Source organism: Eisenbergiella massiliensis, from assembly GCF_003435485.1.
The window spans coordinates 57,672-115,342 of the sequence record NZ_QVLV01000011.1 but is presented as its reverse complement, the minus strand read 5'-3'; the positions used below and the strand labels follow the sequence as shown (position 1 = coordinate 115,342).

Annotated in this window: 42 protein-coding genes (2 of these 42 cut by a window edge); 15 read left to right on the top strand and 27 right to left on the bottom strand. The window is 48.9% G+C overall.

What is annotated here, in order from left to right; genetic code table 11:
* Both DXC51_RS16620 and DXC51_RS16615 read right to left on the bottom strand, forming a co-directional pair.
* Positions 1 to 83, bottom strand: the 5' portion of a protein-coding gene (locus DXC51_RS16620) for a hypothetical protein (protein ID WP_025490022.1). It extends 448 nt beyond the left edge of the window; only the first 83 of its 531 coding nucleotides appear in the window; it begins with the start codon at positions 81 to 83; its stop codon lies beyond the left edge, outside the window.
* The gene (locus tag DXC51_RS16615; protein ID WP_117531747.1) at positions 70 to 2,553 is read right to left on the bottom strand and encodes a homocysteine S-methyltransferase family protein; all 2,484 of its coding nucleotides are present in this window, start codon (positions 2,551 to 2,553) and stop codon (positions 70 to 72) included. The genes DXC51_RS16620 and DXC51_RS16615 overlap by 14 nt, the downstream gene beginning before the upstream one ends.
* 289 nt (positions 2,554 to 2,842) lie before the next feature.
* On the opposite strand from DXC51_RS16615, the gene DXC51_RS16610 reads away from it, so the two are divergent.
* The gene (locus DXC51_RS16610) at positions 2,843 to 3,418 is read left to right on the top strand and encodes a hypothetical protein (protein WP_025490023.1); all 576 of its coding nucleotides are present in this window, start codon (positions 2,843 to 2,845) and stop codon (positions 3,416 to 3,418) included.
* Positions 3,419 to 3,506: 88 nt separating this feature from the next.
* Here DXC51_RS16610 and DXC51_RS16605 read toward each other — a convergent pair whose 3' ends face one another.
* From DXC51_RS16605 to DXC51_RS16530, 15 genes are all read right to left on the bottom strand, one after another.
* Entirely contained in the window at positions 3,507 to 3,986 is a 480-nt protein-coding gene (locus tag DXC51_RS16605) for a pyridoxamine 5'-phosphate oxidase family protein (protein ID WP_025490024.1), read from the bottom strand.
* 15 nt (positions 3,987 to 4,001) lie between these two features.
* Positions 4,002 to 5,909: a glycosyltransferase gene (locus tag DXC51_RS29555; protein WP_025490025.1), complete on the bottom strand. Its 1,908-nt coding sequence runs from the start codon at positions 5,907 to 5,909 to the stop codon at positions 4,002 to 4,004.
* 6 nt (positions 5,910 to 5,915) lie between these two features.
* Positions 5,916 to 6,584, bottom strand: coding sequence for a hypothetical protein (locus tag DXC51_RS16595; protein WP_025490026.1), 669 nt, complete (start codon positions 6,582 to 6,584; stop codon positions 5,916 to 5,918).
* A 12-nt stretch (positions 6,585 to 6,596) separates the two neighbouring features.
* Positions 6,597 to 8,849, bottom strand: coding sequence for a bifunctional diguanylate cyclase/phosphodiesterase (locus tag DXC51_RS16590; protein ID WP_181970125.1), 2,253 nt, complete (start codon positions 8,847 to 8,849; stop codon positions 6,597 to 6,599).
* Between the two features lie 192 nt (positions 8,850 to 9,041).
* Complete coding sequence (gene ppdK, locus DXC51_RS16585; RefSeq protein ID WP_021637454.1) at positions 9,042 to 11,675, bottom strand: pyruvate, phosphate dikinase; 2,634 nt, start codon at positions 11,673 to 11,675, stop codon at positions 9,042 to 9,044.
* 383 nt (positions 11,676 to 12,058) lie between these two features.
* Positions 12,059 to 13,447: a glycine--tRNA ligase gene (locus tag DXC51_RS16580; RefSeq protein ID WP_021637456.1), complete on the bottom strand. Its 1,389-nt coding sequence runs from the start codon at positions 13,445 to 13,447 to the stop codon at positions 12,059 to 12,061.
* A gap of 35 nt (positions 13,448 to 13,482) precedes the next feature.
* The gene (locus DXC51_RS16575; protein ID WP_025490027.1) at positions 13,483 to 14,079 is read right to left on the bottom strand and encodes an LptM family lipoprotein; all 597 of its coding nucleotides are present in this window, start codon (positions 14,077 to 14,079) and stop codon (positions 13,483 to 13,485) included.
* A gap of 81 nt (positions 14,080 to 14,160) precedes the next feature.
* Entirely contained in the window at positions 14,161 to 14,808 is a 648-nt protein-coding gene (gene recO, locus DXC51_RS16570; RefSeq protein WP_025490028.1) for a DNA repair protein RecO, read from the bottom strand.
* A 213-nt stretch (positions 14,809 to 15,021) separates the two neighbouring features.
* Positions 15,022 to 15,960, bottom strand: coding sequence for a GTPase Era (gene era / locus DXC51_RS16565; protein ID WP_021637459.1), 939 nt, complete (start codon positions 15,958 to 15,960; stop codon positions 15,022 to 15,024).
* Positions 15,961 to 17,100 carry a DUF4349 domain-containing protein gene (locus DXC51_RS16560; RefSeq protein WP_117531751.1) on the bottom strand — a complete coding sequence of 380 codons (1,140 nt, stop codon included), beginning with the start codon at positions 17,098 to 17,100 and terminating at the stop codon, positions 15,961 to 15,963.
* 23 nt (positions 17,101 to 17,123) lie between these two features.
* Positions 17,124 to 20,042: an insulinase family protein gene (locus DXC51_RS16555; RefSeq protein WP_117544957.1), complete on the bottom strand. Its 2,919-nt coding sequence runs from the start codon at positions 20,040 to 20,042 to the stop codon at positions 17,124 to 17,126.
* 533 nt (positions 20,043 to 20,575) lie between these two features.
* Entirely contained in the window at positions 20,576 to 21,145 is a 570-nt protein-coding gene (locus DXC51_RS16545) for a biotin transporter BioY (RefSeq protein ID WP_081745442.1), read from the bottom strand.
* Between the two features lie 252 nt (positions 21,146 to 21,397).
* Positions 21,398 to 21,811 (bottom strand): hypothetical protein, encoded by a 414-nt coding sequence (locus DXC51_RS16540; RefSeq protein ID WP_021637464.1) that lies wholly within the window; start codon positions 21,809 to 21,811, stop codon positions 21,398 to 21,400.
* Between the two features lie 48 nt (positions 21,812 to 21,859).
* On the bottom strand, positions 21,860 to 22,609 hold the full coding sequence (locus DXC51_RS16535) for a sigma-70 domain-containing protein (protein WP_025490031.1): 750 nt from the start codon (positions 22,607 to 22,609) through the stop codon (positions 21,860 to 21,862).
* Between the two features lie 110 nt (positions 22,610 to 22,719).
* The gene (locus DXC51_RS16530; RefSeq protein WP_025490032.1) at positions 22,720 to 23,577 is read right to left on the bottom strand and encodes a DUF1751 domain-containing protein; all 858 of its coding nucleotides are present in this window, start codon (positions 23,575 to 23,577) and stop codon (positions 22,720 to 22,722) included.
* 727 nt (positions 23,578 to 24,304) lie between these two features.
* On the opposite strand from DXC51_RS16530, the gene DXC51_RS16520 reads away from it, so the two are divergent.
* A complete protein-coding gene (locus DXC51_RS16520; RefSeq protein ID WP_021637469.1) occupies positions 24,305 to 28,549 on the top strand; it encodes a 2-hydroxyacyl-CoA dehydratase in 4,245 nt (1,414 codons plus the stop codon).
* A 102-nt stretch (positions 28,550 to 28,651) separates the two neighbouring features.
* Here the strand turns inward: DXC51_RS16520 and DXC51_RS16515 are convergent, their stop codons facing one another.
* The 6 genes from DXC51_RS16515 to DXC51_RS16490 all read right to left on the bottom strand — a co-directional run bounded on the left by DXC51_RS16515 (position 28,652) and on the right by DXC51_RS16490 (position 35,672).
* The gene (locus DXC51_RS16515; RefSeq protein ID WP_025490033.1) at positions 28,652 to 29,452 is read right to left on the bottom strand and encodes an ABC transporter ATP-binding protein; all 801 of its coding nucleotides are present in this window, start codon (positions 29,450 to 29,452) and stop codon (positions 28,652 to 28,654) included.
* 14 nt (positions 29,453 to 29,466) lie between these two features.
* Complete coding sequence (locus tag DXC51_RS16510; protein ID WP_025490034.1) at positions 29,467 to 30,471, bottom strand: FecCD family ABC transporter permease; 1,005 nt, start codon at positions 30,469 to 30,471, stop codon at positions 29,467 to 29,469.
* The gene (locus DXC51_RS16505; protein ID WP_242991443.1) at positions 30,464 to 31,447 is read right to left on the bottom strand and encodes a FecCD family ABC transporter permease; all 984 of its coding nucleotides are present in this window, start codon (positions 31,445 to 31,447) and stop codon (positions 30,464 to 30,466) included. Before DXC51_RS16505 ends, DXC51_RS16510 begins: the two co-directional genes overlap by 8 nt.
* 20 nt (positions 31,448 to 31,467) lie before the next feature.
* The gene (locus DXC51_RS16500; protein ID WP_025490035.1) at positions 31,468 to 32,577 is read right to left on the bottom strand and encodes an ABC transporter substrate-binding protein; all 1,110 of its coding nucleotides are present in this window, start codon (positions 32,575 to 32,577) and stop codon (positions 31,468 to 31,470) included.
* Positions 32,578 to 32,879: 302 nt separating this feature from the next.
* Positions 32,880 to 34,904, bottom strand: coding sequence for an FtsX-like permease family protein (locus tag DXC51_RS16495; RefSeq protein ID WP_025490036.1), 2,025 nt, complete (start codon positions 34,902 to 34,904; stop codon positions 32,880 to 32,882).
* Positions 34,905 to 34,907: 3 nt separating this feature from the next.
* Positions 34,908 to 35,672 (bottom strand): ABC transporter ATP-binding protein, encoded by a 765-nt coding sequence (locus DXC51_RS16490; RefSeq protein ID WP_035322538.1) that lies wholly within the window; start codon positions 35,670 to 35,672, stop codon positions 34,908 to 34,910.
* Between the two features lie 408 nt (positions 35,673 to 36,080).
* Here DXC51_RS16490 and DXC51_RS16485 point away from each other — a divergent pair, with 408 nt between their 5' ends.
* From DXC51_RS16485 to DXC51_RS16475, 3 genes are all read left to right on the top strand, one after another.
* A complete protein-coding gene (locus DXC51_RS16485) occupies positions 36,081 to 37,385 on the top strand; it encodes an MFS transporter (RefSeq protein WP_025490037.1) in 1,305 nt (434 codons plus the stop codon).
* Positions 37,386 to 37,619: 234 nt separating this feature from the next.
* Positions 37,620 to 39,479, top strand: a complete 1,860-nt coding sequence (locus DXC51_RS16480) for an ABC transporter ATP-binding protein (RefSeq protein ID WP_044915495.1) — start codon at positions 37,620 to 37,622, stop codon at positions 39,477 to 39,479.
* Positions 39,476 to 41,329, top strand: a complete 1,854-nt coding sequence (locus DXC51_RS16475; RefSeq protein ID WP_025490039.1) for an ABC transporter ATP-binding protein — start codon at positions 39,476 to 39,478, stop codon at positions 41,327 to 41,329. Before DXC51_RS16480 ends, DXC51_RS16475 begins: the two co-directional genes overlap by 4 nt.
* Before the next feature lie 28 nt (positions 41,330 to 41,357).
* On the opposite strand, the gene DXC51_RS16470 is transcribed toward DXC51_RS16475, so the two are convergent.
* The 3 genes from DXC51_RS16470 to DXC51_RS16460 all read right to left on the bottom strand — a co-directional run bounded on the left by DXC51_RS16470 (position 41,358) and on the right by DXC51_RS16460 (position 44,456).
* Positions 41,358 to 42,488, bottom strand: coding sequence for a methyltransferase domain-containing protein (locus tag DXC51_RS16470; protein ID WP_049942379.1), 1,131 nt, complete (start codon positions 42,486 to 42,488; stop codon positions 41,358 to 41,360).
* 82 nt (positions 42,489 to 42,570) lie between these two features.
* Positions 42,571 to 43,344, bottom strand: coding sequence for an alpha/beta fold hydrolase (locus DXC51_RS16465; protein WP_025490041.1), 774 nt, complete (start codon positions 43,342 to 43,344; stop codon positions 42,571 to 42,573).
* Positions 43,345 to 43,550: 206 nt separating this feature from the next.
* Positions 43,551 to 44,456, bottom strand: coding sequence for an RpnC/YadD family protein (locus tag DXC51_RS16460; protein WP_117544954.1), 906 nt, complete (start codon positions 44,454 to 44,456; stop codon positions 43,551 to 43,553).
* 551 nt (positions 44,457 to 45,007) lie between these two features.
* Between DXC51_RS16460 and DXC51_RS16450 the strand changes: the two genes are divergently transcribed.
* The 5 genes from DXC51_RS16450 (at position 45,008) to DXC51_RS16430 (ending at position 51,402) form a co-directional block, all read left to right on the top strand.
* Positions 45,008 to 46,186, top strand: a complete 1,179-nt coding sequence (locus tag DXC51_RS16450; protein ID WP_117544952.1) for a winged helix DNA-binding domain-containing protein — start codon at positions 45,008 to 45,010, stop codon at positions 46,184 to 46,186.
* A gap of 247 nt (positions 46,187 to 46,433) precedes the next feature.
* Positions 46,434 to 47,261 carry a dipicolinate synthase subunit DpsA gene (locus DXC51_RS16445; protein WP_035320534.1) on the top strand — a complete coding sequence of 276 codons (828 nt, stop codon included), beginning with the start codon at positions 46,434 to 46,436 and terminating at the stop codon, positions 47,259 to 47,261.
* Positions 47,262 to 47,279: 18 nt separating this feature from the next.
* Positions 47,280 to 47,873 carry a dipicolinate synthase subunit B gene (locus DXC51_RS16440; protein ID WP_021633806.1) on the top strand — a complete coding sequence of 198 codons (594 nt, stop codon included), beginning with the start codon at positions 47,280 to 47,282 and terminating at the stop codon, positions 47,871 to 47,873.
* A 100-nt stretch (positions 47,874 to 47,973) separates the two neighbouring features.
* Positions 47,974 to 49,824 (top strand): asparagine synthase (glutamine-hydrolyzing), encoded by a 1,851-nt coding sequence (gene asnB / locus DXC51_RS16435; protein WP_117544951.1) that lies wholly within the window; start codon positions 47,974 to 47,976, stop codon positions 49,822 to 49,824.
* Positions 49,825 to 50,031: 207 nt separating this feature from the next.
* Positions 50,032 to 51,402: an MATE family efflux transporter gene (locus tag DXC51_RS16430; RefSeq protein WP_117544986.1), complete on the top strand. Its 1,371-nt coding sequence runs from the start codon at positions 50,032 to 50,034 to the stop codon at positions 51,400 to 51,402.
* Positions 51,403 to 51,450: 48 nt separating this feature from the next.
* Here the strand turns inward: DXC51_RS16430 and DXC51_RS16425 are convergent, their stop codons facing one another.
* Entirely contained in the window at positions 51,451 to 52,674 is a 1,224-nt protein-coding gene (locus tag DXC51_RS16425; protein ID WP_117544950.1) for an FprA family A-type flavoprotein, read from the bottom strand.
* Between the two features lie 330 nt (positions 52,675 to 53,004).
* Here DXC51_RS16425 and DXC51_RS16420 point away from each other — a divergent pair, with 330 nt between their 5' ends.
* The 5 genes from DXC51_RS16420 to DXC51_RS16395 form a co-directional block, all read left to right on the top strand.
* A complete protein-coding gene (locus DXC51_RS16420) occupies positions 53,005 to 53,301 on the top strand; it encodes a hypothetical protein (protein WP_117544949.1) in 297 nt (98 codons plus the stop codon).
* Positions 53,302 to 53,551: 250 nt separating this feature from the next.
* Complete coding sequence (locus DXC51_RS16410) at positions 53,552 to 54,124, top strand: GNAT family N-acetyltransferase (RefSeq protein ID WP_081745392.1); 573 nt, start codon at positions 53,552 to 53,554, stop codon at positions 54,122 to 54,124.
* A gap of 442 nt (positions 54,125 to 54,566) precedes the next feature.
* On the top strand, positions 54,567 to 55,319 hold the full coding sequence (locus tag DXC51_RS16405; RefSeq protein ID WP_147332374.1) for a hypothetical protein: 753 nt from the start codon (positions 54,567 to 54,569) through the stop codon (positions 55,317 to 55,319).
* 265 nt (positions 55,320 to 55,584) lie between these two features.
* On the top strand, positions 55,585 to 57,045 hold the full coding sequence (locus DXC51_RS16400) for a DUF1593 domain-containing protein (protein WP_117544946.1): 1,461 nt from the start codon (positions 55,585 to 55,587) through the stop codon (positions 57,043 to 57,045).
* 167 nt (positions 57,046 to 57,212) lie between these two features.
* Positions 57,213 to 57,671 carry the start of a glycoside hydrolase family 43 protein gene (locus DXC51_RS16395; RefSeq protein ID WP_117544945.1) on the top strand. 1,047 nt of this gene lie beyond the right edge of the window, so only the first 459 of its 1,506 coding nucleotides appear in the window; it begins with the start codon at positions 57,213 to 57,215; the stop codon falls past the right edge of the window.

The following is a 57,671-nucleotide window of genomic DNA, read 5'->3' as shown; positions in this document are numbered from 1 at the left end:
TGGCTGTCATGGGGAAGATCATCCCACAGCTCTTCCTTTGGTCCTTCCTGCTCCCTTACTGCCTCTTTTTCATTCATTTCCATAGGTGCCTCCCATTCCCTCCCGGATACCCAGAAGGCGTCTGGCCAGTCTCACCGCATCCGCGGCGTCCCGGGCATAACCGTCCGCATGGATTTCGTCCGCATATTCCTGCGTAATGACCGCGCCGCCGATAATGATTTTGGCATCCAGGCCTTCTGCACGGGCCAGCTCTATCACGTGTCTCATTTCCTGCATCGTGGTGGTCATCAGCGCTGACAGGCCGATGATGGAGGCGTGATTTTCCCTGGCGGCGCGGACGATGGTTTCCTTGGGAACATCCTTGCCCAGGTCAATGACCTGAAAGCCGTAATTTTTAAGCATGAGAGCCACCAGATTCTTGCCGATGTCATGGATATCGCCTTCCACCGTGGCTATGACCACAACAGGCATCTGCTCCCGCGCGCCTCCTGCCGAAAGCAGGGGCTCGAGAATGCCGATTGACAGCTTCATGGCTTCCGCGCTGGAAATCAGCTGCGGCAGGAAATATTTTCCCTTATCGAAAAGCTCTCCTACCTGATTGATGGCAGGGATCAGGCAGTTATCCAGCAGTTCCTTAGCCGGAAGCCCTGCATCCAGCGCCCGGCGGGTAATCTGCCCAATGCCGCTCCGGTTTCCTTTAAGAACTGCGTTATAGACATCGGAGGAGGGGGAAGCTTCTGCGGGCTGCGCCGCTTTTGTTTCCTTTGAGACGGCCTTTGCGGGCGCTGCCTGGGCGCTGACGCCTGTGCAGGAGGCCGCGTACTCGATATAACGCAGATCGCTGCCTTCCTTGTGAAGAAGCATATCCGATGCAAAAGCGCTGGCAACAAGCAGCTCCGAAGAAGGATTGGCAATCGCCATTGTAAGCCCTGCCTGGATTGCCATCGTCAGAAAGACGCTGTTTACATAGGCTCTCTGAGGCAGGCCGAAGGATATATTGGAAAGCCCGCATACGGTCGCCAGCTGTTTTTCCCTGCAGTAACGGATGGTTTCCAGGGTTTCCAGCGCCGCATTGGGATTGGCTCCTACTGTTGTGACCAGGCCATCCACAATGATATCTTCCTTCGTAAGTCCGCAGTCAATGGCCCGCTCCAGAATTTTACCGATAATGTCCTTCTTTTCCTGCAGGCTTTCGGGTAGTCCCGCGTCGGATAAAGGAAGAAGGATAAACATGGCGCCGTATTTTTTTGCCATGGGAATCAGCTTTTCGAACTTTTCCGTTTCCAGGGAAATGGAATTGATAAGCGCCCTTCCGGGATAACGGCGCAGCGCAGCTTCTATTACGTCAATATGGCTGGAATCGATGGAAAGAGGCAGCTGGCTGACTCCCGCCACCTCCTCCATGGCTTTCAGCATCATTTCCTTTTCGTCAATACCGCTCATGCCCATGTTGACATCGAGAATGGAAGCACCGCCCTCCTCCTGTTCCTGGGCAAACCTGGTTACCATTTCAAAGCTGCCCTCACGGAGCTCGGCCTGAAGCATTTTTTTGCCGGTGGGATTAATTCGTTCTCCTATGATAAGAAAGGGATCCTTCAGCCCGAAGGCAACCGTCCTGCGTTCGGAGGCCAGGAAGCGGGTTCCTTCCGGCCGGCGGCCGGTCCCGGCCGGCTTTACGGCATGGAAAGCTTTATGCAGGGCGGCGATATGCGCGGGTGTCGTTCCGCAGCAGCCACCGATAATGGAAGCGCCGGCTTCACATACCTCCCGCATTTCCCCTGCAAATTCCTCCGCCTGCATGCTGTAGACCGTCTTTCCCTCCGCATCCAGGGAAGGGAGTCCTGCATTGGGCTTGGCAATCACGGGAACCCTGGTCACGGAAGCCATACTGCGTATGATCCGGGCCATCTGGCCGGGGCCTGTAGAACAGTTCGCGCCTATCGCATCGGCTCCCAGGCTTTCCAGCACCACAGCGGCGGTTGCCGCGTCCGTACCGTACAGGCTCCTTCCGTCGCCTTCAAAGGTCATGGTGACCATGACCGGAAGATCCGGGCAGGTCTCTTTGGCGGCGATAAGGGCGGCCCTGGATTCCTGCAGGCTCATCATGGTTTCCACAACAAGCAGATCCACGCCAGCCTCTTCCAGAAGGATTATCTGTTCTTTGTAAACTGCAATCAGCTCTTCCAGCTCCATGCTTCCTATGGGGGCCAGCTGTTCGCCGGTCATGGTCAGATCTCCGGCAACCAGCGCCCTGCCGGACGCAGCTTTTCTGGAAACAGCTACCAGTTTATGGTTCACCTGCCGTATCTGCTCCTCCATGCCGTATTCCCTGAGCTTGCACCGGTTGGCCGTAAATGTCGGCGCATATAAAATATCAGTCCCCGCTTCCACATATTCCTTCTGCAGGCCAATGAGGACATCTTCATTTTCCATTATCCATTTTTCCGGACAGACCCCGGCGGGCATGCCTCTCGTGATAAGGTTGGAGCCTGTGGCACCGTCCAGAAAAACCATTTTTTCCTTTACAAAATCTCTGAATTCCTGTTTTGTCATCCTTTTTTCTCCATTTACAAATATGTAACATTCTAACATGAAAATAAACAAAAGAAAAGCGTCACCTTCGTTACTGGTCACTCCGTGACCAGTAACTGCATAAATCCATTAAAAATCGCCTGCGGCGATGGGATTTATGCACTCTTGAATCACGTTCTTACGTACTGTGCAGTAAATGCACAGTACTGAGTGAACAGTAACTCACCTTCTCCGCCTTTATCATACCCTTGATTTCAGGCTCGGAATATGGTAAGTTGAATAGGAACATAACCGGAAAGGTACGATAGTGATGATAAAAACAGGAAAGACAGGCCTCCTGGCCGCCGCGCTTCTGGCTGCCGCACTGCTTGCGGGCTGCGGAAAGAATGCGGAGCTGGATAAATTTCATACGGAAATGGAAAATTTTACCCAACAGGCGAACGAAACCTTTGATGTGCTAAATAATATTGATCCGGAATCTGATACCGCGATGGAGGATATGCTAACCGCACTTGACGATCTGGCGGCGGAATTCAATACGCTGGCGGAGATTGAGGTGCCCAGGCAGTTTTCCGCAATAGAGAACCTCGCTGACGAGGCGGGGGACAATATGTCCCAGGCGGCAAGCCTGTACCGGGAAGCCTATGGCGGAGAAGAATATAACGAAAATGTGGCCGCTGCCGCCGCTGAATATTATAACAGGGCAATAAAGCGGATCAATTATATCTCAGAGATTCTGCAGGGAGAGATGCCTACGGATGATTCCATAGTTATTACTACGGAAAACGATGCGCCTGGCTTTAAAGAGGATGCCGGAGAAGGGGGAACGCAAACGGGTGATACCGGCGCCGAAGGCGGTGAGGACGGAACCCCGGCTGCGGAATAACTATCTGAAGCTCCATGGAGTATGGAAACAGAAAAAACAAAAAGTCTTTCAGTGCTTTCGCATTGAAGGACTTTTTTTAACGGTCATTTTATCTGTTTTCCCTGCAGGTCAGTTCTGTTACCTCCAGTTTGAATATACAGGCATTCTCCGGCAGAGAGTTTTGGTCTTCCGCGAATTTTCCGGGAATGTAATGGGCCAGGATATGCTTCAGCGCAGTCCTCTTCTCTTCCTCCCCATTTAAAAAGACAGGCCTTCCGCAGCCGAAGGCGGAGCTGTAAAGCATGGTATATTCACTTCCTCCCACCGGCAGCATGCAGTGGTTGGCATCCATCTGAAAGGTTATTTCCTCCGCTGCTTCCTCTGCTGCCTTTATCAGGGCCGTCTTCTTTTCATCCAGCCTGCTCTGGAAATAAAAAGTGAACTTACCGTTAAGGAAAGTATAACCAAAGCAGAGAGGCACAATATACGCCCTGTTTCCGTCAACAAGCCCCAGACGGCAGGTGTCGCAGCTGTCCACGGTCTTTAAAATACCAGCAAGCTCCCGGACTTCTTTTTCTTTTTGTATCATTTTCAATTTTCTCCTCTAATTCCAATAGGCAGTGTTCATTCTGTCATATACGGTATCCATCAGCTCCACGGTCTGCTGCCGTTTGTTGGCACTTTCGGCAGGATACACCGGAGGGAGTATTTTCAGGGTAAGGCAGGGCCTGCGCTTCAGGATACCAATCAGGCCGCCGGGCTGTCTGTAGGAAATCACCATGGGAAGTACTGGCACGCCGGTTTCACAGGCGGTAAGGAAGGCTCCCCGTTTGAATCCGCGGATTCCCTGATAATAAGGATGCAGCACCACCTCCGGATAATAATGGAGCAGGTTCCCGTTCTGCACCCATTTCCCCGTCGCCTCCATAAAACGTTTGAAACCCTGCTTGCTCTCCGGAATTGGAATAGCGCCCAGCAGACGTATAATATGGCGTATCAGAGGTATCCGGAAGTTGGATTCCAGCGTGGGGAAACATACATTACGGCTGCGCAGCACATAGGAAACCATGATGCAATCCAGCAGATGCACATGATTGCATACGGTGACAGCCCCGCCCTTTATAGCCTTCAGATTTTCCTTTCCTTCTATTTTCAGCCCCCAGATAGGTTTGATTATCAGCGCTACCAGCAGGTAAATGATAAGGCGTATCAGCCCTCCGCCCAGGATAAACAGTGGATTTGCAGGAAAAAAATTATAATTTTCCCGCACCTTGAAACGGAAGGGCGTCCACATCTTAATCAGATGCTTTTCTTCATATACGACACCGTCCCTGCTCTTACCTTCCTCCGTGAATTTCCTGCAGTTTTCAATCCGCCGGTTTTCCCTGTGAAAATCTCTCAGTTCCTCTTCAAACATCTGCTCCATTTGCCGGACACAGCCGTCCAGAGCGAAATTCTTTCCATGTTCGCTGTATTCTGCTTCCATACGCGCGCGCTCTGCAGGTTCACTCAGCCAGTAATCGATCTTTGCGGCAAGATCGTCGCTGCTGCCGGCCTGGAACAGGCTTCTTTCATCCAGGGCAAACTGCGGAGTAGCCGATTTGGGGCTGTTGGCGATTACCGGGACGATGCCGCTGGAAAATGCCTCAATACAGGAGATAGCCTCTATTTCCGCATCTGCCGCATGGACATACAAATCCGTTTCGGAAAGCAGGTTCACCAGCTGTTCATGGGAGAAGAACCGCATGATTGGTTTATTGGTCAGCTTCCGGGAACGCAGGCGGTAGCTTCCGTATTTCAGCCCCTGTCCTGCAAGCACCAGCTGAATACGTGATTCATATCGGGATTTGGCGATGGCGTCAATCAGCACATCCTGCCGTTTTTCATTGGAAAGCCTGCCGATCATGAGCACAATGAATTTATCCTTAAGCTTATCTGATTTCTTCTTTTTCCGGTAAACAAAGTCCGGATCCACACCATTGGAAATCACATGCAGCTTTGCAGTGTAGTGATTCGCCTTCAATTCCTCCGCTATAAACGTGCTGGGGCAATGGATATGGCGGAAATTTTTATAAAAATTATCCCAGAAAAAACGGTACAGCCAGGTATTCACATTCTTCTGGCGGCCCAGATGCAGCGTATAGGTGATGTTCTCCGGCTGCACATGGAATGCGGCGGTATGGGGCACGCCCATTTCCTGGGCGATGTGCAGCCCCCTAATGCCGAGCCAGAAGGGAAGCAGGAAATGCACCAGATCCGCCCAGCCAATGGCTTCCTTAAGTACCTCTTCGTCCGGCTTTGCAAAAACCATTCCCTGCTTTGTTACGATATGGTGTACGATAGGCGGCAGGAAATATTCCTTCACCAGGTACTTACCATTGCCGGAATTTCCTGTACTGACCACTCTGACCTCATGCCCGTGTGCATTCAGCGTGTGCGCCAGGCGCTGGGCAGTCATTGTGGTTCCGTTATTTCCTCTGTCATATTGATCGATAACTAATAATATTTTCATATTTATTTACCAGGTATATTTCTTAAAATGCAGTTCTCTCAGGTCGCGCGCTATCAGATAAGCAGCGGCATTCACAAAGAGAAACACCAGCAGGTTTACCCTGAATCCATGGCTGCCGGGGATCAGCGCATTGATTAGGAGTGTCAAAAGAAGCCAGCCTCCGTATACCAGTATCTGGAAAAGCTTCTGTCTCATATGGAACAGCCTTTGGTAGAAATATTTGGATAAAAACCATGCAACCAGGGGAATGACAGCCAGTTCAAGCACATAAGTCAGGGACATGGGGATAAGCAGCACCGCATCCTTCCTGCCAGACAACGCCGAAGCTGCCACCACTGCAACAAGAAGCAGATGATAACAGCAAAATACCTGCACGGAACGCTCTAATGTAAAAATATACCTTTCATAGGCGGTCTGATGCTCTTGCATATTACCGGCTTTTTTCCGGGCATATTCCTCCGGCGGGCAGCCCAGCGCCTCCTCCATGGACTGTTCCTTTTTGATGGCGGCCTTTGCAGTTTTTACCAGTTCCTCCCTGTTTTTTTCCAGTTCATATGCACACATGCCTTCTTCCTGGAGATATTCGCTGATTTCTGTGATGATATCTCCATATTCTGGCTTCAGATATAAAATATCCTGTGCATTGCTCTTTCTAATTTTCGCATATCTGGACATTGCGTTTCTCCTCTATTCTTCCGTTTTTCCCGCTATAAACAGTTCAAAAGCATCTTCCGGCATGGGTTTTGCAAAATAATAGCCCTGACCGATATCACAGTGTATGGAATGTATGAATTCCGCCTGGGCCGCATCCTCCACCCCTTCCGTTACCGTAGTAATCTGAAGCTCCCGTGCCAAAGTGATGATATTTTTCATAATGATATCCCGCTTTTCCTTCTCAGCCGTGTCGGAAAGGAAAACTCTGTCCAGCTTCAGTTCGTCAATATCCAGCTCCTTTAAAATATTCAAAGAAGAATATCCGCTTCCGAAATCATCCATGGAAACGGCAAAGCCCATCTTGTGCAGTTCCCGGACAAGAACCTTCATTTCATCCAGATTATCCATGGTGATGCCTTCCGTTACTTCAAGAATGATACGGGAAGGATCACAATGGTATTTATGGATAATCCGCTGAATCTCATTCAGGTAATCCGCTTTATAGAACAGGATTCTTGACTGATTGACCGAAATACAGATATCGGCATACCCGTTTTTCTCAAGCCGTTTCAAAAAGGCACAGGCTTCCTCCAGCATATACATATCCAAATCAGTAATAAAACCGTTTTGTTCAAAAACAGGTATAAATTCGTCAGGATATATCAGGCTGCCGTCAGGACGTATCCAGCGCACAAGAGCCTCTGCACCGCAAACCGCCGAAGTATTCAGAAGGACCTTGGGCTGCAGGTACATTTTGAATTCCCTGTTATCCAGGGCAGCGTGCATGCACTGCTCGATTTCATTGCGCTTCACTTCTTTATCATGGAGGCCGTCGCCATAAAATACAGTGGTGCTGTCATGGTAGCCTTTTGCATTTTTCAGAGCCAGATTCGCCCGATCCCAGAAAACGTCAACGTTGATTTTATTGCTGAAGGACTCAATTATCTTTACGCCGCAGTTGCAGAGAATATGATACTCCTGCACATCGTCAAGCTGGCAGGAGGCAATGGTATCCACAAGCTGCTTCAGACGGTCCGTCAGGGCCTCTTTGCCGCTATAGTGCAGGAGCAGGGCGAAACGGTCAGAGTTGTCACGGCAACAGAATTCTTCCTCCTGAAGCATTTGGTTGCAGGTATTTGCAACATGCTGCAGAAGATAATCCCCCTTCTGATATCCAAACAGCTCGTTTACAAACTTAAAATTGGCAATATCCAGAAGAACCAGCGCATAATTGCTGTCCTTCTCCAATTTTGCAGAGGCCAGCTCCATAAATCGCGCCTTATTATAAAGCCCCGTCAGCTGATCATAATAGGCCATCCGCTGCATGGCGTTGCGGCTTCCGCGGATGATGATATAAATATAACTGAACAATAGAACGAGAAGCAGGATAATAACGGCAAAAATACAGATAATCATTCTCGTCATCTTAACAAAATTCGCATTCAGCGCGCTGCGGGGAACCATACATAAAATGTACCAGCCATTCTTGCCTATCGGGGTAAAAAACATCCAGTATTTTATCTTATTATAGGTAAACTGGGAAAAAAATTTGGCACCCTCCTGCAGCTTCGGCAGTATCTCCTCTTTATCACTGATTCCCAGGATAGCGGATTCAAAAATGCTCCGGATATCCCCCTCTTCCAATATCTGATGAGCGGATCGGATAATAAAATCCCCCTGCTCATTAATTATATGGAGATATGCATTCCCGCTGAATATGGGCTGATTGATGATTTCTGCAAAGGTTTCTGAGGAATTCGCTGCGGTAAGAGCGCCGATCAGCTCCCCATTTTTATAGACAGGGACCGCATAGCAGTTAACATAACCCTCTCCGAAATTATCCGGAAGGGTATCAGATACAGAGCTGCTACCTGCCAGGGCCTCCCGGATAAAGGCTTCTTCTCCAAGATAGACATTTTCCACCCGGACCCCCTGCATATCAACAAGATCTCCTCTTCCGTCGGGTTTGACAAATCCCATACGGATGAAATCATTCTGATAATTTTCTGTCTCCAGAATGTCCATAACCTTGTCCATATCCATGATATTGTTTCCGATTATGGTTGCCAGGGCCTCCAGCGTCTGCAGATTTCCTTCTATCTGCTTTATCATGGTATTCCTGTACTGCTCCGTCACTTCATCCAGATAACGTTCCGCTTCATTTTTCTGTGCCCTGCTTAAGGTTTCAAAAGCCAGAACTGCGGTTAAAACAAGTGCTGTAAGGATTCCTGCCGCTACGCTTACCGCCACGATAATCTGTTTTTTCAGGTTCCTGTCCTCTTTCATGGTCTTCTCCAAAAGCGAATGGTATTTCGCCTTTCCATGTATGTATTTGTTGTGCATAAATGTCAGACAATATGCTTATTATAACCTAACCGATCATTTTTGTACAGCTTATGAAAATTCAAAAAGGAAACCGCCGGCCGGACTGCCTGCGGTTTCCCTGAGAATCATCTGTTAATATAAAGTTTAAGAGCCTTAAGCATTCCTGCGGTTTTCTTTAATTGCCGCCTGTGCAGCTGCCAGTCTGGCAATCGGGACACGGAACGGTGAACAGGATACATAATTCAGGCCGATATTATGGCAGAATTCAATTGAGGAAGGATCTCCGCCATGCTCACCGCAGATGCCCAGCTTGATATCAGGACGTACCTTGCGTCCCTTATCAGCGGCCATCTTAATCAGCTGGCCTACGCCGTTCTGATCCAGTTTTGCAAAAGGATCGGCTTCGTAAATTTTGCTCTTATAGTAATCTACCAGGAATTTTCCGGCATCGTCCCGGGAGAAGCCGTAGGTCATCTGGGTCAGGTCATTGGTTCCGAAGGAGAAGAACTCCGCTTCTTCTGCGATTTCGTTGGCAAGAAGCGCCGCACGGGGAATTTCAATCATAGTTCCGATATGATAGTTAATGTCGGAATTTTTCTCCGCCTTTACTTTCTCTGCGGTTTCCACCACCACATCCTTGACGAATTTCAGTTCCTTCTTATCGCCTACAAGAGGAATCATAATTTCAGGAACAATATGGTAGCCGTTTTCTTCGTTTACTTCTATTGCCGCTTCCATAACGGCCCTGGTCTGCATCCTTGCAATTTCAGGATAGGTTACGGAAAGACGGCAGCCTCTGTGGCCCATCATGGGATTGAACTCATGCAGGCTGTCACAGGTAGCCTTTACTTCCGCTACAGTCAGGTTCATATCTCTTGCAAGATCTTCAAAATCCTTCTCCTCCGTGGGAACGAACTCATGAAGCGGGGGATCCAGAAAACGGATGGTAACAGGGTTGTCCTGCATTACCTCATAAATCCCTCTGAAATCACCCTTCTGGAAAGGAATCAGCTCATTCAGGGCTTCTTCCCTGGCTTCACAGGTGGTGGAAAGGATCATCTTACGGATCTTCGGAATACGTTCAGGATCAAAGAACATATGCTCCGTACGGCACAGGCCGATGCCTTCCGCGCCCAGCTTCAATGCATTGGCAGCATCCTCAGGGGTATCGGCATTGGTTCTTACCTTCAGCACACGGAAAGAATCCGCCCAGTTCATAATACGTCCGAAGTTGCCGCTGATGGTAGCATCTTCCGTTGCGATATCGCCGTCGTAAATCTTACCGGTAGAACCGTCAAGAGAAATATAATCTCCTTCATGATAAGTCTTGCCGCCAAGGCTGAATACTTTAGCTTCTTCATCCACTGTAATATCACCGCAGCCGGATATACATGCGGTGCCCATGCCTCTTGCCACAACAGCCGCATGGGAAGTCATTCCTCCGCGTACGGTAAGGATACCTTCGGCAGCATGCATTCCTTCAATATCCTCCGGTGATGTCTCAAGCCGTACAAGAATGACCCTCTCTCCCCTTTCATGGGCTTCCTTCGCTTCTTCCGCGGTAAAATAAACCTTGCCTGCAGCGGCGCCGGGAGATGCGGGAAGAGCCTGTCCGATAACGGTTCCGGCCTTCAGGGCATCCGGATCAAAGGTGGGATGCAAAAGCTGGTCCAGAGACTTGGCTTCAATACGGAGAACAGCTTCTTCAGGGGTAATCATGCCTTCGTCCACCAGATCGCAGGCAATCTGCAGAGCGGCGGGTGCCGTTCTCTTTCCGTTTCTGGTCTGCAGGAAGTAAAGCTTTCCTTCTTCAATGGTAAACTCCATGTCCTGCATATCCCTGTAGTGGTTTTCCAGCTTATTGGCTATTTCAATAAATTCTTTATAGCATTCGGGCAAATCCTGTTCCAGACGGGTAATGGGCTGGGGAGTCCTGATTCCGGCCACAACATCTTCGCCCTGTGCGTTGATGAGGTATTCTCCGTAAATTCCCCTGGCCCCTGTGGAAGGATTCCTGGTAAATGCAACACCGGTACCGGAAGTATCGCCCATATTTCCGAATACCATGGACTGTACGTTAACTGCTGTTCCCCAGTCGCCGGGGATATCGTTCATTCGGCGGTATACGATGGCACGTTCGTTGTCCCAGGAGCGGAACACAGCCTTTACGGCCTCCATCAGCTGGATCTTGGGATCCTGAGGGAAATCCTCGCCCATCTTGTCCTTGTAGATCGCTTTGAAGCGAGTGATGACTTCCTTCAGATCATCAGCGGTCAAATCCGTATCATAATGAGCGCTCTTGGCTTCTTTAATCTCGTCAAGAACCCTCTCAAACAATGATTTGGGCACTTCCATGACCACATCTGAAAACATCTGGATGAATCTCCGGTAAGAATCATACGCGAATCTGGGATTACCGGTCTTCTTTGCGAAGCCTTCCACGGAAATATCCGTCAGCCCCAGGTTAAGAATGGTGTCCATCATGCCCGGCATAGATGCCCTGGCACCTGAACGTACAGATACAAGCAGCGGGTTCTCGGTATCACCGAATTTCTTATTCTGGAGCTTCTCCAGTTCGGCGAGCGCGGCAAAAATCTGATCCTTAACTTCATCAGAAATCTGCTTTCCGTTGTTGTAGTAATCCGTACAGGCTTCGGTTGTTACCGTAAAGCCCTGCGGAATTGGAAGTCCCAGATTGGTCATTTCTGCCAGATTGGCTCCTTTTCCGCCAAGAAGATCGCGCATGTCCGCATTACCTTCTTTGAATGAATAAACCCATTTTGCCATCTAATCAGTTCCCCCTTTGAACGAAATATTTGGTATAGGTTTGCGGAACGTTTTTACGCGTTCCGCTCTCGTATTTCCATTATATCACAGTTCTTCCTGGAACGCACGTTAATTTTTGTTGTTTTTTTAATAAATTATAAATAATATATTCAAACTCCCAATAAAACATTCATTTGTGGTGCTGTTTTTTAAATTATTTTGTTGTTTTGCGCGATGCTTTATGTGGATTTTTCTGTTTTTATTATGTAACCGGTTTCTTTGAAAAAGGCTGACAGTGTCCGTTGTACACAGAAAAGTTGTACTATGGGTCGGGTCCATCAAAAAAAGCACCCTGCCTGCTGCAGGATGCTTTTATCCAATGGTAAAACAGTTGTCTTTCTATATCAGAAGTCGAATTTATCTGCAAAATAAGCGTCCAGCTGATCGATGGCCACTCTCTCCTGTTCCATGGAATCACGGAAACGCACGGTTACACAGTGATCTTCCTCGGAATCAAAATCGTAGGTTACGCAGAAAGGAGTACCGATTTCATCCTGACGGCGGTAGCGCTTTCCGATGTTTCCTCTGTCATCGAATTCACAGTTGTACTTTTTGGAAAGCTGCTCATAAATTTTCTCAGCGCCCTCGTTCAGCTTTTTGGAAAGGGGCAGGATACCGATTTTCACAGGAGCAAGCGCGGGATGGAAATGGAGCACGGTACGCACATCCCCCTCACCGATCTCTTCCTCATCGTAAGCTGCGCAAAGGAAAGCCAGCACAACACGGTCCGCTCCCAGGGAAGGTTCGATAACGTAAGGAATATATTTGATATTCTTCTGATCGTCAAAGTAAGACAGATCCTGTCCGGAAACATTGGCATGCTGGGTAAGGTCGTAGTCCGTTCTGTCGGCAATGCCCCACAGCTCGCCCCAGCCGAAGGGGAACAGGAACTCAATATCCGTAGTCGCTTTGGAATAGAAGGAAAGCTCTTCCTTATCATGGTCACGGACACGCATTTCTTCAGGTTTGATTCCCAGGGTCTGCAGCCAGTCGATACAGAACTGCTTCCAGTAAGCAAACCATTCCAGATCAGTGTCGGGCTCACAGAAGAATTCCAGCTCCATCTGCTCAAATTCACGGGTACGGAAGGTAAAGTTTCCGGGAGTGATTTCGTTACGGAAGGATTTGCCCACCTGGCCGATGCCGAAGGGAATCTTCTTTCTGGAGGTACGCTGTACGTTTTTGAAGTTCACAAAAATACCCTGTGCGGTTTCAGGACGAAGGTAAACCGTATTCTTCGCATCCTCGGTAACGCCCTGGAAGGTCTTGAACATCAGGTTAAACTGACGGATATCCGTAAAATTATGTTTGCCGCAGCTCGGGCAGGGAATGTTATGTTCTTTAATGAAATTCATCATTTTTTCCTGATCCCAGCCGTCAACGGAGCCGTCCAGCTCTATGCCGTTGTCCGCAGCGTAATCTTCAATTATTTTGTCCGCACGGAAACGCTCGTGGCATTCCTTACAGTCCATCAGCGGATCGGAAAAGCCGCCCAGATGGCCGCTGGCCACCCATGTCTGAGGGTTCATGAGAATGGCGCAGTCAACACCCACATTATAAGGATTTCCGGTGATGAATTTCTGCCACCATGCCTTCTTCACATTATTTTTCAGCTCCACGCCCAGGTTGCCGTAATCCCATGTATTGGCAAGGCCTCCGTAAATTTCGGACCCGGGGTATACAAAGCCTCTCGCTTTGGCCAGAGCCACAATTTTTTCCATTGTCTTTTCCATTTTTTCTCCTCCTGCTTTATCCGTTATGCTTCTTTCTATTTAAATATGATATAGGAAAGGGATTCCCCATTTGTCACCGTTGCCGTCCGGTCATCCGGTCCCATGGTCACATCATCGCTGATGTAGAGTATGTCGCCATAGGTTTTCACCGTGGTGGTTTCCCTTACGACTGCGATATGCTTCTCTCCCATGTCCAGAATATCCTGTTTGTTTATTGTCGCGCCTTCCTCTTTGACGCTGTTAAGCGTAATGTCAAGATCGTATCCTGCATTGAAGGCATCCTTTACCGTACCTGAGAAAAGCGCCTGACGGTACAGGCCTGTGTAATCCTCCGACTTCCTGAAGGTCATTACCAGATGGACAACGCCGTCCGTCACTTCCGCGGACTGCAGCTTGATATTATCGCTGCCGGCGCTTTCGTTATATCCCGCAATCATGCTTTCTGTAGTGGATTTCAGTTCATCCAGATCATAATAGCTTTCACTGAAGTCTTCTATGATGGATTGGACGATTTCTCCGTTTTTCTTTAATTCCAGTGTCGTAGTTTCCTCTTCCTCCGCTTTGGATCCACAGCCTGAAAGTAGCAAGGCCGCACCCAGAACGGTAAGAAGGAACAAATTCATTTTTTTCATACTTGCTCCCAACCTTTGCCGTATGTCTGCCATATCCTAAACATTATATCCGACCTATCCCGGATTTTCAACCAAAACTTGTCAAAGGCTTTTGAGTATCTCCAGGCTTTTAAAGTTTCCATCCAGCGATTGTCTGCAATAATAAGCGGCCAGCCGGCCCAGTTCCTGAAGGACCGGGGGCGTGACCGTAAATGTGTAGAGCTTTTCAACCGGCGAATTTACAATATACGATACGGCATACAGAGTGGACTCCAAAAGTTTGTCCCCATTGGGGATTCCCGGGAACTCTCCATTGATCGCAACCGTCTTGATTTCGAATATGTAGCGGACCAGCTCGTGGGCCAGGCTCTTTGCGCACAGGGCGCGCAGAGACTGGTACAGCAGCTTCAGCAGTTCCCTTTCGTCGTTGTTTTCCCTGGTGCAGTAATCACATACTTCCAGAAAATACATTCCGTAATAGGCCCCTTCATAATCTGAGCGGAGGCCTTCAAAATAATTGGAGATGAAGGTCTCCGCCAGTGTATAGGAGGAACGGCCGGCATACAGCCGGAATTCGCCGAAGGAGAAGGGATTGGTGGAGGCCATAAAACGGTTGTTCTGTTTCCTGGCCCCTCTGGCAAAGGCGGCTATCTTGCCCCGCTCCTTCGTCAGGATCACTACCCTTCTGTCATATTCCCCGATAGGTTCCGCTTTCAGTATGAGTCCTGTCACTGTGAGCAACTCCTGCATTCTTGTCTGCTTCCCGCCCTTCCCTTTCGTCTTTTTCCGCAGTAGACGCGGCGTACCTGAGATAATCCTCTACTTTTCCTGTTGCGCAAAAACTTTTCCAGTTGTCTAAATCGCTCATCCTTCACCCAGTCCTCTTCTGTTTTTTGTGAGAGCACCAGGCTCCCTAAAGGCACTACAATAAGTACTCTATTAGGGTTCGCTTTTTTGGATTTTCTATTCGGCGTCTTTCGGATTGTAGCCAAAATTTTTCAAAAGGAAATCACTGTCGCGCCAGTCCTTTTTCACCTTGACCCAGAGCTGGAGATTCACCTTGCACTGGAGCATATCCTCTATTTCCGGACGGGCCTTGGAGCCGATTGTCTTAAGCATCTGGCCGCCCTTACCGATGATGATTCCCTTATGGGAATCCTTTTCGCAGATGATGGTAGCGTCGATATCCACAATATTTTTCCGGTATTTCATGCTCTCAATGGCCACTGCAATGCCATGGGGAATTTCTTCGCTCAGGCACCGGAGGGCCTTTTCCCTTATCAGCTCGGCCACAATCTGGCGTTCCGGCTGATCCGTGACCGTATCCTCGTCATAAAAGGGCTGGCCGTAGGGCAGATATTTGAAAATACAGGAAATCAGCGTGTCCGTATTGGTGCCGCAGCGGGCGGATACAGGCACAACCTCCGCAAAATCCAGTTCTTTGCGGTAGGTGTCAATGGCAGGGAGCACATCCTCTTTTTTTACGGTATCCGTTTTGTTGATGACAAGGATGATGGGTGTCTTTGTTTTCTTCAGCTGCTCTATGATGTGGCGCTCCCCTGCCCCGATGTAGGTGGTGGGCTCCACCAGCCAGAGAATGACGTCCACATCGCCCAGCGTGCCTTCGGCGGCCTTGAGCATATAGTCGCCCAGCTTGTTCTTGGCGCGGTTGATTCCGGGGGTATCCAGAAATACGATCTGGCCTTCGTCAGAAGTATATACGGCCTGGATGCGGTTTCTGGTCGTCTGGGGCTTGTTGGAGGTGATGGATATTTTCTGGCCCACCAGACGGTTCATCAGGGTGGATTTTCCCACATTGGGGCGCCCTATCAGCGTGGCAAATCCGGATTTGTATTTTTCATTTACCGGCTTGCCGGCTGAAAGCAGTTCCTCTAAGTCCATTTAGTGTTTCTCCTCATTCTTTTTGGTTTCCGGTACGTCCGTTTTACCTTCCTTATCCGGGGCCGTGGGAGCCGGAGCGGCTTCCCGGGCCGGATTCCTGTTGTCCGGACCTCCTGTGGGAGGTGCGAAAGGCTCCTGCCTGCTTCCTGGAACGGCAAAACGGGGATCGTTTTGCTGCATGGGACCGGGACGATACGGCGTTCCGTATTTTTTCCGGTTCTCTTCTTCCCGCTTTCTGGTAATGCGGATTATGATTCTTAAAATAATTATAATAATCAGAATGATAATAACAAATACGAAGAGAACGGGCAAGGAAATTATGAAGCCGATTCCAAATTCTTTTAATCCATGTCCGACACGGTACATATTTTCCGAAAATCCGGTGCGGATCCGTTCCCAGGTTCCTTTTTCTTCCTGGGGAGTCAGGCGTGTCACTTCGTTTATGTACAGATACACGGTGCTGTAGTTCACCTGATTATCCATGGAACGAAGCTGCGCTTCCATGCTTTCCAGCTGGTAACGGACTTCGGTAAGACGGCTTTCCAGGGTAATGATGTCTTCAATGGTTTCCGCCTGCTCCATCAGCGAAAGCAGCCGTTCCTGCTCCTGCCTGAGCATTTTCCTGTGGCTTTCCAGATCCACATACTGGAGCGTGACGTCTTCCACCGATTCCTGGCGGGAAATCACATTGGATACCTCGTCCACACGGGTAACAAAGGAATCCAGCTGATCGGCGGGAATGCGAAGCGTCAGGTTTGCGCTGCGGCCGCCGATGCTGTTTTCGTTATAGGACTCAAACTGTTCAATATATCCGCCCAGCGCGACCACCTGTTCCTGGATGTCGGTTACCAGCTGTGTGTAGTCTTCTGTTTCCACGGTCATATTTACGTTTTTAATGAGTTTTCTGCCGGAAGCCGCTTTTTCATCAAGCTGTGCGCCGGATTCCTCCGGCGCCGCCTCTTCGGGATCCATTTCCGCGGAATAATTGGAATATACGCCGCCGGCATCATAAGCAGCTGCCTGGCCGGTGGAAATGTCTTCCGTTGTGTTTGATTTGCTGCTGCTTCCGCAGGCGGCAAAAATAAGGGAAAGCAGGCAGGCTGCCGCCGCTGCGGTAATTCGTTTCATCCGTTTTTTCATAAGAGTCCCTCCCGTATCGGTCTTTAATACAGATTTTCCAGTGTTTCAAACATCTCCTGTTCTTCTTTGATTTTAGCATCATTTCCCACAACGCAGATACAGTCGGCTTCCATAAAAGCCCTGATATGCGCGGCCAGGGAACGGATAGCGGCGGCGTTGGCGCCAAGCAGCTCATCCCGTTCCCGCTGATAGTCTTCGAAGGTCTGATTGGTCAGGTAAGCGCTCATGGCACGCAGCCCCTTTGCCGCAGGATTCATGGGGGTATCCATTTCGCTGATGGCTCCGATGATATACTGGGTCATGGTCCTCTCGTCTCCGTCAAAGCCTTCCACGAATGCAGCGGCACGCTCATACACCTGTACCGTACTCTTCAGGTTCGGATCACGGTAGGATACGAAATAGCTGTCCCCGCTCTTGCCGAAAGCACACATACAGCCATAGGCGCCGCCCTTGACGCGGACCTCCTGCCACAGATATTCGTAGCTCATCATCACCTTCAGCACCCGCAGCGCGCCTGTATAGGAAAGGCCTTTGCTGATGAAATTACCGGCGCGGCATACATACTGTACCTGGGATGCGGACATAAAGCCTTCATTTTTCCTGACAGGCTCAATGAGAAAAGGTCTGTGCTCCACAGGCTCTGTGTGAAGCGACTTTTTCACCTGTCCGGCCAGGCTGATGAATTCTTCGTAGTGATCCTGTGTGCCCACATAGTCAAGCAGCAGGTTCTCCGGACGGAAAATATACTTCATCAGGGCTTCCAGCTTGTTCTGCAGATCCTCTCTGCAGCTGTCAAAATTCTTCTCCAGATAATCCACCAGGCGGTAAAAAGGCATGCCGTTGATCTGCTCCTGAATGGCCGCAGGCCTGGAAAAATAAGACATGGCTCTGCTTGCGGCAACGGAATGTCCTGCGGAGATCAGGTTGGACTGCAGCCTTGATTTTAATTCCGCCAGGATTTCATACAGCCGCTTTCCATCGTCGAAACGGGATTTCAGCATGATTTCCTGAACCAGCTCCACTGTTTTGGGAAGATTGTCCTCCAGTGTCTTGGCTTTTATTTCAAAGGTGACTCTGCATTCGGAAAGTTTCTTCGCATTGGTGAAGAAATTGGTGACCGGAACGATACCGCCGGTCTCCATGTTGATTTCATGGAACAGCTCCCCGTAAGTGAAGTTTTCGGTATCCACATAGCCGAGCACGGATTTCAGAATGCCGATATAGGGGAACAGATCCTCCGGCACCTGCCCCACGTCAAACAGGAAACGCAGGTAGCTGATATGGTTGGTGAAAATATCATGATACATCACTGTGGTATCACCCATGCTGCGGATATCATTAATAAGCGGCTCCGCTTCTTTGCGGATATCCTCACGCTTCAAAAGGGGAATCGTTTCCAGCGCTTCTTTGGAATCCGGCGTTTCCTGGTATTCCAGCAGCGCGTGGGTTTCTTCTACGATTTCCCCGATCTGCGCCGGATCCATGCTTTCCTTTAAGGCAGCCAGCTTTTCCTTCAAAAGCTTCTCCCTCTCTTCTGCCAGCCCTTTTTTGGGGGACAGGGTGAGAATGCTCTTGTGTGTATTGTGGATCATGCATTTATCAATCAATTCTTCAAAATAATCGGTTTCGGCCTTTTCACGCAGCGCTTTGTAGGTTTCTCCCGCTTCGATATGGATGAAGGGCAAGGCATCATCGTAAAGCCAGCTGTCAAGCACCTGAAGCCCATACATCAGTCCCGCAGGATACGAACCGAAGTCTGCCTCCCTGTAACGGAATTCGTAATAATTCAGTCCGGCGCGCAGCGCTTTTTTATCAATTCCTTCTTTTGCAAGGCAGGAAAGCTCTTTTTCGATGCATTCCACAAATTCCTCCCTGCGGTCCAGGTTGGCATTTTTTGCCACGATGGTAAAATAGGACTGGCGGATGCCGCTTTCGTAGTAGCTGTAAATATCCTTGCCGATCCCTTTATCCAGAAGCGCCTGCTTCAGGGGCGCGCCGGGAGCGCTGCAGAGGGCATAGTCAAGAATCTGGAAGGCGATATACTGTTCTCTGTCCAGGCTGTCTCCCACTACCATGTTATAGGTCAGGTAGGTGTTGTCCTCCTCGGGTTCATTTTCCGTAATGGGGTAAAACTTTCCGGCCTCCACGCATTTGTCAAAGGGCTTCTGGAAGGCCACCTCGGAATCTACGGAAAAACGGTCAAAATGAGACAGATAGGCCTGATCCAAATACTCCAGCTTCTCGACTATGTCCATATTTCCATAGAGGTAAATATAGCTGTTGGCCGGATGGTAATACCTTCTGTGAAAATCCAGGAACTGCTCATAGGTCAGGTCGGGGATCGCTTCCGGATCACCGCCGGATTCGTTGGAATAGGTGGTGTCCGGGAAAAGTGTGTTGGTGATTTCACGTTCCAGCACGTCGTCGGGGGAAGAAAATGCCCCCTTCATTTCATTATATACAACACCGTTTATGGTCAGCTCATCCTCAGGGCTTTCCATTTCATAGTGCCAGCCTTCCTGTTCGAAGATTTTGCGTTCCGTATAGATATTGGGATAGAAAACCGCGTCCAGGTATACGTGCATCAGGTTCTGGAAATCCTTGTCATTGCAGCTGGCGATGGGATATACGGTTTTATCGGGATAGGTCATGGCGTTCAGGAAGGTATTCAGGCTTCCCTTGGCCAGCTCAATAAAAGGGTCTTTTACCGGGAAATCCCTGCTTCCTTCCAGTACGGAATGCTCCAGGATGTGGGCAACGCCGGTGCTGTCCTCAGGCGGGGTACGGAAGCCGATATAAAATACTTTATTTTCATCATCATTGGAAAGCAGCGCAAGACGGGCTCCGCTTTTTTTGTGCTCCAGCAGGTAGCTCATGGAGTTCAGGTCTTCGATTTTTTTCTTTTCTACGAGTCTGTAGCTTGTCAGTTCTTCAATTTTCATGCAATTATGTCTCCTACTCTTTTACCCATTCCGGATGCGGCGGTTGGCAGAATCCGGTAATATTCTTCAGTATATCACTTTTCGTAAGTTTTATAAAGGTAATTTCCTGAGGGTGAGCCGGGGTGGGCCGCCGATAATGAGAGAGTCCTGTGGGGCGCAGGGCGCAATGGAAAAGGGCGGGGCCGGGGAGAGGGGGTTTTCAGGTTCCAGTCACCCCGGGCATTGCGATGAGCCTTGGGCGAAAAATTATGTCAGGTGTGCCTTCCATAATTTTTAAGTCTCATCTTCATGGGCTGAAAAGGAACCTGAAAACACCCTCTCCCCGGCCCCGCCCTTTTCCATTGCGCCCCGCGCCCCATAGGACTCTCTCATTATCGGCGGCAGGCAGGTTGTGTAGTGAGGAAGGGATGAAAGGGAGCTTTGGAGCTGTAGAAATGTCCGCTGAGGGAGAAAATGGGGAAGGAAAAGCCGGAAGTGTGGGCTTCCGGCAAGAATTTGAGGTGAGTTTTTATTTAGGGGGGTGGCGCAAGAGATTACAGGGGGGCTTTTTTGGGGGCCTGGGGAGGGAGGATGGCGGCTCGGAGGAGTTGTTTCCTTATCTGGAGTCCGAGGGCGTAGGCGAGGATAAGGGACAGGATGTCTTTGGGCAGGTAGGGGACGGATACCAGGAGGGCTGACTCGGGGAAGTTCATGCCTGTGAGGAAGCTGAACTGGAGGGTGCCCAGGAGGTGGCAGGCGATGAGGCCGATAAGGCCGGCTGCAACTCCGAGGGGCTTATTTTTCAGTGTGGCTCCGGCTCCGCAGAGGAGGGCGAGGAAGAGAAAGCCCCAGATGAAGCCGCCTGTTTTTCCGGCAATGATGGCGAGGCCTCCGGTGAAGTTTGAAAATACGGGGACTCCTACTGCTCCCAGAAGTATGTATATGCCGGTTGCGGCTGTTCCGAGCCTGGCTCCAAGGACCGCGCCTGTTAACGCTATGGCAAAGGTCTGGAGTGTGATGGGGACGCCTGAAGGCATGGGAATGGCTATCTGGGCAAGCACCGCTATGACGGCGGCAAACATGCCTGTGATGACTATGGTTTTTGTTGTTAATTTTCTTTCCATTTTTTTGTTCTCCCTGTCTGGGAATTTCTCCCTTGTTTTCCGGAAAAGCAGAAATAGACTTTCTTCCGGTTATGGTGAAAGTCTATCATTATTTTTTGCGATTGTCAACCAGATATTTCATATGGTTGACAATTGTTTTTATTCCCGCGAGCAACGAGCCAAGTAGCCAGCTTGCATGGATATTTGGCGACTGCCGCGAGGGTCAGATACCCCGTTGCTTGCAACGGGGTATTTGATTCAGTTAATGCACGCTTATACGACGATGGCGCCAAGGCCAAGCTTGCTGATGTGCATTTCTTCCACAATGGTGGTGTCTTTTTTGTCGTGGAGTTCTTTGCTGGCTACGATTTCTTCGATGGAGTATTCCCGGTTGACATAGCCGGCTTTTTTGTGTTTGCGGCCGTCTGCGGGCTGCCATACGCTCATTTTAAAGCGGGCCTTCATTTTCTTGCAGGCCTTGAAGGAGGCGCTGTCGGGAGTCATGTAGAAAATGTGGTTTTCCGGGGTGGTATCGGGGGCTACCTCGGTGAGGAGAATGCGGACAATGACCTCCTTCAGCTTGTGAGGGACGTTGTCATCCTCAAGCATTTCCTCGTAGGTATATCTGGCTCCGATATAAACGTTGGTTAAATCCTGTATTACGTATTTAAAATCCTGGTCTGCCATAGGGTATCCTTCTGTCCGGTGGGACATTTCAGTATTGTACAGTGTATGTTACAGCTGGGTTCCAGAGGTATCAATGTCTTCTATGCTGTCTCCGGAAAACTGGACGGCTTCTTTGATTTCATACAGGGTCATGCCCGTTTCGTCGGCCAGCTCCTGTATGGTAACCTTGCGCCCCAGGCTTTCCGCAAGCTCTTTGGCCTGGTCTGCCACCTGGTTCACCTTTTCCGCCATTTTATTGCCGGTTTCTTTTTCCTGGACGTTTACGGTGATATAGTTTTCCATGGCTTCCATAATCATGCTTCCCAGCATTCCCTGGGCTTCCGCGGCATTGGATGCGGTCTCCAGCATTTCCACCGCCATGGTAAGCGCCACATTGCCTTCTCCGATGAGATCCTCAAGCAATGCGCCCTGTCCGGCATAAAGCTTGGAAAGATCTACCACCTGGGGCAGATAGATTTCAATCAGTTTCTGCTTGGCATCCATATCTCCTGCCATGGCGGAAAGAGTAACTGCTTCTCTTTCACCTTCTGTAAGCTCCTCCAGGAGCGCGAGGCTTTCCAGATAGGAGTCCAGATAATTGATTTCCTCTTCCGACAGGTAATCCTCAAGAGGAAGGGGCTCTCCGATGCCTATTTTCTGGTTTTTCAGATAATCGTATACCATCTCCAGCTGCTTGTCATCAAAACCCAAAGGGGCAAAGGCTTCCTTTACCTGTTCTTCACTGATGCAGTTTCCCTGCTGTCTTGCGAGCTGTTTTATTTCTTCCAGCGTTTTTGCAAACTGCTGTTCCTGATTCATAATAGTCTCTCCTGCTTTGTTTTTTTGTTTCGGGCAGGCCTGCGCTGCTGCCCTTACCCGGCAAGCACCCGGCCCCACCTGGCAGTGCAGCTGCAGGCAGTTCCCCTGTCCTATTTTCCGGCCTCATGGGGAGGTCTTACGTGTTCGTGGGTATACAGATGGTACTGGCAATATTCATAATTACCGAAGCATTTGGAGCAGAAACGGAATTCCAGCGTGGGATCATCCTTTTCCGTTCGGCCGCAGATGGCGCATTTATGCTTGGTAATTCCTGCCGCCGACTGGGTTTGTTTTTTAAATTCATGTCTCCGTTTCATCTGTTTAGGGGACATATGGATATGGTTCCTGCTTGTCAGGAAAAATACCACAAAGTTAAGCAGTGAGGAACCGATTACCACCCAGGTCACCAGGCCGCCTGTCAGGCACTCAAATACAAGCATGGCTCCGTAAACAATGCCCAGCCATTTTACCTTGATAGGGATAATGAACATGAGCAGGACCTGCATATCGGGAAAAGTAGCCGCATATGCAAGGAAAATGGACATATTGATGTAATAGGTGCTGAAGGCGCCGAAATTAATTCTTATACCGACAATAAGGCAAAATATAAAAAGCAGAAAACTACCGATAATTGTAAAAAACATACCTAAAAACAAATATAAATTATAACGGTACGTTCCCCAGGTCCGCTCAAGCTGCGTCCCGATAGAATAATAGAATACCAGCATTATTGCCGTAAAAAAGAAATTAGATAAGCTGGGTGGAATAAGAATCCAGGTTATGAGCCGCCACACTTGTCCATGGAAAAAAATTTCAAAAGGATCAAGCGTCAGATAATTTAAAAAAAGAGGATTTATCCTTGCAATCAGATAACCTACCGCATAACATATAATTAAATACAAAGAGATGTTCGGAATGGCATACTTCCCGAATTTTCTTTCAAATTTGCTGGAAAAATTGCTTCCCATAATCAAACTCCTATCTGCGATTTACGCGATTCTTTTTAAGCTGCTTTCAAGCGTCCGCGCAGTATTCCGGCAAACCGTTAAACAGTGCGATTTTACCCAAAAACCAACTGTCCCACAAAAACCAACCGTACTGCAAGCGAATATATTCTATCATCTCACCCCGAAAATGTAAACGAATGCAGCTCCAATTTCATAAATGTTATAAAAACTTTAGAATTTCACAAGCCTGCATCTGCTCCTGCTGCAGCCTTTGGCATCCGCTTTTGCGTGGTCCCGCGGCGGGGATGTTTTTTCCGGTTCCTTTTCAGGCCATGGAGATGAGACCTAAAATTATGGAAGGCTTTCCTGACATAATTTTTGCCAGGGCTCATCGCAATGTCCGGCCTGGCTGGAACAGGAAAAAACATCCCCGCCGCGGGACCACGCAAAAGCAGACGCCAAAGGCTGCGGCAGGGGCAAATGCCCGGTTTACGAAACCGCCAAAATTTTTTTAACAACTTCCGCAGTTGCTTTTACGTCTTTGCTGTCGTATAATGTAGAATGTTGTTTTAAAATACATTTTAATAAGTAGAGAGACAACTGTTCAGCAGGTCAGTGCATTTACTGCTCTGACTGTAAGAAAATAATTCATGAGTGTCAAAATCCATCGCTGCAGGCGGTTTATGGCAGATTTTGGCAGTAACTGTGAAGTAACTGGACAGTTACGAAGAAAGGGCATTTTTAACATATGAGCAATTCTATTCATTACACTTTGGGAATCGATATCGGTTCCACAACTGTCAAAATTGCTATCCTGGATGAAGCCCATCATATACTTTTTTCCGATTATAAAAGGCATTTTGCCAATATTCAGGAGACACTGTCGGATTTACTAAAAGACAGTCTGTCCAGATTGGGAAATATAACGCTTCATCCTATGATTACCGGCTCCGGCGGGCTGACTCTGGCAAATCATCTCGGAGTACCGTTCGTTCAGGAGGTTATTTCCGTTTCCACAGCGCTTCAGGAGCTTGCGCCGCAGACCGATGTGGCGATTGAGTTGGGCGGCGAGGATGCCAAGATCATCTATTTTGAAAACGGGAATGTGGAACAGCGTATGAATGGTATCTGCGCCGGCGGCACCGGTTCTTTTATCGACCAGATGGCTTCCCTGCTTCAGACGGATGCGGCAGGCCTGAATGAATACGCCAAAAACTATAAATCCTTATATACCATAGCCGCCAGATGCGGTGTATTTGCCAAGTCCGACATCCAGCCTCTGATTAATGAAGGGGCTACCAAGGAAGACCTTTCGGCATCGATTTTCCAGGCGGTGGTGAATCAGACCATCAGCGGACTGGCCTGCGGGAAGCCTATCAGGGGGCATGTTGCTTTCCTGGGAGGCCCCCTTCATTTTCTTTCCGAACTGCAGATCGCCTTTGTCCGAACACTGAAGCTGGATGAGGAGCATACCATTAAAACGGATAATTCCCATCTGTTCGCTGCAATTGGATCAGCGCTGAACGCTAAGGAAGAAGTATATTTTACGCTGGAGGAGATGGTCCGGAAGCTGTCCGGAGGCATTAAAATGGAATTCGAGGTAGCCCGTATGGAGCCTCTTTTCTCTTCCGATGAGGAATACGAAGCCTTCCGCACCCGCCATGACAGCCATTGCGTAACGACGGCTTCGCTGGAGGATTATGCAGGCAACTGCTATCTGGGGATTGATGCGGGCAGCACCACCACCAAGGTGGCGCTTGTAGGCGAGGACGGCGCCCTTCTTTATTCCTTCTACAGCAATAATAACGGCAGTCCGCTGAAAACCGCCATAGGCGCCATACAGGACATTTATGCGCAGCTTCCCAAAGGGGCGAAGATTGTCCGTTCCTGCTCCACCGGATACGGGGAAGCCCTGATGAAGGCCGCTTTCCTGCTGGATGACGGGGAGGTGGAAACGGTGGCCCATTATCACGCCGCCGCCTTTTTTGACCCGCAGGTGGACTGTATTCTCGACATCGGCGGCCAGGATATGAAATGTATCAAAATCAAAAACGGCACGGTTGACAGCGTGCAGCTGAACGAGGCCTGCTCCTCCGGCTGCGGCTCCTTCATCGAAACCTTTGCAAAATCCCTGAACTACAGCGTGCAGGATTTCGCAAAAGCCGCCCTGTTTGCCAAACATCCCATTGACCTTGGCACACGCTGCACCGTTTTCATGAATTCCAAGGTAAAGCAGGCGCAGAAGGAGGGAGCCGAGGTTTCCGATATTTCCGCAGGCCTTGCCTATTCCGTTATCAAAAACGCCCTGTTTAAGGTAATCAAGGTATCCGACGCCTCTGAGCTTGGGAAACAGATCGTGGTCCAGGGCGGAACCTTTTATAATGACGCCGTTCTACGCAGTTTTGAAAAAATTGCGGGCTGCGAGGCCATCCGCCCCGATATTGCAGGAATTATGGGCGCGTTCGGCGCGGCTCTCATCGCCAGGGACAATTACAGCGCGGGCTACCAGACCACCATGCTGACAATCGATCAGATTAATTCCCTGGAATTTGAAACCAGCATGGCAAAATGTAAGGGCTGTACCAACCACTGCCGCCTTACCATTAACCGTTTTTCCGGCGGACGTCAGTACATATCCGGCAACCGCTGTGAGCGCGGCCTGGGAAAACCGAAGAATCCCAGCCAGGTGCCGAATCTGTTTGAGTATAAGCTGAAAAGGCTGTTCTCCTATGAACCGCTTTCCGCAGACAAGGCGCAGCGGGGACGCGTGGGTATTCCCCGGGTTCTGAACATGTATGAAAATTATCCGTTCTGGTATACGTTTTTTACCGAACTGAAATATCAGGTGGTGCTCTCTCCCAGCTCCACCCATAATATTTACGAGCTGGGCATCGAATCCATCCCCAGCGAGTCCGAATGCTATCCTGCAAAGCTGGCTCATGGGCATGTGTCCTGGCTGATTAAACAGGGTGTGGATTTTATCTTTTATCCCGCTCTTTTCTATGAAAGAAATGAAACGCCGGATGCAAGCAATCATTACAACTGCCCTATCGTCACCTCTTATTCTGAAAATATCAAGAATAATGTGGATGAAATCGGACGCGGGGAAGCGGTTCTGCGTAATCCTTTTATGGCCTTCAGCAATCTGGAGGTTGCCACACAGGCTCTGGAGAAAGAATTCAGCGAACTGCCTGCCGAAGAAATACGCCGCGCCGCGGCCAGGGGCTGGGCGGAGATGGAAGCCTCCAGAGAGGATATCAAGAAAAAAGGGGAAGAGGTGCTCTCCTATCTGGAGGAAACCGGAACACAGGGAATTGTGCTGGCAGGACGCCCCTACCATCTGGATCCGGAAATCAATCACGGCATTCCTGAACTGATCACCTCCTACGGCCTGGCCGTACTGACGGAGGATTCCGTTTCCCACCTCGGGCATCCGGAACGGCCGCTGATCGTCTCCGACCAGTGGATGTATCATTCCAGGCTTTATGCTGCCGCCGCCTTTGTGCGCACCAGGGACGATCTGAACCTGATTCAGCTCAATTCCTTCGGCTGCGGCCTGGATGCCGTTACCACGGATCAGGTAAACGATATCCTTTCCGGCTCTGGCAAGATTTATACCTGCCTGAAAATCGATGAGGTAAACAATCTGGGGGCAGCCAGGATCCGTGTCCGTTCCCTGCTGTCCGCCATCAAGGCCAAGGAAAAGAAGAAAGAGAAAAGGACCATCGCCTCCACCGCCCTGCACAGGGAAATTTTCACGGAGGAAATGCGTAAGGATTATACCATCCTTTGCCCGCAGATGTCCCCGATTCATTTTGAGCTGCTGGAAGCGGCGTTTAATGCCTGCGGATATCATGTGGAGGTGCTTCCCAACGATAACCGTCATGCCATTGACACCGGCCTGAAATATGTAAATAATGACGCCTGCTATCCATCCCTCCTGGTGGTGGGACAGATTATGGACGCGCTGCTTTCCGGAAAATATGACCTGAATAAGGTGGCTGTGGTAATGTCCCAGACCGGAGGCGGCTGCCGTGCCACCAACTATGTGGGCTTTATCCGCCGGGCGCTTGCCAGGGCGGGCATGGAGCAGGTGCCGGTGATTTCCGTCAACATGGCGGGACTGGAAAGCAACCCCGGCTTCAAGCTGAATCTGGATATTCTGCTTCGCGCCGTCTATGCCGCAGTTTTCGGAGATATTTTCATGCGCTGCGTATACCGGATGCGTCCTTATGAAAAGGAAGCGGGAAGCGTTAATGCCTGTCATCGGAAATGGGTGGATAAATGCAAAGCCTTTGTGACTGCAAAGCATCCCGGATTCCATACCTTTTTCAGGATGTGCCGTGAAATCGTGGAGGATTTCGATGCGATTCCCATAACCGATGAGAAAAAGCCGAAGGTAGGCATTGTCGGCGAGATTCTCGTAAAATTTGCACCGGCAGCCAATAACCATCTGGTAGAGCTTCTGGAATCAGAGGGCGCGGAGGCTGTGGTCCCGGATCTGCTGGATTTCATGTTCTACTGCTTCTACAATCAGCTTTATAAGGCGGAGCATCTGGGAACCAGCAAAAAATCCGCATTCATGGCAAAGCTTGGAATCAAGGGCATGGAATGGGTGCGTTCCTCCGCAGCAAAAGCTTTTGAGAAATCGGAGCATTTCCACGCGCCTGCAAAAATCTCTGATATTGCTTCCTATGCGGAGCCCATTGTTTCCATCGGCAACCAGACCGGCGAAGGATGGTTTCTGACCGGAGAGATGGTGGAACTGATTAAGTCCGGCACCAATAACATAGTATGTACTCAGCCTTTCGGCTGTCTTCCCAACCACGTGGTCGGTAAAGGCGTTATCAAAGAGCTGCGCAAACGGTATCCAAAATCCAATGTGGTGGCTATCGACTATGATCCCGGCGCCAGCGAGGTCAATCAGCTGAACCGGATCAAACTGATGCTGTCCACTGCGCAGAAGAATCTTCAGAAGGAACAGGAAGCATAGCAATATAGCAAAAACACTGCGATCCCATCCGGAGTTCAGCTCCGTTTTGGGACGCAGTGTTTTTTAGTTGGCGGAAAGACTTTTATTCTTTTGCTCTTCGCCTTATGACACTTCCTCTTCCTGCAGCTCATAGGTGATACAAAGCGGCTTTCCGGTCCAGGGATCCTGTCCGATACAGGCCTTCAGAGAAAAAACCTCCTCCAGTACCTGCGGGGTCATAACCTCCTCCGGGGTGCCTTCATGAAGTATTTTCCCGGAGCGCATGGCAATGAGCCGGTGGGAAAAACGGGCTGCCAGATTCAGGTCATGAATGACGAGCGCAATTGTTTTTTTCCGGAGCCGGTTCAGCTTTTCAAGGAGCCGGAGCACCTCAAGCTGATGGGCCATATCCAGATAGGTGGTGGGCTCGTCCAGAAGGATAACCTGGGTGTCCTGTGCCAGCGCCATGGCTATCCATGCCCTTTGGCGCTGGCCTCCGGAGAGCGCGTCAATATTTTTCCCGGCGAGTTCCTCCATATGGGTGATGTGCAGAGCCCAGCGGATGGCTTCCCGGTCCTCCCTGTCAAGCCTTCCGAAGCCTTTTTGATGGGGATATCTCCCGTAGGATACCAGTTCTTCCACTGTCAGCCCCGCAGGAGCCTGAGGTCCCTGGGGGAGAATTGCCATCTGCTTTGCCACCTCGGCCGTGGGCATTTGCGCAATCATCCTGCCGTCCAGCAGCACCTGGCCTGACCGGATGGGAAGCGTCCGGGAAAGCGCTTTAAGAAGCGTGGATTTTCCGCAGCCGTTTGGGCCGATAATGGATGTAATGCATTCTTTTTCAATTTTTACATCCATCGGCGGGATAATCATATTTTGCTGGTAGGCCACAGAGATCTCCCTGCCTGCGAGCACAGCGTCCATAGTAATCTCCTCCTTCAGGTTTTTATGCAAAGGTATAAGAAATAGGGGGCGCCAATGACCGCCGCCACAATGCCCACCGGAATTTCATCCGGCGACAGAAGTGTACGGGATATAATATCCGAAAAGGTCATCAGCACGGCGCCGGTAAGTGCTGCCGCCGGAAGCAGCAGCCGGTAATTGGAGCCTGTCAGGCGACGGGCCAGATGGGGACAGACAAGGCCCACAAAACTGAAGCCGCCACCCACCGCGCAGCACAGGCTGGACATGGCGACGGCAGCGCCCAGAAGAAGCACCGACTGCCGGGAAACACCCACGCCCAGGCCTGTGGCGGTCTGATGCCCCAGAGCCAGCACATTCAGCGTTCTGCTTTTATAAAATACAAAAACCAGCAGAATCAGCAGCCCCGTGGAAAGGATGCGTATATTGGGCCAGTCGGCGCCCCAGAGGCTGCCTGCAAGCCAGTTCTGCACGAAGGCATACTCGCTGTCGGACATCCGCAGCATCAGCATCGTGGTCACGCTGGACAGTACGGTGGACATGGCTATTCCTGTAAGGAGAAGCCTTCCCGGGGACAGGCCCCTGCGGGTGAGCGCCAGGCGGTAGCCACACAGGGCAGCTGCCAGGGAGCCCGCAAAAGCGAGCAGAGGAAGAATTAAGGGAAGGCTTAAGCCTGTCCCGGGAAAAAACACGATAAAGGCGGCTACAAAAAGTCCGGCCCCTGCATTGATTCCCAGAATGCCAGGTTCTGCCATCTCATTCCGGGAAACACCCTGAATTACACAGCCCGAAACAGACAGGCCGGCCCCTGCCAGAAGGCTGGCAAGGACACGCGGAAGCCGAAGCTGCAGCAGCGTAAAACGCACCCCCTTCTCTCCTTTTCCCCACAGGATATTCCAGATCTCCTCCGGGCTGATATGTCTGTAGCCTGCATTGATATCCACCCAGATTCCCAGGATAAGAAGCGCCGCCAATATGGCAAGCACGATGCAGGCACGCATTTTTTTCCGGGAGTCAGTCAAAGCCTTTGTCCTCCTTTCTTGCGATCCAGATGAAAAACGGCACCCCGATAAGCGAAAAAATCAGACCAATGGGCGTTTCGGCAGGCGCATTGATGGTACGGGAAATAATATCTGCAGTGAGCATAAAGAAAGCGCCCGCCGCCATGGAACAGGGAATGACCGCCCGATAATCCGCTCCTGTAAAAAAGCGGACCACATGGGGAACCAGCAGACCTACGAAGGCAACCGGCCCGGTAAGGGCCACGGCGCCGCCCGCAAGCAGCAGAACAGTAAGAAGACAAAGGAAACGGGAACGCTCCACTTCCAGCCCCAGGCCTTTCGCGGCATCCTCTCCCAGGCTGAGCATGGAAACACGCCCCGACAGCAGGACTGCTGCCACCAGGCCGGAAACAATGACCGGGCCTGCCAGCAGAAGCTGCCGGGAGCGGATGCCTGCCGCACCGCCGGCGGTCCAAAAGGTAAGATCATAACCGATTTGAAAGAAAATGGAGACCGCCTGACTGAGTGAGGACAGAAAAATACTGACAGCGCTGCCTGCCAGTACCAGCCTTACAGGCTCCAGCTTACGATGTCTCATGCTCATCAGCCCATAGACAGCAAGCATGGAAACCGACGCGCCCAGAAAGGAAAAGATAACCACCCCTGTAAAACCAAGTCCGGGTAAAAAGGCAAGGCAGAGCGCCAGCGCAAAAGAGGCTCCCGCATTGATGCCCAGCAGTCCTGAATCCGCAAGAGGATTCCTAGTTACCCCCTGCATGAGAGAACCCGCTGCGGAAAAGGCGGCGCCGGCCAGGATACAGCCCAGCGTACGGGGAATACGCAGTTCCCGGACTACGATATGCCGCTGATCCGCAGCATCCGGCCGGATGACGGCGTTTACCACCTGCCCGAAAGTGATCTCCATGCTTCCATAAAGCACGGAAAGAGCTGCGGCCAGAAAGACCGCAGCGCCGACCGCAAGCAGAAACAAGGTCATCCTTTTTTGTCCGCCCGCACTCATTCCTTTTCACCAACGCTACGGAAAAAGTCAACAAAAATATCCAGCTGGGCATTCAGGGTAATCGGATCCCTGTGCATAAAAGCGACCTGTTCATAAGCAAGCACACGACCTGCCTTAACAGCGTCAAGACTGTTCCAGAGCCGGGATTCCTCCACAAAGGAGCTGTCCGTATCCTCCAGGACGCCGTACAGGATAAAATCTCCCGTATACTCTGGCAACGCTTCCAGAGATACCACCTTATAAGGGGTATCGGCATCTACCATTTCCGCCTGTACTGCCGAAGGGGCCTTCAGTTTCCATATATCATACAGAATGGAACCTCCTCTTGCAAAATGACTGCCCATGGTATAGATCTGCTGCGGCCATACCTCCACAATAGAAACGGTACGATTTCCCACAATTTCCCGGATTTCTTCCCCGGCCGCCTCCGCTCTTTTCCTGAAATCAGCAATATATGCTTCCGCTTCCTTCTCTTTTCCCACAAGACCTGCGATGTAGTAAAACAGCTCCTCATCACTGCGGCTGCCATCCTGAATATATACCGTTGGTGCGATTGCGGCATATTTTTCATAATCTGCTTCGGTAATTGTGACGATCAAATCAGGCTCCTTGGCAACAATCATTTCCAGGGAGGTCTCCGCGCTCACCGTATTCAGTTCCTGAATGCCTTCCACCATGCCTTTCAGGAACGGATTAGACAGGGAGTAAGGGGATGCTATTACCGGTTTTACATTCACAGCCAGGAATTCTCCCAGATAGTAATCCGAAACGATCACCTGCGGATTAACGGGAATTTCCACCGGTCCCTTGTCTGTTTGCACCGTACGCATTCCTTCCTCCGGCATTTCCGTCAGGTCCTCTTCACCATCTGCGGAAGCCTCTCCGGCTGTTATGGAATCCCCGGCTGCTATAGTATCTCCGGCTGCTGTGGCGTTCCCGGCTGTTTTAGAATTCCCCGCCGCAGTTTCTGCGGTCTCCTGCTTTCCGCTTTCCACGCGGGCAGCTTCTGTTTCCGGAGCAGCGGCTTTCAAACCGCATGCTCCCAACAGCGCCGAAAAAGCCAAAAATACACATACAGAAAGCAGTCTTGCTCTCATCTTCTTCATAACTCTCCTTTCCTGCCATCCGGTATACCGGCAATTCAATCAATATTAGTTTCAATCAACTAACTCTTGTTAGATATGCTAGCACAAATGTGTATGCATGACAACTCATTTCAGGTATACGGATGCTTGTAATATTTACCAGCCTTTTGGAAAATTGCCATAAAAATTGCTGTGAAATAAGAATTGACCACAGGACATGCCTCCTGTGGGGCAGTCCGGAAAGAAACATAACTGAAAACCGAAGGGACACGTCTGTGCCCCTTCGGTTATAAAGAAGGCTCTAAGAGACAGCCATCTGCCGCCTAACCCTGGACAATTTTAAAGTATGTGCGCGCTGTCAGCCGGTAAACAAGCAGATAGGCCAGCGCAAAAACAAGAACGGAAAGCACGGTAAATAAAGCGAACATTTTTATATTGGTCATACTGAATACCGTAAGCATCTTGCAAAGCTGCGGGAATGCCACCGCAATGTGTATCACAGCCATTCCCAGAGGCAGGAAGAAAACAAGAAGCACCTGGCGGGTGATGGTTTTCTTTACTTCAGCGGCGCTCATCCCCACCTTTTCCATAATTTGGAACCGTTCCCTGTCATCGAAGCCTTCCGTAATCTGCTTATAATAGATAATCAGCACAGTGGCAATGAGGAACAATACGATGAAAAATACGCCGACAAAAAGGATGCTGCCGTACAGCTCATAAAAATCCGCCCTCTGCTCACTGCGCACATAAGTCCTGTAAACGCCGGGCACAGCGCCGTGTATGCTGCTTTCCAGCTGTCGGACGGCTTCCTTGCTCCCTTCCAGATCAAAAAAGCAGTTAAATTCCACAGAGGTTGGAAATCTGCCGTTCTGTGCCTGCGCATTGCTCGCCGCCGCCAGCCTGCTCAGATCTTCCAGGCCTGGGACAACAAATATACTGAGATTCACAGGCGTGGCAAAGCCCATAAACATTGTAACGTCAAACTCCCAAAGCCGCCCGGCCAGACTGTATTTTTCTCCGCAGATATCCGCAAATCCGTTCATTTCCGGTCCTGTTGTATAATAGAAGACCTCTCTTTCCCCGAGAGAAAGGCTTTTGCCAAATAAACGGTTGTAATCCTCCAGCGTCATGGCATAGACCATGTTCGTTTTTCCCTCATTATTAAAGGCGGTGGTAAACTGGCCGTCCGCATAGGAAGCGCCAAAGGATATCTGGTAAAAATCCATCTGATTTTCCAGTGTACAGCCGGCAGAGGCTGCCAGTTCCTTTACCTTTTCCCTGATGGAAACGGCCAGTTGTACGGCCGAGGCAGTATCCTGCGGGGAATAGTCCGGCACGTCCGCATACATATTGACATCCCGGGGAAACTGGTTTTTCAGCATATCCTCCTCTCCGGCATAGAGGCTTAAACAGCTGGACAGCGTTACCAGTACGGCTGTTGACAGAACACAGATACTTGCCAGTCCCGCGGCGTTCTGTTTCATCCGGTAAATCATCCCGGAAACAGAAACAAAATTCTCCGGTTTGTAATAAAAACGTCTGTTTTTTCGAAGCGTTTTCAACAGGGCGATACTCCCTGCCTGAAACAGGCAGTAGGTTCCGATAATGACGAGAAGCACCGCAGGAAAAAAGGCAAACAGCGCATCTGAAGCCGTCTGGGTGGCAAGGGCCTTCGCATAGCCAATCCCCAGGGCTGCCGCTCCTGCAAGTGCGACAGCCCATCTGGTTTTAGGCTCCTTCTCTCCTTCCCGGCTGCTTCTAAGCAGGTCTATGGGATTGGTTCTTGTCACGCTTACAATGTCATAAAGCAGGACAAAAAAGAAACAGACCAGATAAATCAGGAAGGTTTCAGCCACCGCATTCAGCGGGATCCGGAAGATTAGCTTTCCGGGCAGCCCCACGAATTTCAGAAGAAGAAGGAACATTGCCTGACTGAAAAGCATGCCTCCTGCAATTCCCACGGATACGCTCAGAAGCATGCTGAAAAGTACCTCCCAGAAAAGGACGAAGGCAAGATGTTTTTTCTCCATGCCCAAAATACAGAACAGGCCGAATTCACGTTTGCGGCGCTTTATGATAAAGCTGTTAATATAAAACAGGATGATAAACACGAAAAGAATGCATATCATAAAGCTGATCCTGACCAGCATATACATGATATCTCCACCCTCCATGCCGCTGTCCGCCACCATGATGCCAACGGAGTTCAGGACATAAAGAAGCCCCGCCATCAAGCTGCCTGCACACAGATAGGGAAAATAAATGCTTTTGTTCTTTTTCATATTGGTTCCTGCCAGACGGGGATAAAAAAGGAGATTATGCAGGGAAGAAAACTGTGGTATATTCATCTGTCAGTCCTCCCCTCTGCCTGTGGCAAGAACCGTCAGGGTATCCGATATCTTCTGGTACATCTCCTCATTGCTGCAGTTCCCACGGTACAGCTGATGGAAAATAACGCCGTCTTTGATGAAAAGGACCCTTCCTGCATGACTGGCCGCCCGTGTACTGTGCGTCACCATAAAAACGGTCTGGCCGCTTTTATTCACGTCTTCAAAAATACGGAGCAGACTGTCCGCTGCCCTGGAATCCAGGGCGCCCGTAGGTTCGTCCGCAAGCAGGATCTGCGGCTGCGTAATGAGCGCTCTGGCAACTGCCGCCCGCTGCTTCTGTCCTCCTGAAACCTCATAGGGGAACTTATCCAGCAGCTCTTTAATCTCCAGCCTGTCCGCCAGTGGTTTCAGTCTCTCTTCCATTTCTCCGTATTCCTTTCTGGCAAGAACCAGGGGCAGGAAAATATTGTCCCGCAGAGAAAAGGTATCCAGCAGGTTGAAATCCTGGAACACAAAGCCCAGGTTATCCCTGCGGTAGGCAGCCATCCGGCTGTCCGGCACCGCCGCCATATCCCGGCCGTTTAACAGAACCTTGCCTCCGGTGGGCTTATCCAGTGCGGCAAGGATATTGAGCAGCGTGGTTTTTCCTGAACCGGATTCGCCCATGATTGCCACATATTCCCCTTCCTCTACGGAAAACTCCACATCGGCCAGCGCCTCCACCTTTGCGCCGCCAAACCTTGTGGTATATACTTTTTTCAAATGCTTTACTTCCAGCAGTGACATTTTTTTCATTCCTCCATTCTGCCTTACACCAGTGCGCTTTTTGTATGTTTCGTGCTTATTATAAGACAGGCAGAGGAAACAATCCATCGAATGGGCTTACATTTTCTGAGTGAAGGTTGCATTTTTGTAAGGTTAGTGTGAAACCTTTCATCAACCAGCCATACGCTGTTTTGATAAATACCATTTTGCTGATCACTATTCAGATAACAACAATCGACAGATACATTTATCCATGGTATACTTTATATAAAAATTATATGAAGAGGTGCTTTATGTTTTCTTCCATTGCTTTAGCTCCATGCAGAGTCTGATTCCGGACGGAAACTGCATGGAGCGGTAGCGTAAAACTGACGTCCGAATCAGGCTTTGCATTCACATTCCATATAACTTGTGAAGGAGAGCAAAGCCATGAAAATAAAAAATAAGTATTCAGGGCTCCGGGATTTTTTCATTCTCTGGAGTTCACAGGCCGTGTCGGAACTGGGCACGGCAATGACCAATTTCGCGCTCATTATCTGGGTCTACAGCCAGGAAGGAACAGCTTCCAGTATAACCTTCCTGACGCTATGTTCTTTCCTGCCGACGATACTTTTCCGTTTTATAGCCGGAGCGATTGCAGATCGCTGGAATAAAAAGCGGATTATGCTGCTTGCAGATCTGATGGCCGCCTGCGGTACGCTGACAGTTTTAATATTGTATTCGTTATCCGCATTGCAGGTATGGCATTTATACGTCATCAATTTTCTGCTCAGTTTTATGAACGCGTTTCAAAGCCCGGCATCTTATGTGGCGACAAGCCTGCTTGTGCCTAAGGAACATTATTTAAAGGTGAGCGGCTTGCAGTCCTTTTCCGGTTCCGTAATTACAATTCTGGCTCCAGCGCTCGGCAGTTCCCTGCTTGCCTTCGGCGGCATGCCGATAGTTTTGGCAGTTGATCTTGCCAGCTTCGCAGTGGCGTTTGTCACATTGCTGATTTTTATCAAAATTCCGGATATAATTCACAATACGGAAGAAACGCCGGGTCCTTTTCTGAAAAGCTGTATGTCAGGAATCAATTATCTGCGGGAACATAGGGCGCTTTTGCGCATTATATTGTTTTTTTCTGTGGTTAACTTTTTAGCGAAAGCAGGCAATGACGGCATGATGTCCGCCTTCATTCTTGGCAGGACAGGCGGCCGCCAGAAAGCGCTTGGCATGGCGGAAGCCGCTGTTTCGCTTGGCGTTCTCGCCGGCAGCGTTGTTGTTACATTTGTAAAGCCGCCGAAAAACAAAACAAAGGTTATATTTATCAGCTGCATTTTTACATTTCTTTTGGGAGATGTAATGCTGAGCCTGACCCCTTCATTGCCCTATTGGGTAGTTTCCGCTTTTGTTTCCTATGTGCCGGTTGCGGTTCTGGGGGCTAACCTGAATACGGTTATGCGTGTTCATGTGCCGCTCGAAATGCAGGGCCGTGTTTTTTCCGCCAGGGATACCCTTCAGAACATCACAATCCCTTTAGGGCTGTTCCTCGGCGGTATTTGGGCTGATCATGTTTTTGAACCATTTATGAGCAGGCCATCAGCCATTCAGCATGCCTTGGCATTATTTTTCGGGGCGGGGAAAGGGTCCGGTATCGCGGTTATGTTCTTTATTGTCGGGATTATTGGATTTATTTTGAGTATTGCTGCTTTAAGGAATCCACTGTATCAGAGTCTGAATGACAGTGAGTGATTGACAGCTGCACAACAGCCAAACAGTCAATGTAATAACGGGAAACAGGGAGCAGCGGTATATTCCGCTGCTTCCCGTTTGTTCCGTACCAATTCTGTCGGCGGCATAACAAACCTGGCATGGCGCTATAACCATTCGTGCTGTAAATCATGCCATTCGTGCAGAAATGACGTATTCCAGGCCTTTTCTGATAAGCTTACAGATGATAAGCTTACAGGCAGGAGGAAAGAAAAAATGGAACATGAACCGTCCTCTGGAAAACAGGCGCAGGCAATTTACAAACACTACTCTGTTTTCCAGAATATCCTGTACTGCATAAAAAATACATATATCTGTTATCCGCCGCTTTTATTCTGGTGTCTGCTTCTCATGCTGACCAGGGTGGCTCTGCCGGTGCTTTCCACTTTTCTGCCCAAGGCGGTAATTGATGCGGTGACAGAAGGAAAAGGTATCCTTGAGACTGCGATGATAACACTTTATTTTACCATCAGTATTGCGGCAATCAACGGTCTGCAGGGCTTCGGGAAGAAATGTGTCTATTGGCATAAATACAAAATGAATACCTATTATCTGCGAAAGGCGGCGGATAAAGGGCTGACCACCGACTACTGCAATCAGGAAAATGATGAATTCCGCAAGCTGCAGAGCGAGAGCCATGAATACTGCCATGGGAATTTTTCTGAGATGACCGAAGTATATGATGCAGGCGTTTCCATGCTCTCTAATCTCCTTGGATTTACGGTATATCTGGGCATTCTGGCAAGGCTCAAACTGCTTATTGTCCTTTTTCTGGCAGCCACCACGCTTGTAAGTTTCTTTTTGGATAAACAGATTCTCAAATGGGCGGAGGCCCACAGCAGGGAAAAAGTGGGGTATCGGCAGAAAACCCAGTATATTACCCGTATATCCGGAGATTATGCTTCAGCTAAGGATATCCGGATATACGACATGAGCAAATGGATGAATCAGGTTTATCAACAGAATTTAAAAGGGTTATCCGGATATTTTCACCGTTACACGAAAAAGGTGTTCGGCGTATCCGCTGCTGATAACGGATTAGCCTTACTCCGGGAAGGCGCGGCATATGCCTATTTGTTGGCACTGGTTTTTGGCGGTCAGATCAGCGTTGCTGATTTTGTGCTTTATTTTAGTGCGATCACTGGTTTCTCAGTCTGGCTTTCCGGCATTCTCGGCCAGGCGTCCAATATCTCCCGCCTCAGCATGGCCGTCAGCCATTTTCGCAGCTTCCTCTCCTTTCCCGAACAGTTCCAACGGGAAGGCGGAGTTGAAACCGACGCATTATTGGCTTTTCCCAAAGTCATTGAGTTAAAAAATGTCTGCTATCGCTATCCTGGCGCCAAAGCCGATACTTTACTGGATATTAACCTTAAAATCAATCCTGCCGAACACCTGGCTGTAGTAGGTTTAAATGGGGCAGGCAAAACCACGCTTGTAAAATTGATCTGCGGCCTGATCGATCCGACTGCAGGTACGGTATTATATGACGGTACAGATGTGCGGGCATACAACCGAACCGCTTATTACAGGCTTTTTTCGGCAGTGTTCCAGCAATTTTCAATTCTGCCCGCAACAATCGAAGAAATTGCAGGCGAGAGCGCACCCGGGCAAGTCGATCCGGAAGCTGCAGAAAATTGCCTGATCCAAGCAGGATTGTGGGATAAAATCCAGGAACTCCCCAATGGAATCAAAAGCACATACAGCAGGGGCATCCAGGATGACGGTATTGAATTTTCCGGAGGTGAGCTGCAGAAATTATTGCTTGCAAGAGCCCTTTACAAAAATGCGCCTGAAATGGTGCTGGACGAACCCACGGCTGCCCTTGACCCGATTTCTGAAAGCAGGCTGTATGAAACTTACCATAAAGTGATGGAAAACCACTCCACCGTCTTTATTTCACATCGTTTAGCCTCCACCCGCTTCTGCAGCCGGATTCTTTTAATGGATGGCGGGCGTATTGCTGAAGAAGGGACCCACGAACAGCTGCTTTCCCAAAAAGGAAAGTATTACGAACTGTTTGAAACGCAGGCAAAATATTACAGAGAACATCCCGCAGGAAAGGAGGCGGAGGAATGAATAAATCAACCCTCAGAGAACGGGTTTCTGTCACCGTACGCGGATATGATATTCTAAAGGAGTATTGTCCGGGCCTTGCCTCCGGCAAAGCAGCGTCTGCGCTGATAACCGCTCTTCAGCCTTTCGTCTCCCTCTGGTTCTCAGCGCAGATTATTAATGAACTTACCGGGCAACGGCGGGTAAATCTGCTGTTCTTTTACGTCTGTATTGTGCTGCTTTGCAATCTTGTAATATCAATGCTGCGCAGTGTGTTAGATCGCATTACCAGTGAGAAGCAGGCGCAAATGTGGGATTTTTTCCAGAAAGTATTCACTGACAAACAACTGTCTATGGACTATGTGGATTTGGAAAATGCAGAAATTCTGCAGCAGCGCAAAAAGGCGGAAGAAAATCTGTTTATGTTTGGCAACGGTCTTGGGCAGCTGGTATGGGGAACGGAAGGGCTGATCCGTACAGCCGTTAATATTATTGTTTCAATTTGCATGTCAGTAACTTTGTTTACCAGGAAAACCGGATATGGCTTATTGGATTCCCCGTTTTGTATTTTTGCCATTCTGCTATGTATCCTGTTCGGCGGATGGTGCAGCTCCCGGGCCGCTGTTAAGGAAAATAATGCGTTTGAAAAATGGAGTAAGGAAAACGTCTCGTTCTACAGAGCCTTTGACTTTTTTGGCTGTGATTTATGCATGAAACCGGAATATGCTAAAGATGTGCGCATTTATGAGCAGAATCACGCCGCAGACCGAGCGTTTGAGAAAATGCAGCTGCATGACAGGGAACAAAATCATCTGATTCACCAAATGTGCTGTCCTGAGGCCTGGGGCGGTTTCCTTGCCAGTCTCAGCAATGCCGTCTGCTATCTGTTTGTGGTAGCCAAAGCGGCCATGGGCGCTTTCGGTGTGGGCAGCATCGTTCAGTATGTGGGCGTGCTCACACGTCTGGGTGAGGGGCTGCAGGAAGCAATGTTTATGTATACGGACAACGCTGTGTGCTGTTCTCATCTGCAGGGACTGTATGCTTTTCTTGATATTCCCAATAAGAAATATCAGGGCACCCTTCCCATTGAAAAGCGTGCATTATGCGACTGCAACGATAATGATTATGAAATTGAATTTTGTGACGTATCGTTCAAATATCCTGGTTCCGATGCTTATGCCCTGCGGCATATCAGCCTGAAATTCCGCGTTGGAGAACGGCTTGCCGTCGTCGGAATGAACGGTTCAGGAAAGACCACCTTCATAAAACTTCTCTGCCGCCTGTATGACCCGACAGAAGGAAAAATTCTGCTCAATGGCATTGATATCCAGAAGTACAATTATGAGGAATACATGGGCATCTTTTCAGTGGTATTTCAGGACTTTAAGCTTTTTTCATTTTCACTGGGACAGAATATTGCAGCAAATGCTGATTACGACAAAGCCCGGGTGGAATATTGCCTGAAAAAAGCAGGCTTCGGAGAAAGACTTGCCCAGATGCCAAATGGAACTGATACCTGCCTTTATAAGGATTTCAGTGAAAACGGCGTGGAAATTTCCGGCGGCGAAGCGCAGAAAATTGCTCTCGCCCGGGCACTTTATAAAGATGCTCCTTTTATCGTTCTCGACGAGCCAACCTCTGCTCTCGACCCGGTTGCCGAGGCAGAGGTTTACAGCAAATTCAATGAGATTGTAGGGCAAAAAACCGCTATTTACATCAGCCACCGCCTTTCCTCCTGCCGGTTCTGCGATGAAATCATCGTTTTTGATCACGGTCTGATTATCCAGAGGGGCAGCCATAACAACCTGGTTGCTGACGTAAAAGGCAAATATGCTGAATTATGGCGCGCTCAGGCGCAGTATTATGAAAAGTGATTTGCGGCTTCATAAACAGAGTCAGCGACTATTTCAGGGATTCGATAACATATTCTGACATCCACTGCAGTATCTCATTTTCAAAGGGAAAGACTTCACCCGCCGGTGCCGGAAGTTCATCGTAAATCTTTACTGCCCCGCTTTCTTTATAACCGGAATCATGGCATTCTTTCAGCCACTCATTGATATCATATATTTTTTTATAGCCCTTTAAGTGATAGCTTTCATCAAGTCCGTTCATTAAGCGGATCCATTTCCGGGAGTTTTCGCTTTGATAATCATTGACTATGCTCATATTATAGACAGCATGTCCACCAGGCTTGAGAACCCTGTATGCTTCCCGGAAGCCCTCCGCCATTTTGGCCTGCATACTTTCAAAGCCTCCATTGGAAAAAATCAAATCGATACTGTTATCAGCGACAGGGAGCTTTGAACAATCGCAGGCAAGATAGACCATATCAACATATGGATTTTTCCATTCGTCGGAATAGAAAACCCGATTCCATTTCAGGATTCTGTGGCTTACATCAGTCATGATAATTGTTACCGGCCAATGTATGCGTTCTATCATGTATTTTATGCCCTTTCCGGTACCGCAGGCTATGTCAAGAATTGTCCGCGGACGGAGTTTTTCTATTTTTTCCCACATAACTTCTCTATATGTCGGATTACCCTGCTGATACCGAGGATTTCCTGGATGGTGCTGTTCTATCAAATAGTGTTCGTAATTTGGAAGAAATAAAGACCAGAGTTCTCCGTCTATTTCCCGGCTTCCAAAATGGACAACGCCATCCACGAAATCATACTTATGTCCATTCTTGCAGGTAAAGTTTAGTTTATCCTGCTTATGGGGAACATTCATTTTCAGTTCAGTCCGGCATTGCGGACAGATAAGAAATTGACCTGCAAATGCGGTTCCCCGATCTATACCATCGGGAATGCCAGTGAATAAATCCCCTTCCAGTATGGCGTTTATGGAAGTCCGGCCGATCCAGGAAATAGTAAGCAGTATTTCGATATCAGGCAATGCAAGACCATTCTCCCATTTTGATACCGCCTGGGCGCTGACATTCAGTTTCTGTGCAAACTGAGACTGAGAATACCCAAGTTCTTTACGCAATAAAGCAATCCTGTGTCCTGCAGCATTTTTATCAATCATCGTATTTCCCCTCCTTATGCTTATTATTTTAGCTGTTATTCTGTGTGTGGGCAATGGAAGGCAAATTCAATTTTGGGCAGTTTTAGCAACCTGCAGTTGAGTCTGTACAAACACCAGAGCCAAGTTCCCGCAGAAAATCAAGCGCCCTTTCATTTACCTCTTTGGCATGCTCCATAACAAAATGGGGGCCGTGTCCGCAATTTGGTACTTCAAAGGTTTCTGCACGCGGGCATTTTTCTTTCAGCTGTCTGCAGGAACCAAAAGGATCACTGTCACCATTTATGAAGAATAAGGGACAGGATAATGCGTTCCACTCTTCTTCCGTAAGATTTGGATGCTGCCGCCAGTCAAGGACAGTCTGTTCCATGAAGGTCTCCCAGTTTCCTCTGTGAGCCTCAAAATGCCGTGCTGTCATGTCACGTATCATTCTGGTGTCATTCCTTTTTATAATACTTTCGGGCAGGAAATCCTCAGAGCCTTCAGGATTCGGCTCTGTCCCGGCCCCGATTGCGATAAGGCTTCGGACTTTTTCAGGATATTTGGATGCCATATACATGCCCACGGTGGTTCCAAAGCTGTAGGCAAACAGATGGGCACTCGGAATTTCCAGAGCATCTAAAAAACCTGCCATATCATCGGCAATCTTGCGGGAATCCCATTCCAGGCTTTCGCATTTCGTGCGTCCATGTCCGCGGAAATCCGGAAACAGGCAGCGGTATTCCCCCTGAAACGGCTGTATCTGTGCACCAAAGGCCAGCAGGCTGCGGCTGAAATGGCTGTGTAAAAACAGTATCGGTTCGCCGCAGCCCATGTCTTCGTAGTACATATTAAGATCTTTAAAGTTCATATATGGCATTTATTTTCCCCCTCCTTGTAATCCGAACATATATTCGTATATCAGTTAAGTATACTATCATAAGCAGAAGGAGTCAATCAGTAAAATTAGTCCAAGCCAATACTCTCCATTCATACAAAAAAGTCACCATGGTTTGCCATATTGACAACAGGTCCCATGATGACTTTTATCTTGTTTCCTATAATATCCTCAGCTATTCAGGTTCTTCACCAATAATGCCGTACCTTTTCCTGTGCCTCCTGTTCGCTGATGCCAAGACGGAGTTTTAGTCTTGCTACAGTCTGCTCAAAACTGACCCCCAATTCCTTACAGGTTTCTACCATTCCTTGTTCTATTCCTTGTTCTATTCCCTGCTTTATCCCCTGAGCAATTCCATCTTCTTTACCGTTCTTATACTCGCTTGCGCGGATTTTTCTCATTTCCTCTTCTTCATTATACTCAAAGATTGACACTGCTATCACCTCCGCTCTCTGTGACGACAGGAAATCTGCCAGAATCCCTTCCCTGATACATTCCGTCACTGCCCGTTCAACCGCTTCCTCAATCCGCATTCTCTTTGCATATTTTCTGACCCGGTCCACATACTGGCTGTATTCCCTCAATGTCCGGCATTTCTCCATCAGCTCTTTATTGTGTCCGAAATTGATATTCAGCATGAGCACCTTCAGTTCCAGCTCCGGTTCTGACGTCTCTTTTTCAAAAGCATCCGACAGCCGCAGGATCTGCCTTTCCGGCTGCCCGTCCGTGCCGTTGTAAAATACCACGAACCGTGGCACCGGAATTTTCACCAGCGTGGAAGAATATATGGTCTCATCCCGCGTATATTTTTCCAGCTGCTTGGCAATGTACACCAAATCCCGCAGCGGCATATTGGGATTATACGAACCCTGGTGCTCGTACAGATTCATCTCGGAATCCAGCAGGAATGAGATGTCATTCTTAAAATTCATATAAATTGCATTTTCCAGGGTACAGATTGTCAGGTCCTCCGGGCTGTTATACGCGGAATCATTGAGTGCATTATACAACTCCAATAGTTCCTTCTTTTCCCGAAAAAGCATCCGGAAAACCGTATCCTTCTGATTTCTTACTACGTGCAGTTTTTCTGCCATAAGCTGCTCCTTTCTGTTGTGCGCGGAGCAGCCTTCCCAATCAGCCGCTCCTGCTTTCTTTGTTGGATAGTAAGCATAGAGTTTCTGAATTGAGAATGAAAATTAGACGGCACATGTGGCCAAGATTCGTTAGAAATTTATGCTTGCGTTTATTTTATCACTATTTTTACGTAGATTCAACCTTTTCTGAAAGCACAAGAAAATGTTTAACAGGATGATATTTTTCCCCTTATAACTATAGTTTCCCCTGCTGCTGTATCTTTTCAAAACCCCAATTATAGTACATTGCCATCGGACCATTGAAAGCAAGCGGGGAGCGGGTTTCGGAAAGCTGCGGATAGACTTCGATATATTCAAAGCCTTATGCTTCAGCATCCTTGCAGACCCGCCTCAGAAGCGCTTGCGTAATCCACCTGCCACGATACTCCGGCGCTGTCTCAAAGCAGATATACATTTTGATTTTTTCTTTGTCATGGTCAAAAAGCAGAGGTATAATAACATCATAATAAAAAACAGTTAATACAGCTTCCCGCAGGACGAAAGGAACCCCTATGACAGAACTGAACCTGGAACAGATAAGAAATTTCCGGCTCCATTCCCATCATCTGGATGCATTTTATACAAAGGAAGACCTCATCGCAGCCGCAGGCGCCTGCGGTATGCAGAACAGTCCGCCCGGAGCCTGGGAAACCGCGCTGTACAACAGAATTCCTTCCTGCAGCCAGGAGGATATGAACCATTTTTTGTACCAGGAACGGTGTCTGCTGCAGGCATGGAGCCTGCGGGGCGCGCCTGTTGTATTCCCGGAGGAAGAAAGCGATGTCTTTTTATCTGCGCTTATTCCGCAGGAGGATGAGCCATGGATTTATACGCATGGAATTTCCCTGGCGCTGGATTTTCTGCAGATGTCCTTTGAAGAACTGCTCCCAATGCTGAAGCAGGTAATGCCCAGGCTTAACGGCAAGACAATCGTGACCAAAAGCGCTTTGGATCAGACGCTGGCCGAATGGATGCTGCCGCTGCTTCCCGAAGAAAAGAAGACGCTGTGGAACCATCCGTCCATGTACGGCAGCCCGGACAAACAGACGGTGGGCGGCGCGGTGGTGTCATTCCTGCTGCGCCCCTGCGCATTCGACGGACTGGTGGTGTTCGGGGCGCGGGAAGGAATCAGCCCCACCTTTACTTCTTATAATGCCTGGACAGGCCATCCGCTGGGAAACCAGGGAGAAGGGGCAAAGAAGCTGGTGCGGAAATTCCTGCACTGCTATGGACCGGCAACGCCAGCCTCTTTCGAAGGTTGGCTGGGCTGCTCGGGGAAACAGGCCCGCCGCATGTGGAAAGCTGTGTCTGAGGAGATGGAGCCTGTCAAAGCAGTGGGTAAGAATGCCTGGATTCTTTCCGAAGACAAAGCCTGCCTTATGTCCCCGAAACCGCTGCAAAGGGAATTGCTCCTTCTTGGCGGCCATGACCCGTATCTTGACCAGCGTGACAGAAGCCTTTTGCAGCCGGATAAATCCCTGCATAAACAGATCTGGAAAATGGTGGCGAATCCGGGAACTGTTGTTTACCGGGGAGAAATCATTGGAATCTGGACAAGTACAAAGAAGAGCAGGGGAATGGAGATGAAAATAACCCTGTGGAACGGTTTTCAGGATAAGGAAAAAATTTCTGTACTTGCTGAAGAATATGCAGATTTCCGGCAGCAGAAGCTGATCGGTATTGAATTTTAACAGGATTTTTGGGAAAAAGCGATGCGGAAACGGTATCGCTTTTTTTCTATATAAAGTGGAAGTATAAAAGAAAAGCGTTGGTGGGAATTGTTTCTTTTTTGCAGGCGTTTTCTGCCGTATTACAGCAGATTCTGTTCCGGGGCATTTTCCAAACACGCTTTCCTGACAGGCACAACAGCGGATAGGCGGCATACAATTTTATGAGACAGTAAGTCGATTTATGACACCTGCAGTCAGGAGGGCAACTATGGCGGAATACGATATTGCGGTTATCGGAGGAGACAGACGTACGGCTTTTATGATACCGTTTTTTCAGGAAAATGGATATAGAGTCATCAGCTTTGGAATTCAGGAAACGGATAAGGAAAACGCGGATGGCCGGGCGCATTCTTTGAAGGAGGCGCTGGACGGTGCGGATGTGATTGTGGGAGGGATTCCCCTGGAAAAAGAAGGGGTTCTGGAAATCCGGGAGCTGTCGCGGCTGATCCGTAAAAAACATACTATTTTCGGGGGTGTCATTCCGGAATCGTTCCGGCAGGAATGCAGTGAAAGGGATATTCTCTGCTGTGATTTTATGCTGGTGGAAAGCATTGCCGTGTTCAATGCGGTTGCAACAGCGGAAGGCGCGGTGCTGGAAGCATTGCGGCATAAGGATACCAATATACACAAAAGCGAAAGCCTTGTCATCGGTTATGGCAGATGCGGAAAAATACTGAGCGATAAGCTGAAAGGCCTTTCTGCCTGCGTTACGGTATGCAGCAACAGTCAGACCGAGCTTGCGGTGGCGGATGCCTATGGCCTTCGGACACTGCCTCTGGAACAGCTTGAAAGCAAGGCGGGAGAGTTTGAATACATCTACAATACGGCCCCGGCCCTGCTTTTAACGGAGAAGCTGCTTGAAAAAATAAGAGAAGATGCGTTAATTATAGACATTGCATCAGGAAGCGGCGGCGTGGATTATAAGGCGGCCGAACGTCTTAATATAACAGCCCTGCGCTGTCCGGGCCTGCCCGGCAAATATGCCGGCAGGACTTCCGCGAAGTGCCTTACGGACTATGTATTGAGACATCTGTGAAAGGAGCGTATTTTAACGATGGATTTAAAAGGTAAAAAAATAGGAGTTGCACTGACCGGCTCCTTTTGTACGTTTGAGAAGATATTTAAGGAAATGGAAAAACTGGCACAGCTGGGGGCGGATATTTACCCTCTTTTTTCCAATGCTTCCCAGAGCATAGAGAACAGATTCGGGAAGCCGGAGGAGTTCATGGAACGGGCGGCCAAAATCGCGGGAAGGGAGCCGATATGCTCCATTGAGGCAGCTGAGCCGATAGGCCCCAAGGGTTATCTGGATATTATGGCGATTCTGCCGTGCACTGGCAATACTGCCGCCAAACTGGCAAACGGGATTACGGACACACCGGTTCTGATGGGGGCCAAGGCGCATCTGAGAAATAACAAGCCTCTTTTGATCTTCATTTCCACCAATGACGGCCTGGGGATGAATATGAAAAACATAGGACTTCTTCTGAATACCAAAAATATTTATTTTGTGCCCTTTGGCCAGGATAATCCGGAGAAAAAGCCGAATTCCCTCGTAGCCCACGCAGACAGACTCATACCGGCGCTGATGCAGGCCCTTGACCATAAGCAGATACAGCCTTTACTGGTGGATTACGGGGAAACGTAAAGGCCATGAGCCGCTGCGATGAAAGAAAAATCAGTAACAGTCCAAACATCGTAAACTTTTACTGTAATCAAGTCAAATGACAGGAAAGGCGGAAAGCCATATGTGCGGAATTGCAGGCTTTTGTAACGTCAGAATAAATTATGAAAAAAACGAAGGAGAATGGAGGACGGTGCTGAACCGAATGAAAACCGTTCAGAAACACAGAGGGCCGGATGAGGAAGGGATTTTTCTGGGAAAACACTGCGGCCTGGCTCATGTGAGGCTGTCCATCATCGATTTGGCGTCAGGGCGCCAGCCTATGGTAAAAAGAGAAGGAGGCGCCGAATTTGCGATCTGTTACAACGGAGAGCTATATAATATGCCGGAGCTGAAAAAAGAACTTCTGGCATCAGGAGAAAGCTTTCAGACGAACAGTGACACAGAGGTTATTCTGACTGCTTATCTGCATTACGGAAAAGAATTCGTAAAGCGGCTGGATGGTATTTTTTCCTTTGCGATCTGGGATGGAAGGCTGGAAAAAATTTACCTTTACAGGGACCGGGCAGGCGTAAAGCCCTGTTTTTATACCATAAAAGAGGATACCCTCATTTTTTCATCGGAAATCAAGGGAATCCTCAGCTATCCCGGGATACAGGCGCAGGTGGATAAGGCCGGGCTCTGCGAGGTTTTCGGGCTGGGGCCTGCCAAAACCTACGGAAGCGGTGTATTCCGTAATGTGAAGGAGGTCCTGCCGGGATATTACCTGGAATTTGGCCCGGAAGGGATTAACCAGCATTGTTACTGGAAGCTGCAAAGCCGCCCCCATGAGGAGTCCTACGAAAAAACAGTGGAGCATACCCGGTATCTGATTGAAAATGCGGTAAAAAAGCAGATGCTGTCCGATGTCCCTGTCTGTACCTTCCTGTCCGGCGGCGTGGACAGCAGCCTTGTGACCGCTATCTGCAGCAGCGAACTGAAAAAACAGGGGAAGGTGCTGTCCACCTATTCCTTTGATTTTAAGGACAATGATATTAATTTCCAGGCAAACAATTTCCAGCCCTCGCAGGATCGGCCCTGGGTGGATGTGGTCAGAAAATATGCGGATACACAGCATTTTTACCTGGAATGCAGAAACGAGGAGCTTTACGACTATCTTTTTGAGGCGGTGGATGCCAGGGATCTGCCGTGTATGGCTGATGTGGAGTCCTCCATGCTGTATTTCTGCCGTAAAGTGGCAAAGCAGCATAAGGTGACGCTGACAGGGGAATGTGCGGATGAGATCTTCGGCGGTTATCCCTGGTTTCATAAAAAAGAATGCTTTGAGGCGGCCTGTTTTCCCTGGTCCATGGATTTTACGCCCAGGACGATGCTGCTTAAGGACGAAGTGCTTGAGCAGCTGCCCCTGGAGGAGTATGCAGGGAATGCATACCGCAGGACCATAGAGGAAACACCTGTTTTAGAGGGGGAGGCTGGGGAAGAAAAGCGGCGCAGGGAAATTTCCTACCTGAATCTGAAATGGTTCATGCAGACGCTTCTTGACAGGATGGATCGCACCAGCATGCATGTGGGGCTGGAGGCCAGGGTGCCATTTGCAGATCATTTAATTATGGAATATCTGTGGAATGTTCCCTGGAGCATGAAGTGCCATGACGGCGTTGTAAAAGGGCTTTTGCGGGATGCTGGCAGGGGCTGGCTGCCTGACGATGTCCTCTACCGCAGGAAGAGTCCCTATCCCAAGACCTATGATCCGGCATATGAACAGCTTGTGAGGAGCCATATGCGGGAGGTGCTTTCCGATATGAATGCGCCGCTGAACCTGCTGATTGATAAAAAGAAGGTGGAACGTTTTATGGAACAGCCATCCGATTATGCCCGTCCCTTCTACGGACAGCTGATGGCCGGGCCGCAGCTGCTCGCTTATTTGTTACAGGTGAATTACTGGCTGGAGCATTATCGGATTAGTCTGGTGTAATTTTGCCTTTTGCCTGGTGCGATTCTTCAGAATCAGCATGATGCGTTTCACTCTGGTGCGCCCGTAAAAAATGTGCTAATATTATAGATAACGATAAAACTTCAGCTGGCAGGGGAAAATATCTCCTCTGCCAGCTGATACTTTCGTAAGAATATAAAACAGCGCGCTGTCCGATATATGGAGGATTCCTGCGCGGAAAGAGGTTATATGGGTGAAATGACACAGGACGAAGCGCGGAGGCAGGCGCATTATGAGAAGATGACACAGACACCGGTTCCGAAGCTGGTCACGACGCTGGCGATTCCAACGATTATCAGTATGATGGTATCGGCCATTTATAATATGGCGGATACTTTTTTCGTGTCCCAATTAGGGACAAGTGCGGTGGGAGCGGTTGGCATTGTATTTTCACTGATGGCGATTATTCAGGCCATCGGGTTTACATTAGGCATGGGCTCAGGGACTATCGTGTCGCTGCACCTTGGGGCAAAGGAGGAGGAAAAGGCCACATGCGCCGCCAGTACGGGCTTTTTTTCCGCGATTGTGCTGGGGCTTGCGCTGACTGTTTTTGGGTCGCTTTTTGTAGAACCCCTGATGCAGGTGCTGGGTGCGACGGAAACGATTCTTCCCTATGCAAGGGATTATGGACAGTACATATTGCTGGCGGCGCCGATTATGTGCGCTTCCTTTGTGATGAACAATATTTTCAGGTGCGAAGGGAAATCCGTGCTTGGCATGCTGGGAATCGGCACCGGCGGTATCCTGAATATTATCCTGGATCCCATTTTTATTTTCGGGCTGGGGTTGGGAACTGCCGGGGCGGCGATTGCCACGGCGCTGAGCCAGACGGTGAGCTTCATCATTCTACTGGTGCTTTTCTTAAAAGGAAAGAGTGATGTGCGGCTGCGGATTACCAAAGTTTCCAAACAGCTGAAAACATACGTGGATATTGTTACAACCGGTATGCCCACGCTTTGCAGGCAGGGGCTTGCCAGCCTGGCTTCTGTGGCGCTGAATGTGAATGCGGCAATGTATGGGGATGCGGCTGTGGCGGCTATGAGCATTGTGGGAAGGCTTATGTTTTTCATGTTTTCCGCCATGCTTGGCTTTGGGCAGGGCTTCCAGCCTGTGGCAGGCTTCAATTATGGGGCAAAAAAATATGACAGAGTGCATGAAGCCACCCGTTTCACAATCCTGGTGGGTACGGTGGTGATGGCGATTTTCAGCCTGATTATTTTCATTTTCGCCCCGCAGATTCTGAGAGCCTTCCGCAGGGACGACGCACAGGTAATCGCGTTGGGGGCCTATGCGCTGAGGGCGCAGTGCCTTGTAATGCCGTTCTGCGGCATTACCACAACCGCCAATATGGCGCTTCAGAGTACGGGACAGTCGGGCAGGGCCACCTTCCTTGCGCTTTGCCGGCAGGGGGTATTTTTCCTGCCCCTGATCCTGATTCTGCCCCGGTTTACGGGAGTGCTGGGCGTACAGCTGGCACAGCCTCTGGCGGATGTGTGTACTCTGCTTGCATCCATACCTTTCTTGATGGCGTTTTTGAGACGGCTGAAGGTGATGCAGTAATAAGACGGGCTGTATCCTGAAAGGTAAAACCAGGCCTGAAAGGTAAAACTAGGCCTGAAAGGAATGGCCGTCACGAAGGGAAGCGGCCAGGCTCTCCTTCAGCTGAAGGAGGCTGTCCAGGGAATCCTCCTTCAGAGAGGATTTGATGGTGACGACAGGCTCCAGAATTTTCATCTGCTTCATTTCTTCCAGCAGAGTGCGCATCTGCCTGCCGCTGGCCGGCGCCCAGGAACCGTTTTCGATCAGGGCAACCGTACGGTTCTGCAAATTCAGCGCCTTCATATCATGAAGAAAATTCAGCATGGCCGGGTAGATGCCGCTGTTGTAGGTGGGAGCCGTGAGTACCAGATGGCTGCAGCGGAATACCTCGGCGATGAGGAAGGATATGTGGGTGCAGGAAATATCATAGACCGCAATTTTACGGATGCCCGCATCTGCAAGGCCGGCGGCCAGTATGTTGACGGCGTTTTCCGAATCGCCGTACATTGAGCCGTAGAACAGGGCGACCGTATGCTCCTCCGGCTCGTAGCTGCTCCAGCGGGCGTATATATCAAGCAGCAGGTCAATGTCGCTGCGCCAAATGGGCCCATGCAGAGGGCAGACCACGGCGATTTCCAGAGCAGACAGTTTCTTCAGTGCAGCCTGTACCTGCGGCCCGTATTTTCCTACGATGTTGCCGTAATACCGTCTGGCTTCCGCCAGCCAGTCCTGCGTATAGTCCAGTTCGTCAATAAAAATATTGCCATTCAGGGCTCCGAAGCAGCCAAAGGCGTCGGCGGAGAACAGGATATTTTCGCTTTCCTCATAGGTCATCATAACTTCAGGCCAATGGACCATGGGCGTCAGGTAAAAATGCAGGGTATGGCGGCCGAGCGGGAGCGTATCCTTTTCTTTAATGGTAATTGTCCGGCCCTCCAGATCCATATCGTAGAACTGCCGGATGAAGGTAAGGGTTTTGGCATTCCCGACGATTTTCAGCCCGGGAAAACGAAGGAGAAGTTCACTGATGTTGGCGCAGTGATCCGGCTCCATATGGTTTATCACTAAATAGTCCAAAGGGCGTGAATCCAGTGTATGGAGCACATTTTCCAGAAACTGGCGGGAGATGGAAGAGTCCACAGTATCCAGCAACGCTGTTTTTTCATCCAGAATCAGATAGGAATTGTAGGCGACACCACTGGGAACCGGGAAAAGATTTTCGAACAGTGACAGCCGGCGGTCACAGCCGCCGACCCAGGTGACGGCGTCAGTAATTTTTCTAGTACAGTACATGCTTGAATGCTCCTTTCATTGAGGCTTTATGATTTCAATGTATTTTATACTGCAAAAGAGTTAGAATACACTAACTAAAAATACAATACAGGATTTGTTTAAAAAGATCAATATATTTGTGTATCGGAGATCTGCGGTGATTTGACCGGTTATTAGCATTATGTACCGAATATGGGCAGGAAATTCAAATTAATGAAATTCATGGACAAACCCGTAAACCTGCTGTCTTTAATTGTATTATCTTTATCTTTGGATAGAGAGTACTGATTATAGGACATTGATTTTGATAAGCTTGATGCATATACAGCGGGAAACGGGGAGGTATCATTCATGGATAGAAGAGAATATGCGGAATGCTTTCAGAAATTGGTTGATTGTTTTGTGAAAGAAGAAAAATTTATTCAGGATATTGAACTGATGGATAAACCTAATCTGGATGAAATAGAACAAAATGCGGTTCTGTCCTATAGGGCGGCAAAGGATATTTCAAGACATTTTTTGCTTTATCTTAACTCCTGCAGATGCCCGGAACATAATGCGCAGGTTCTTATTGAGTTCAGGAATATGCAGCGCCATGTTAAAATATTGGAACGGTTTGCGGAAATCGCAGGATTGAGAGTGCATTGATTAGGGAACAATTGGTGCAGGCGCGCTTTATTCCCGCGAGCAACGAGCCAAGTAGCCATGCTTGCATGGATATTTGGCGACTGCCGCGAGGGTCAAATACCCCGCTGCTCTGCAGCGCTGCAAGTTTGATACCCCGTTGCTTGCTGCGGGGTCTTTGATTGGAGTATGCTGCTCCATTTGCGACTGTCTGGAAGTTCCGGCCAGGATAAAGCGCTGTTGCCATAATGTAAGGAAAGGATAACGGAGGAATATGATGAATGTAATAGCAAATAAAGATAATATTTGTATCAGAAAAATGGAAGAGAGCAGGGATGATTTTGAATTATTCTTAAAATGGATGACAGATCCTGATACAATGAAATACTGGGAAGGGATGAACGAGCACTTTACATATGACAGAGTGGTTAAAGGATATAAAGAAGGTAACGAAGAGGGCATAGTACAGTGTATCATTGAATATAATTCGGCTCCGATTGGCTTTTGCCAGTTTTGTATATTAAATGCGGAATATTATGAAGTTCCGGAAAAGGAATATAATCGATACATAGAGAAAGCTGATCTTGTGTTCGGAATTGATATATTTATAGGTGAAGTATCGCTTAGGAATCAGGGGCTTGGAACAAAAAGCTTGAGGTTATTAATTACTGCATTATTTAATGATTATCATGCGGATGCTATATTAATAGATCCAAAGATACATAATGCAAGGGCAATCAAGTGTTATCATAAATGTGGTTTTAAAGATTATTTCGTGGTCCCCCACAGGGAATTGCAGGATGGTATATATCATGACAGTTTAATTATGGGAATAAGAAAAGAGTAAAATTTAGAGCCGGCTTATTTTCATTCCTGGAAAAACAATAGGCCGTAATGTTTTTGTATTGATATTATATTGTCGTCTGCGAAATTAAAAAATATGAATACGGCTAAAGGGAGAAGAGAGAATAGTGTCCGCTTTAGATTTAATGGAAATATATAGCCTGGTAAAAGAGAAAATTGATTCTGTCGTATTTGAGGAGTTGTGGCCATGCTTTAAACGGTATGATTTTGCCTTGTACAATGCATCACAGGTCATTTTAAATGGGCAGATTTTTTCAAAGACAGAGGAATTTCTTGCCAATACCGCTATTTGCTATCAGGGAAGGCTAATAGCCATATGGTGTCTTTCGGAAGAAATGGATCTGGATGTTTTAACCAGTAAGATTATTCATGAAATGTTTCATGCATATCAGATGGAATGCGGAGAAAGCCGTTTCCCGGAGGAAGTGGAGGCTTTGCTGAAATACAGGTACAGTCCATTATATTTACAGATAAAATTTCAGGAAAATTTGCTTCTGGCTTCGTTGCATGAACGTTTTCAGGTATCTGACTATGAGAAATTTTTATCGTTGCGTAAGAGAAGGATGGCGCAGTTCCCGTATCAATATAATTATGAAAGCGGCGTGGAAGTTATTGAGGGAAGTGCGCAATATGTAGAGTTTCAGGTGCTGCGAAAACTGAATCAGGAGAAATACCGGGAGTCGCTGGCCGAGTGCATGCAAAGATTACAGGATAAGAAAAATTTAATGCCTGTTAGAATTCTGTGTTATGACATCGGGGCGATGCTCTTAACGATATGCGGTGACAATGGCCTGAGTGCAAACAGAAAAGTGGGACAAAGTACGGAATATTTATTGCCTGAAGAAATATTTCAAAAAATTACTCCAGATTATTCAGTGGCTGCAGATACCGAAATGGAAGCCTTTTATCGGACCAAAATACGGGATTTCCAGGCAAAAATAGATCGAATAATAAAAAGCAGTGAACCTGTTGCTAAAGGTGATTTTGAACTGGCTGGAGTTAATATTTATTCAGCCTGGTATTTGAATGGGTATATTTATACAGAATATTTTGTGAGATATAAAGCGAAGGAAATGATTACCTTATATGGGAATTATCTGCTCAGGATGCGGCAGAACAAGGTTGCAGCAATATATGCAGATGAGAATTCCAATTCTGCATTAAATGAAATACGATAATGACAGGGATATTTTTCCTGTCAGGTAATGTTTATGATGGTTTTTACTGTTATGAAAGGTGATGGAAGGATTCTGCATAGGGTGTTATTTTTTAAGGTGTAATGGAGATTATACACTTGTGTTTTCAGCGATTCTGACGGGAAGCATTTTTATACAATTCTATACAATACTATTTTTCCCATACGTACAAAAATTTAAACACTTTACCTGCCCCCATCCAAAGTAATATACTTATTACTACCACAGAAAAAGGCAGGAACCCACCGTGAATATTCACCCCCAAAAACCCCGTTTAATAGTACTGACAGATATCAGCAGCCTGCAGCCAGGCTGCGGTGAGCCGGATGACACCCAGTCGCTTATCCGGCTTTTGCTGTATTCAGATCTTTTAGACATAGAAGGCCTGATAGCCACCTATTCCAGTCACATAAAAGGCGCGGTGAAAACAGACTACCTGGAAACCATTGTCAGACACTATGAAAAGGTATGGGACAATCTCTTATTGCACAGTGCGGATTATCCGGATCCCAAGAAGCTTCTGGAAGGCATCAGGGCCGGTTCGCTTTACTGCGGGATGGAAAACGTTGGAGAAGGAAAAGATACCCCGGGATCCAACTGGATTATCAGAACGGCAGACGCTCCGGATCCCAGGCCCGTCTGGATTACCATCTGGGGCGGCGCGACAGATTTGGCTCAGGCCTTATGGCGGGTGAAAACAGAGCGCAGTGAAGAGGCGTTTGCCGCCTTCAGCCGCAAGCTGCGGGTATATGCAATTCATGATCAGTATGATGACGCCGGTCCATGGATTCGTGAAAATTGTCCGGAGGTTTTCTACATCACCTCTTACACAGCTTTCCGCGGAATGTACCGTGGAGGCGATACTAAGGATGTCTCTGCTGAATGGGTGGAAGAAAACCTGCGAAACGGCCATGGGCCTTTAGGCAGTGCATATCCCAACTATGATGGTGGAGACATCTGGGGCAATGTGAGAGGCGTCAAGGAAGGAGATACCCCTTCTTTCCTTTATCTGCTTCCGATAGGGCCGGGCAGTCCGGAGCATCCGGAATGGGGAGGCTGGGGAGGCCGGTTTGAAGGTGGGAAAAACAGATATTTTGATGCGGAAGATAACATTTATTCCGCTGACAATGGCGAAGCAGAAGGCAGGAAGCAGTTCCATAGGGATGCTGTTCCTGCTGCCGGAACCATGGAAAACGGGCCGGCAGCCGAAGAAAATACATATGCCGGACCATTTAAAACACCGGTTGAAAGAACATCAGATACAAACCGTTCCGACCCCAAAACCACCATTTCCCGCTGGAGAAAGGATTTCCAAAACAGCTTCCAGGCCAGAATGGACTGGTGCACAAAGAGCTATGAAGAAGCAAATCATGAACCTACTGTCGTTTTAGAAGGCCTGGCAGGAAACATTATGATCCGGCAGGTCAGGCCGGGCGATACTATAAGCTTAAGCGCAGCAGGCTCCTCAGATCCGGATGGCAATCATCTTTTCTATCATTGGTGGATATACGAAGAAGCCGGAAGCTGCAAGGAAAAAATCCATATATCAGGCGCATACTCCCAGAGGGCCGCCATCACAATCCCTGCATCGGCCAGGACAGGCAGCGTTCACATCATACTGTCGCTGACGGATGACGGGGAGCCGGCGCTGACCTCCTATGGCCGTGTGATACTCAATATCACGCAGGAACAGCCGGCGGTGGGATAACTGTGTTGCTGCAAAACACGCCGGCCGGGAAGATAAATACTTTCTGTTCTATATGGGTACCGGGCCGCAGGGGTATTGGAATTTCCCCATGCCAAAGGATAAAAAATGACAGAAGACAAATAACGGTACTACAAAAAAAGAAATAAAGGTAAAAGGAGAGATATCATATGCAGTATAAAAATCCGATTATAAAAGGCTTTCATCCGGACCCGAGTATTTGCCGGGTAGGAGAGGATTATTACCTGGTGACCAGTTCCTTTGAGTATTTTCCGGGAATCCCTGTTTTTCACAGTAAGGATCTGGTAAATTGGACGCAGATAGGAAATTGTGCCGCCCGTGCGGAAGAATTCCCGCTGGAGCAGGTGAAGGATTCCGGTGGTATCTGGGCGCCCACAATCCGCTGGAACCAGGGGACTTTTTATGTGACGGCAACATTGGAACAGTATGGGAATTTTATTGTATCGACGCAGGATCCGGCGGGGGAATGGTCTTCTCCGGTCTGGGTTCCGGTGGGAGGGATCGATCCGTCCCTGCTGTTTGACGGGGACAGAGTTTATTATTGTACCAACCAGTCTTTGCATCCGGGGCGGGAGGAAATTACCCTGGAGGAAATAGATGTCCGCACG

Bases quoted from the DNA above. Each gene is read 5' to 3' on its own strand.
- DXC51_RS16615 (WP_117531747.1), bottom strand. From the start codon at position 2,553: ATGACAAAACAGGAATTCAGAGATTTTGTAAAGGAAAAAATGGTTTTT.
- DXC51_RS16610 (WP_025490023.1), top strand. From the start codon at position 2,843: ATGATAAAAACAGGAAAGACAGGCCTCCTGGCCGCCGCGCTTCTGGCT.
- DXC51_RS16605 (WP_025490024.1), bottom strand. From the start codon at position 3,986: ATGATACAAAAAGAAAAAGAAGTCCGGGAGCTTGCTGGTATTTTAAAG.
- DXC51_RS29555 (WP_025490025.1), bottom strand. From the start codon at position 5,909: ATGAAAATATTATTAGTTATCGATCAATATGACAGAGGAAATAACGGA.
- DXC51_RS16595 (WP_025490026.1), bottom strand. From the start codon at position 6,584: ATGTCCAGATATGCGAAAATTAGAAAGAGCAATGCACAGGATATTTTA.
- DXC51_RS16590 (WP_181970125.1), bottom strand. From the start codon at position 8,849: ATGAAAGAGGACAGGAACCTGAAAAAACAGATTATCGTGGCGGTAAGC.
- ppdK (WP_021637454.1), bottom strand. From the start codon at position 11,675: ATGGCAAAATGGGTTTATTCATTCAAAGAAGGTAATGCGGACATGCGC.
- DXC51_RS16580 (WP_021637456.1), bottom strand. From the start codon at position 13,447: ATGGAAAAGACAATGGAAAAAATTGTGGCTCTGGCCAAAGCGAGAGGC.
- DXC51_RS16575 (WP_025490027.1), bottom strand. From the start codon at position 14,079: ATGAAAAAAATGAATTTGTTCCTTCTTACCGTTCTGGGTGCGGCCTTG.
- recO (WP_025490028.1), bottom strand. From the start codon at position 14,808: ATGCAGGAGTTGCTCACAGTGACAGGACTCATACTGAAAGCGGAACCT.
- era (WP_021637459.1), bottom strand. From the start codon at position 15,960: ATGGACTTAGAGGAACTGCTTTCAGCCGGCAAGCCGGTAAATGAAAAA.
- DXC51_RS16560 (WP_117531751.1), bottom strand. From the start codon at position 17,100: ATGAAAAAACGGATGAAACGAATTACCGCAGCGGCGGCAGCCTGCCTG.
- DXC51_RS16555 (WP_117544957.1), bottom strand. From the start codon at position 20,042: ATGAAAATTGAAGAACTGACAAGCTACAGACTCGTAGAAAAGAAAAAA.
- DXC51_RS16545 (WP_081745442.1), bottom strand. From the start codon at position 21,145: ATGGAAAGAAAATTAACAACAAAAACCATAGTCATCACAGGCATGTTT.
- DXC51_RS16540 (WP_021637464.1), bottom strand. From the start codon at position 21,811: ATGGCAGACCAGGATTTTAAATACGTAATACAGGATTTAACCAACGTT.
- DXC51_RS16535 (WP_025490031.1), bottom strand. From the start codon at position 22,609: ATGAATCAGGAACAGCAGTTTGCAAAAACGCTGGAAGAAATAAAACAG.
- DXC51_RS16530 (WP_025490032.1), bottom strand. From the start codon at position 23,577: ATGGGAAGCAATTTTTCCAGCAAATTTGAAAGAAAATTCGGGAAGTAT.
- DXC51_RS16520 (WP_021637469.1), top strand. From the start codon at position 24,305: ATGAGCAATTCTATTCATTACACTTTGGGAATCGATATCGGTTCCACA.
- DXC51_RS16515 (WP_025490033.1), bottom strand. From the start codon at position 29,452: ATGGACGCTGTGCTCGCAGGCAGGGAGATCTCTGTGGCCTACCAGCAA.
- DXC51_RS16505 (WP_242991443.1), bottom strand. From the start codon at position 31,447: ATGACCTTGTTTCTGCTTGCGGTCGGCGCTGCGGTCTTTCTGGCCGCA.
- DXC51_RS16500 (WP_025490035.1), bottom strand. From the start codon at position 32,577: ATGAAGAAGATGAGAGCAAGACTGCTTTCTGTATGTGTATTTTTGGCT.
- DXC51_RS16495 (WP_025490036.1), bottom strand. From the start codon at position 34,904: ATGAATATACCACAGTTTTCTTCCCTGCATAATCTCCTTTTTTATCCC.
- DXC51_RS16490 (WP_035322538.1), bottom strand. From the start codon at position 35,672: ATGTCACTGCTGGAAGTAAAGCATTTGAAAAAAGTATATACCACAAGG.
- DXC51_RS16485 (WP_025490037.1), top strand. From the start codon at position 36,081: ATGAAAATAAAAAATAAGTATTCAGGGCTCCGGGATTTTTTCATTCTC.
- DXC51_RS16480 (WP_044915495.1), top strand. From the start codon at position 37,620: ATGGAACATGAACCGTCCTCTGGAAAACAGGCGCAGGCAATTTACAAA.
- DXC51_RS16475 (WP_025490039.1), top strand. From the start codon at position 39,476: ATGAATAAATCAACCCTCAGAGAACGGGTTTCTGTCACCGTACGCGGA.
- DXC51_RS16470 (WP_049942379.1), bottom strand. From the start codon at position 42,488: ATGATTGATAAAAATGCTGCAGGACACAGGATTGCTTTATTGCGTAAA.
- DXC51_RS16465 (WP_025490041.1), bottom strand. From the start codon at position 43,344: ATGCCATATATGAACTTTAAAGATCTTAATATGTACTACGAAGACATG.
- DXC51_RS16460 (WP_117544954.1), bottom strand. From the start codon at position 44,456: ATGGCAGAAAAACTGCACGTAGTAAGAAATCAGAAGGATACGGTTTTC.
- DXC51_RS16450 (WP_117544952.1), top strand. From the start codon at position 45,008: ATGACAGAACTGAACCTGGAACAGATAAGAAATTTCCGGCTCCATTCC.
- DXC51_RS16445 (WP_035320534.1), top strand. From the start codon at position 46,434: ATGGCGGAATACGATATTGCGGTTATCGGAGGAGACAGACGTACGGCT.
- DXC51_RS16440 (WP_021633806.1), top strand. From the start codon at position 47,280: ATGGATTTAAAAGGTAAAAAAATAGGAGTTGCACTGACCGGCTCCTTT.
- asnB (WP_117544951.1), top strand. From the start codon at position 47,974: ATGTGCGGAATTGCAGGCTTTTGTAACGTCAGAATAAATTATGAAAAA.
- DXC51_RS16430 (WP_117544986.1), top strand. From the start codon at position 50,032: ATGGGTGAAATGACACAGGACGAAGCGCGGAGGCAGGCGCATTATGAG.
- DXC51_RS16425 (WP_117544950.1), bottom strand. From the start codon at position 52,674: ATGTACTGTACTAGAAAAATTACTGACGCCGTCACCTGGGTCGGCGGC.
- DXC51_RS16420 (WP_117544949.1), top strand. From the start codon at position 53,005: ATGGATAGAAGAGAATATGCGGAATGCTTTCAGAAATTGGTTGATTGT.
- DXC51_RS16410 (WP_081745392.1), top strand. From the start codon at position 53,552: ATGATGAATGTAATAGCAAATAAAGATAATATTTGTATCAGAAAAATG.